The organism is Flavobacterium profundi (assembly GCF_006491645.1).
GTDB lineage: Bacteria > Bacteroidota > Bacteroidia > Flavobacteriales > Flavobacteriaceae > Flavobacterium > Flavobacterium profundi.
Genome location: NZ_VDCZ01000006.1, coordinates 57,672 through 115,342, shown reverse-complemented (window position 1 = coordinate 115,342; position 57,671 = coordinate 57,672). Strand labels below are relative to the sequence as shown.

Below are 57,671 nucleotides of genomic sequence, written 5' to 3'. Positions count from 1 at the left end.
ATATCCCTAATTGCCCTAACGATTGGGGATATTTTATTTGAAAAGATAATTTATATTAACATCTCATTAACAACTGGCACAAAATTTGATTCCCTATAAAAAACATTTTTATGAAAAACTATATCATCCTACTTCTTACTATACTACTATTCACCTCTTGTCAAGAAGACATAACTTCCAACTTAAAACAAATTGAAACCAATCTTAAAACAGACAATTCCTCTGTAAGTGAATTTATTCTTACAAACGACACTATAATTAAAGGAAAATTAGGAACAGAAATTTTCATTCCAAAAGATTTATTTGCTAATTATACCAACGGAAAAATCACTTTTGAATTAAAAGAATATTTCAGCAAAGAAGATATGATTCTAAACGGTTTGTCTACTATTACAGATAACAATGAAGTATTAGAATCTTCTGGTATGTTGTACATTAATTTTACCGAGAACGGAAAACAACTCACTATCAAAGAAGGAAAAAAATATGAAGTAAGGCCTGCTGAAGCAATTTTAGATCGAAGCAATGTTTATCTAAATGACAATGATTCTATTTTTAAATGGAAGCTCACGGATGAAATAATGTATACTGCTATAATTGATTATAAAAAAAATAGAGCTTACGGTTTAACTACAAATTATAAAGGAGAAGGTGGATTTTTTAAAAATGTGCCCATTGATAGTTTTGCTTTTATAAAAAAAAGAGATTCGTTGGAATATATAGAATTGTTAAAAAAGGATTCAATTGAACAAAAAAGAGAAGAAGAAGAAATTAAAAAGAGAGAAAGTGAACTTAATTTTGTTTTAGTAAATGAAAATGATAAATCAAAAGAGAAAAGTATCTACTATGATATTTTAGAAGATAAATCGCTTACTGAAGAACAAAAGTCAAAAAAAATCATGCAAAGAGATGCTTTTCTTTCCAATTATGGTAAACTGTATTCCTTTACTACTAATAAATTGGGTTGGATTAATATAGATCGAATTGTACAAGTTGAAACAACTAAATCCATTCAGATTAGCAATAACCATAAATTAAATTCAAATGAGTATAGTCTTTTTTATAGCTATTTAGACAATAAATCAATAATCAATCATTTTTTAGCAAATTTCAAAGAAGATTACACTTACAATCTAAAAATTGCTGGTAAAATAAAAGTCATTGTTTATACTAATGATAATGACAAAGTTTACTACGATTCTTTTTATATTGATAAAAATTCGAAAACTAATTTTGAAATCAACCTCAAAGAAACTTCGTTAGAAAACTTGAAAAAAACATTAATAACACCATAAAATAGTTAACCATGAAAAATACAATCACCCTACTTGTGCTATTTTTCAACCTTACTGTACTTTCTGCACAAGAACTACAACTCAATTATTCGGATTTAGAAGATGGGGTGTTGCAACTCATTAACGAGCATCGAACAACTTTAAAACTAACTCCTCTTGAAAAAGATGTTGTGCTTCAAAAAGCTGCTCAAGATCAAAGCAATTATATGCTAAAAATAAAACGATTGTCGCACGAACAAACATCAGTTGAAAAAAAGCATCCTAAAAACCGCATTAAATTTCATGGCGGCACTGATTTTCATACTTACGGGGAAAACGTTTTATACTTAACGGTTGAGCCTAAAAAATACGCTCAAAGTGACCTTGTTCTTTTAGCTCAAAAAATTTATACAGAATGGGAAATATCGCCACCTCATTATGCGAACATGGTTAGTAATGAATATGCATATGCGAGTTTGGCTTTTGCATTCGACCCAAAATCAAGACGTTTATATGCTACAACCGTTTTTGGTAACAAATAAATTTCACAATTAAATTTTCTAAACAAATAATTAGGGCGTTCCCACAAGGGTCGGGCTTTTTGTTACAATCTTTTTAAAAGTGAAACACTTTAAAAAAGGATTTTCACTGCAATCCCTAACGCAAACACATAATCCATTCGTTCAACCATTCAATTCATACAAGTGAAAAACCTAACACAATCCTTTGAAACCATTACCAACTATTTCTCACCAAAAGTCATAGCTGAAGTAAACGACCAATATGTAAAAATTGCCAAAATAAAAGGAGAAGATATTCCTTGGCACAACCATGAAAACGAAGACGAACTCTTTTACATCATTGAAGGTAGTCTACTCATGGAAATTGAAAATGAAGCGCCTTTTACTATGCATCAAAATGATGTATTTGTAGTTAAAAAAGGAGTCAATCATAGAGTTTCTGCAGTAGAAGAATGCAAAATTATGCTTATCGAAACCAAAACCACTTTACATACTGGAAAGGTACAAGCAGCTGTTACTAAAAGTATAGAAGAACAGTTATAAAATATAGTGGCTTAGTTTATAAACCCAAATAAGGGAATAAATTTTATGAAAAACACCAAAAAAATATGTTCCCAATACCAATAATTGGTATTTTTGATAAAAAGAGTAAGGCACGAAATACATCTATTGTTCTAGGAGATTATTTTGATAATTTTATTAATGAACAAATCGCTTCGGGTAAATATAGTTCTGTTAGTGAAGTAGTAAGAACTGCTTTAAGAAGGTTTGAAGAAGAGGAATCAAAAACAAAATCCCTCATTAACGAATTAAAAATTGGTGAAAAAAGTGGAAAAGTTAAAGATTTCCATACACGACAATGTAATCAGCATATTTCAATTTTTCATTTAGCCAACCGATAAGGTCATTTTTAAATTTGTTAACTTTCAATTCATCTGTTTTTGCTTGCTTTATCTTTTCAATTATTATTTCACATATATTTTTGTTAAAATAATTATGTCCGCAAACATCAAATTCTACTTCAATGCTTTTATCCCAAGGGTTTTCTATAGGAAAAACCGATTGAAACTCTTTTATTACATAATCAAAATCAGCTGAAGGAATGAAAGCGTCATTTCTTTTTGTTGTTTTATAATTTTCTCCATCACTATTCTCAGGCCATAAAATAAATCCAATTTCATTTCTTGTTGGTAGATTTTCTCTAGTAGTGATAGTAACTTGTTTTGAATTAATTTTATCAATAGCCTTTGTCTTATCATTTTTACATAAATAATAATTCTCTCTAGCAACTTCTATATCACATTCTGTTACAATGCTTATCTCTTTTATATTGTTATTATGAAATTCTTGTTCGCAAGCTTCAATATTACCATTATTCTTTTTTAAAAGTTTTATGGCAATGTCTAAGGAAATTACAATTCTATTTTGTAAAATTTTTATTTTTTCAGTGTCCATATAATTCAGTAATAATTCCTCACATCTTGTAGATCTACAACCTATAACGTTAAGTTTATTATAATAGTTTAAAATTTACGACAAACCCTAATACTCACTAAACTGTAAGTTACTCAAATTCTTATAGATACCATTTTCTATTTCAAGTAACTCTTTATGGGTTCCTTTTTCTACAATTTTTCCTTCATTTAATACTAAAATGGCATCTGCACTTCGTATCGTAGATAAGCGATGCGCAATGATAATGCTCGTTCGACCTTGCATTAAATATTCTAATGCTTCTTGTACCAGTTTTTCACTTTCACTATCCAAAGAAGATGTGGCTTCGTCTAAAATTAAAATACTTGGATTTTTCAATAAAGCCCTTGCAATAGCAATACGTTGTCTTTGACCACCAGACAATTTAATACCACGTTCACCCACTAAAGTATTAAACTTTTCAGGAAAACCGTTTACAAAATCGAAAGCATTGGCTTGTTTTGCGGCCGTGATAATTTCTTCATCAGTAGCATTGGGTTTACCATAGGCAATATTTTCTCGAATACTTCCTCCAAAAAGAATCACATCTTGGGGAACTATACTCATATTGCCTCGAAGGTTTTCTAAATCATAATCGTTGATATTCTTATCATCGATTAAAATTTCTCCTTTATCGATAGCATAAAAACGAAGTAATAAAGATGAAATTGTTGACTTACCAGCACCACTTGGTCCTACAAGTGCAATTTTTTGACCTTGCAGTGCGGTAAACGTTACCTCTTTTAAAACTTCTATTTCTGGACGTGATGGATATGAAAAACCTACGTTTTTAAAGCTTACATTTCCTTTTATCTTTTGAGTCGAATAATTTTGAGTCGCATTTATCTTTTCTGGTACTTCGTCTAACAATTCGAAAACGCGTTCGGTGGCTCCAACTGCTTTTTGAATTTGCGCATACAATTCGGCAATACCTCCAAAGGAAGCTCCTATAAATGCCGAATACAAGACGAACGAAATTAAGTCTCCCACTTCTTTTATTTCACCATTAATACACAAAGTTACTCCATACCAAACTACAGCTACAATAGCTCCAAATAAGCAGAAAATGATAAAAGAAGCAAAATACCCACGGTAGATTCCACCTTTAATAGCCAGTTTCACTACCTCCTGAATTTTTCCTTTATAACGCGCAATTTCGTACCATTCGTTTGCAAACGCTTTCACATTCGAAATTCCTTGCATGGTTTCTTCAACGATAACCTGACTTTCCGCTACTTGATCTTGTACACTTTTAGAAAACTTTCGGATTAAGCGACCAAAAATAACAGCGGCAACGGCTACAATTGGAACAATGCAAAGCATCATTAAGGTCAGATTTAAACTGATAGTCAATAGGAAAATAATACCACCAATGATTAAAATAAACTGTCTTAAAAACTCAGCAATGGTTGTGGTTAAAGTATCTTGAATTTGGGTAATATCCGAACTGATGCGACTATTTAACTCTCCTACTCTTTTTTGAGAGAAAAACGTCATGGGTAACTTGACCAAATTGGTATACAATGCTACACGAATATTTGCCAAAGTATTCTCCGTAAAATTGATGAATAAGGACAATCTGAAAAAGGAAAAGAAGGATTGCAAAAACAAAATCACCATCAACCCTAGAGCGATATTTTGAGCTTGTACTAAATCTTTATTGGCCACACAATTAACCAACATACCTAATAACATTGGGAAAGCCAAAGCCGTTCCACCTGTTAACAATAAAAAAAGCAAACCAAGATAAAACTTCCATTTATGATGAGTTGCATATTTAAAAATTTGAAGTGCTTTGCTTAAAGTGCTAGCATTTAATTTTGATTTGGGTAAATCATTCTCTTGAAATCGTGCCATTTCTTTTTTTAATTTTAATTCCTTTGGAAAGTAGAAACAATTGTTTTGTAATAATAAAAGTTGGTAAGGTTTATTAAATTCCTTTCATTTTTAAATCTGTAGTAACTTCTTGAACCCCATGATACTTTTTACCAAATTGCACCTCAATAGTATAGTCAATCTGGTACAAAGGCAAAACTTCATCAATCTTTTTTTTCTTCATTTCTGCAATTTTAAATTGGTTACGATGGTTGTTCAAAGCACCAAATGCCAATCCTAGCGGAGTTAATCCGATAGCCATAATAATAAAAGGAGTCGTTGAAACTACGCCTTTATCATAGGCATAAGTTCCTAATAAATAACCACCAACAAGTACACCTAAAGCAATGCCTAAAAAAACGACAAAATAAATATACGTTACCGCTTTTTCATTTTTAATCTTTTGGTATTTTATATTAACTTCTTTTAGTTTTGACTCTAATTTATCATGAAAATCAATCTTGCTACAAGTCTTAGTAAATTCAGGTTTCTTATCCGTTAAACCACAAGTAGAACCATTAATTAAATCTATTTTTTGGTGATTACATAAATCGCAATGTCTAGTTATGTTCATTACTTTAACTTTAAAATCTTTAATTGAATACCGTTCGTTTTCTACCACTTCAAATATAAAGCTAAAAATAACATTAGCACCCTTTCAAAAAAAGAAAACTTCCCGAAAAACGAGAAGTTTTTTAATATATTTATACTAAATAAGCAAAAGCTAATTCTTCAACTTACAGACTCGAGTCTTTTAACTTTAGACTTTTGACTTAATTATCTTGAATAATTTGGTGCTTCTTTCGTAATCGTTACATTATGCGGATGACTTTCCCCAATTCCACTGGTTGTAATTCTCACAAAACGTCCTGATTCTTGTAAAGTAGCCACATCTTTTGCACCACAATAGCCCATTCCAGCACGTAAACCACCAATAAATTGTTGCATGCTTTCGTTTAACTCTCCTTTATAAGGTACGCGACCTACAATTCCTTCTGGGACTAATTTTTTAACATCGTCTTCTACATCTTGAAAATAACGGTCTTTCGATCCTTCTTGCATCGCTTCCACCGAACCCATTCCTCTATAGGATTTGAATTTTCTTCCTTCGAAAATAATGGTTTCACCTGGAGATTCTTTAGTTCCTGCTAATAACGAACCAAGCATTACGCAATCTGCTCCTGCTGCAATGGCTTTAGGAATATCTCCTGTATAACGAATACCTCCATCTGCAATTACAGGAACACCACTGCCTTTAATGGCTGCGGCCACTTCTAAAACTGCTGAAAATTGGGGAAACCCAACACCCGCTACTACACGAGTAGTACAAATAGAACCGGGACCAATACCTACTTTAACACCATCTGCTCCATTATCAACTAAATACTGAGCGGCTTCTGGTGTAGCTATATTTCCAACCACTACATCCAATTCTGGAAAAGCGGCTTTGACTTGTTTTAAAACATCAACCACCCCTTTAGTATGACCGTGAGCCGTATCAATAATAACAGCATCAACTCCAGCTTGTACCAAAGCACTCGCTCTTTGCACCGCATCGGCAGTAACTCCTAAAGCAGCAGCCACACGCAAACGACCATAAGTATCTTTGTTGGCAATCGGTTTTTGAGTCAATTTAGTAATATCTCTAAAGGTAATTAGACCTGCTAATTTGTTCCCTTCTGATACCACCAATAGTTTTTCAATTTTATGATCTTGTAAAATTTCTTCTGCTTGTTGTAACGTGGTACCTACTTGAGCGGTTACTAGATTTTCTGAAGTCATTACTTCAGTAATGGGACGTTCGTTTTTCTTTTCGAAACGCAAATCTCTATTGGTTACAATTCCTTTTAATGTTAAGGTATCATCTACCACGGGAATTCCGCCAATACCATGCTCTTTCATGGCTCTTTTAGCATCGCCAACAGTAGCGGTTAAAGGCAACGTAACTGGGTCGATAATCATGCCTGATTCGGCACGTTTTACTTTTCTTACCTCAGCCGCTTGCTGCTCGATAGTCATGTTTTTATGTAAAACCCCTATTCCGCCTTCTTGCGCCATAGCAATTGCCATTGCACTTTCGGTTACGGTATCCATCGCTGCAGATACAATAGGAACGTTTAATGTAATGTTTCTAGAAAATTTTGTTTGAATACTTACTTCACGCGGAAGAACTTGGGAATAGTTTGGAATGAGTAAAACATCATCGTATGTAAGACCTTCTCCGATGATTTTAGTTGTGTGTGCTTTCATCTTGCAATTTAGATTAAATTGCAAGCAAATATAGGAAAAATTTAGAAGTTAGTAAGGAGAAAAGTGAAGTTTTTCTAATAATTTATTTTAACTAGAAATACCATTCTGATAAAATTATAATTCAAAATATTTTTTTTTAATAAAAAAACATTCGAAATAAATTAGGAGTTAAATAACGTTACATTTTATAGATAACACAATAAATTAATTAGTCTCACAATTTTCATTGTAAAAATTAACAATTTGTTCTAAACCGCTACGCATTCTAAACTCTTTCTCTTCTATTTTTTTAAGTAGTTCTGCACAATCAGAAAAATACATCTTTACTTTTTCCTTTAGATTATTGGCTAAAGGAATATAACGTCCTAACATTGTCAATCTTGTATCGGATTTTCTCTTAATATAATATTTTACAACCGTTTGAGTCATTGACATTTCACCAACACCACCTGTATTCACAGTATAAATTTGAGCATATAGTTGCACTTTTTCTCCATTTATAAGCTCTTCTACTTTAATTATACTTGCGTCACTATCGGTTTCAAAAAACCTAAAAATCTTCTTTTCAGCTTTTGAAAATTCTTGTTGTATATAATCAATCTCAGAAAAATCTATAGTGTAAGCATCGGATGCATCGTTTGATTTAAATTTAAATCCCTTCTTTTTTGTTTTTCCTATTCCCTGTAATATTTCACCGTTTTTGAGCACTACTACTGAAGTTCTCATTGGCTCTCCAAATTGAGCTAAAGCATGAAAATGGAATGCTAATATGAAAAGTAAAACTATTTTATATTTCATTTTGAATATATTATTTGGTGTAGAAAGAAAACTTAGCATTTTATTTAAAAAATGCAAATATAGAATAAATTAGTTATATCATATCGGATAAGATTTTTATTCGTTTTCAATGTTTAATTCTTTAATAAAAAGAATTAGTTCTTTGAAAGCAATATCACCAATTTCTTTTGCTCCAATTATATAAGAACTTCCTGTAAATAAATCTAAAAAAAGATTATTTTCAATAATCCTATAACCTTTAACATCTGACCAATTTATTTTAAATTCAAGATTATAACATTTATATATAAAATAATCCTTGTCTAATTCCCAAATTGAAACACTACTCGCTTGTAATTGTTTCTTCATTTCTGAATGAAGAAGTTTATAATAATTCTTTTTATTTTTTCTATATAATTTATAAAAACTATAACAATTTAATACACCATAACCTCCTATTACTAAAAAAAGAAAAGCCAAGCAATTATTTTGCAAAACCATTATAATTGCAGCAAATAAAGAAAGAATATAAAAATAAAAACTTCTTTTATTTTTTTTCAAATTAGCATTCCAAACTAAATTATAGTGTAGCACCATTTGCTCCTTATATATAACTTTATCAAAAGGAATTTCAAATCTCATTTTGTATGTGAATAATAATAATTTAAAGTAAAAATTTTCTCATTTATCTCATTGCTCGAGCAATAAAAAGAATAAGCGCTAAAATTAATCCAATAATTCGGATCACAATCCATACCGAACTATTGGCAGTGCTACCACTTCTTTCTAATTCTTCAACCATTCTTTTTTCCATTTCTTTGTTTTGTATGAGTTTTTTCACTTCTACTTCATCACCTACAAATTTGGGGCAGTTTTCATTAAAATCGGCAAATTCATTAGTTAAACCGCAAAGCAGTCCTCTGCTCATTTCCATTTTTCTGTTTTCACATACTTTGCAAAAGCTTAACTGGTATTCTCTGTTCATTTTACTTTTATTTAAAATTAGTAATGGGTTAAATTTAGGTTTCTAAAACACGAAATTTAGAATAAAGATTTGTAATAATCTAATCGAATTAAAAATAAATTAAATGTTTTTCTAGTAATGTCTTATTTTTAGGTATAGATTCTAGCAGCAGTAAATCTTTCCAAAAGTCCAAAAAACTTAAAATTTTATAGCACCATCTTAAATTTTTATGTCTTAGGGTTAAAATTTTATGTCCTAGAGGTAAAGTTTTATGTACTTAACTTAAAATTTTACGTTACCCAACGTAAAATTTTAAGTCTCTGAGGTAAAATTTTATGTCCTAGACTTAAAATTTTAGGTTCCTGAGGTAAAATTTTAGGGTCTCGAGGTAAAATTTAAAGTAATAGCATTCAAAACTTTTGAATTTGTTGCGCTAGAACATTGGATAAACATCTTATTATAGAAAACAGATTATAGTTAACCGTTATTTAATTTTAGCAAAGATTTTGCCTTTCCAAAACATACTCTTAGAAGGATTTTCGTCATGATGAAACTGCATTTCAAAATCTGCTTTTACTATTTTTTTTTGAAACAATTTTTTATCTATTTTCATTTTGCCTTTATTAGAAGAATAGTTTTTTTTTGTTCCTGTAATACTGTTTAATTCAATCCTTGGTTGACAAATCTTATCCTTAACGATATAAAAATGCAACGTAGAATGAGTAGTCTCATTAGGAAGCGTATAACATACAATAGAATCTTTACTCAACCTTTTCGCAAAAATTTCTGTACAACCAGCAAATTCATAACACCAAGCTTCACATTTCATAGACTGTTTTTTAGAAAATGAAAAATCACCCGTTACCTCATCTTCCCATTGTATATTTATATCGTCAAAAACAAAAAGTGCAGCAAAAACTGAAATCAATATAAAAATGTGTTTCATTAATATTTAGATTAATTTAATAAGTAATCTTGTTGTAAGATATGAAATATAAATTAAAATGAATCCTTATTTTCTTTGCTCTATAGACTCTAATCCATTGTTGGATTCCAATAGTAATTACTAATACTCCCCAAATAAAAATGCCAAAAAACACCACCGCAAATTGTGGCATTCCACAATGAATAGCTTGTTTCTCTGCATCGATAGCAGTAAGTTGTGTGCCTATAAAAATAAATACTACCTCTAGAATTATAGTAAAAGTAGCTATCCTATCTAAATGCCAACGGTTTTTATTCAAAAGAGATCGTGTACCCAAAATAATTTGGAAAACTAAAGGACTCAAGATTAATAAAAGAGAAAATGCAAATGGGTTCATTAATGGAAGGAAAATTTAATTTAGTTTTCTAATTGTAATTTTACGGTATCAATTAAGATTCGATTTCCATCTAATTTATAGAGTTCTCTTGCGTTGATCCAATTTCCATTCTTATATATTAGAATCGTATCTTTTTCTAAATCATACCATAATTCAAATTCTATTTCTTGCTGGTTAGTTGCATGGACTAAAACCAAATATTGATTGTCTTTTACAGTTTCTTCAATAGCAACTTCGGCATTAATTGCTTTTAAAGCAATATGATTCTTCCAAAAATTAGTACCATTAAATTCAGGAATTACTACAAATAAGAGTTTTCTTTTACCTATTTTTAACTTAGGAAAATCTTTATATTCGGGATACCAACTTTTGAGTGTTACTTTTGGCTTTTTCTTCAATTTAATAGTATCCTGTCCATAACTACTATTTGTCAAACCAAACAGTAATAAACATAAAAAAATAATTCTATTTACTTGCATTTGAATCGATTAAACTTTAAACTAATTACTAAATAATTATTTATACGGAAACTGTAGTGTTAATTACTAAAAGCCTTTCATATTGCTATTTAAACTCCAATTTCTTTTAAAAAAAAACACTATTATCAGATGCTCCTATAGCTCTATATTGTGAGTCTTACAAAAAAAATAAGGATCGCATTTTGAAACTTCACAACCACCCAAATGAATTTTCCCTTTTTTTGCTTTTTTTATCATTATTTTTGAAGGTAGACCATACACTATTGGTATTATATTATCTGTATGACTACCAACACATTTTCTAGGCTTGTTTTTAAAATAGGTACATGGTCCAGGATAGTTTATATCAATAACTAAATCTTTTTCATCAACAATTATATTTTCTATAATCATATCTTTTTCCCCAAGATGATTAATAACAACTTTGTAATTCCCAGAAGGTATTTTTTTTACTAATTTATAATTACCAAGACTATCAATCTGAGAACCTGTAAGAATTGAATCTTTTTTTTTGAGTAAAACAGTAATATAATGATAATCATAATCTGTATCCGTGAGAAAAATTCTTCCTGACAACTGATTTTGACTAAATCCTGCGAATGATATTAAAATACATATTATAATTTTGCTAAGATTCATTTTTATGAAGTAATGTTTATACAGTTTTTTCAAGTTATCGCATAACGTCTCGCAGTTTTTTGGCTTGGTGAATTCCATAAAAAGATCATTTTATTAAAGATAAAATTTCTTGCGAGATTAAAACTGTATTTACTAAAAATTTGCAATAGCGCATAAACTGTGTTATAGGTATCAACTTTTAAAAATATGCTTTTAAACTCCTATTCTAATTGTTTTCCTTTTAATTATTTTACCTTCTTTACTAGAACGATGATATAAAAAAACACCTATTGATAATAAAATTGATACTGTTATAATAGAATCTTCAATGCCAATTCCTCCGCCTGTAAACAAAACTGGACCTTCAAATTTAGCATGAATAATTTTACCCATATCCTCTAATCCTGTAAGGTTTGAACCATAAAAAGGTTGCGCAAAATTCCAACCTAAATGAAAGAAAAAAGGCAACCAAACTCTTTTAGTATATACAAAAAGCATTGACATGGTAAATCCCCAACACAGCGACATAAAAAAGCTAAACCAAGTGGTGTTTGGATTAAAAATATGATACGTTTCAATGATCATTATGATTAGAATGGCAAGGTTCGTTCCCAACCAGTTTTCTAGTTCGCGTAATACTAAACCTCTGGTAAAAAGATCTTCAATTAAAGCAGCAACAACCAGTGTCATGAACAATTTAAAGGAATAATTATCACTACCTATACTAATAATTTGATAGTATCCCAATAGATATAAAATAAAAATTGATACTGAAATAGCAGCAAATCCAATTAAAAAGCCACCAAACATTTCTTTGGGTAAGTGTTTTATTGAAAGTTCTTTAACTTCTCGTTTTTCATACCAGCGAAATAAAAAATAGTAACTTGAAAGTAGTACCAAAACAGAAACCAGATGGATGAATGGGTCGGCCGTGTTTTTGTCTTCGATTACGCTATAAAATAGTGGTTTTGATACAAAATTTTGTAGTACTACAAAAAGAGAAAAGCAAAACGTTATTCCCACAATTATTTTTGTAATTGGGAAATACCAAATTTTTTTGAGGGATTGATTCATAATTTTGATTGATTGATTGATTGATTGGACGGAGACAATGGAAGATTGTTACAAGAAAATAAATTAAAATTTTCTGGCTTTTTTAAGCTAACCGCTATCGTTTTAGAACTTGGAGATGTTGGGAGTTTGAAAACCTATTATTGCTATTGAAGATACAATTTCTTGAGAAATGCAAACAAGAATTCTCTGCAAAATTCGCAATCTTTTTACAAGCTAATAATTATGTGAAGCGTTAGTTATCTATTGCAGCAAAAAATTCTTTACGACCTTTTTTAGATAATTTCCCCCATTTATATGTTCTTCTGAATGGATAAGTGTCTATAAACTCATTTTCTTCATCAATTTCAGTTATTGCAATTATGTTGTCTTGGTCATCTAAAAATAGGAGCTTTCGATTATATGCTACGGTAGTTTCTCCCCAAATATACGAACTCGAATCGGATAGTATTTTAGCAAGGCGTTGTGCTGTATGTTTATCGATTTCCTTTGGTAAAAAGAAAGGGTTATTATAACATTTTGCTTTAGCAACTTTGTTTATGAATTCTGATATTACTTTTTGATTCTTTTGTACATCATTACTATAAGTATCTCGCCAATTATTTTGATTTGCTTCTTCTTGGTTTTTTGATAATACTTCTTCTATTTGTCTAAAGTTTGGATAGGCAAAATAATTATAAGCTAAAAATGATAGTATAATGAATAGAACTATTAAGATTATTTTTTTCATAGATTGTATAAAAGTTTCACATAGAATATAATCTATTCACTCTTCTTATATTTTCCTTCAAACGGACATCGCATTCCATGAAAGTCACAATTATCTTCTTTTAGTATCAATTCATTGTCTAGTAAATTAAATTCGATTTTTTTGCATGCTTCTGTTGAAAAAATTCCATTCTGTAAATCTATTAATTTTACAACTCCTTTTAAGTAACCTAAGCATCCCGACTCTGTTCCATTTGATATTTCAAAAAAAAATAGTTCTCCAAGGATATTTTTTAAGGTAACGGAGCCCAAATATTTTTCAGAATTAAACAAATCTTCATAGGTTCCTTCAATTTGAAGAATATCCTCTGTTACTTTTATTTGCTTGTCTGACGCAATAGTCAATTCACATTTTAATCTTTTATCTTTTGTTTTGTCAACCCATTTTCCAACAAAACTAGTGTCAGTTACTTCTCCAATAAATCCTATTTTAAATTCAGGTTCATAATCACTAGATTCATTTAAAATAAATTTAGTTCCTATCACTTGACCTTCTAATACAATTTTTGTCTTGTATTTTTCGTAATAATAAAATCCTCGTACAGTATCATTTTCAATAGCTAAAGTCATAGCTATAGGATATTTTTCAGAAATGGAGCCCGTCAATTGAATACTTCTTCTATTTGTTTGAGCAACTAAATTAAAGGTCAATAATAGTCCTAATAAAATCAACATACTGTTTCTCATATATAGTGTGTTTTGAGTTGTACACAAAGATTTAGTGTAAAACCTCTAATTCGTTCATTTTATTTCTATTGAAGGATTAAACCACTACTTTTTATATATATTGTTGTGGTGTCATTTATTATTTTAGAAAATCTTTAAATTAGTCAAACTGTAAATTATCCTTCTACTTGTAATTAATTTTTCTTTTGACAATTTTTTCGGTATCCTTACTCCTTATAAACTCTATCTCGATCCAATTACCTGAATTGTCATACTTAAATTTGTTTTTAGTAAACACCTTACCTTTTGAAAATTCAATAACTTCAACTAATCTATTATCCTCGTACTTATATTCTATTACATTCTTAGATTCATTGTCAAATATTACCTTTATTAGATTATTGTTGTTGTCATATATATATTTTTCAAGGTTTGTATATTTTATTGTTCCATCATCTTTATTAATAATAGTAAATGTCGTTTGGGTTTTGTTACCTGATTTATCATATAAATGTTCCATTTTTTTATCATACGTCCCATAATTATTAAAAATTTCATCTTTCCTCGTATTATATTTAAAATCAAAACTTATAAGATATTTATTCATTAAAATAGATTCTCTAATAATATAGTTGTCATTATCCACACGATATGTATACATTTCATTATCAGGATTTATAGTGTCTTTTTCTGAATAATATATCCTTTTTATTATATCATTTGAATAGTTAAACTTTTGAATAGTGACAGTTTTTTCCTTACCTAGATATGTAGTTAATATATTACTTAATCTTCCAGAAGAATCATAAGTCATTACTTTTTCAAGTTGCTCAGGCAGTAATGAACTGTCTTTATTCACAACTTTTATTAAATTAGTCATTATTTTTCCATCTTTATACTTTAAAAAATGAGATTTAAATAATGTTGTGTCTGTGGGCTTAAAACTTCCATAATTATCTATTTGATATTCATCAATTTGCAAGCTATTAACAACATCTGAATCTATTAGAAAGTCAACTTTATATTCGATTTTTCTATAAGGAATACTAACAAACTCTTCTGTTTTCTCCTCAAAAGTCTGTGAAAACATATTAAAACTAAAAGTAACTAAGATTAATAGAGTTAACTTTTTAATTCGCAATTGTATGACATTTTTCATTTACGTTATTCGTTTAATTTTAAAAGCACCACAATATTTTACGACTAGAAGTAGTAGCGTAAACCATTACCAAGTCCTAACAAATATAGATTTATTTTAGAAAACTCGTAGACAAATGGCCTTTTTAATAATACCATTTTGCATTCTTTTCTTCTACCTCCTTCTTTCTGTATTCAGCAATCTTAAGGATAAGATTTTCAGGCAAAGGATTATTGAATGAAAATTGAACTGAATCTTTTTTAGTTATGTATTCCGTAAGTTCTTTTTCAAAGGGTTTCAACGCAGGTCCAGTTGGAATAAAACTCAAGTGAGATTTATGTGCAGAATACGCGAAAAGTATCGTTTCTAATTCGAATACTGGTTTTCCCCATTTCAATCCTTCTTTTGCTTTTGGTGCAACGCTTTTTAAAATCGAACGCAATTCTTTTATTTTCAATTGTGCGTTCTCAGGTAGTTGTTCAATGTACTCTTCAACGGTTTCAGGTTTCTTCTTATCCATTTGTTTTTTTATTTATCACGTTTCTAAAATTACACACAACGGTTTTAGGCTATGCGTTCGGCTGGGTTTCGGAGTACAAAACTCTAAGTTTACATGTCAGCCCGTCTGAAGGAAAAACTTGTTAGTAGTCCGTTATTTTGTCTTCTCTAGTAATTTTTCCATTACTTTTTTCTTAAATGCTTCTTCGTCCAAATTTAAGTCTTCAGGTTTGTACAATTCAAAATGCCCTATGTTTTTGTGTTCGGTTGATAATTCATATGCAAATGAAATTTTTCTCATTGTCGATACTGAAGCACACAATTTTTTATGCTTTATTTTTTTTGAAAGTCGATATTTTTTGTCAACAAGCTTCACTTTTCCTTTATGAAATTCAATGCTTATACTGTCATTCTTTTTATTTAATACATTTAGGCTTTCTAAAGGAATTGTCATCTGCCTCAATTCTGCATAAGACAATCAATACCGATGATGAAACAATTCATATCTCACGTTACTATCGTTAACTGTAATCACAACGTCAAGATGTCCTGGAAAAAATTTAGAGCCTTTTTTGGAAGTAAAAGTGTCTTGCGAATAACTATTTAAGATGTACTAATGTAAGTAATAGTATTGTCAGTTTAATTTTCATCCTATTTCGTATTTTAAAACACCCTATAACGTTCCGAGGCTAGGCACAGTGCGGCTGCATAAAACGATTATTCCTTGCTAAGGTAAGATTTTCCAGCGGAAAATTGAAGGTGTTGTTTAAGTAATAGTAGCTATTATACTAAACTGCTGTTAGCGGTAGTTTTTTATCATTGAAATGGCTAAATCTTCTTTGTTTAAAATGTTTGAATACCAAAATCCTCTTCCCCATGTTCCTTTACCAAAATACTCTTCGGGATATTTAAAACTTAGAAGTGTTGACGTTCTACTTTTTAATCTTGAAATTTTTTGAGTCATTGAATTTAAATCGGAAAATACTAACATTTCAACTTTTGATTCATCAATTTTAAGCATTTTAATTTCCAATCCATTGATGATTCTGTCTTTGTTTTCTTGACAAAGTTCTTCAATATCAATCTTTAATTGGGCCATTGCTTTTTCTTTAATTAAAAGGGGGCTTTTTTGTGTATCCTTATTTACATATGCAATTTGTAACTCATGAGATAAGTTACAACTTATATCATGATTTTTTAATTCTACATAAATGTCTGTAAGTTTTTGCCAATTACCATTTTTATCCCACACTGGATATTCGCCAAATGTTGTCCAAATAATATGAAATAGCTGTTTATTACCCATAGTTTTTGAAATTACCGCAAATGCTTTGTTACCTACTGCGCTTTCTTTTCGATATTTTATGCAAAATATAAATTTTATCATTTGCCCAAACTTTAATTGTGTCTGGTATTTCAGGAAGTCTTTCAGATTTCTTACTTTCTTCTACATTTTTCGCATGTTCTTCTTCCCACTTTATGATTTCGGATAAACTCCTTACATATTCAACATTTATATTTATTAATGAATATTTCGTGTCAATCTCAAATTCAGCAGTTCTTTTTTAATCTTTAAAAAATAATGCCGCACTTTGAATTTTAGAGTGCCTTGGAATTACACACAAGTTAATTTTAAAAATACTGTCTCCATAAATTGATTCGGAATCATATTCTGCTGAAGATGAAGTTGGCTTTAAGAATTTTCCATCGATTTTTAATTCAACGTTTTCTCTTTTTCCGTAATAGTAAATTTGTGTCAGACGGCTCGAATCAGACTCAATATCTTTTTCTATTTCTAAAATCCGATTTCTAATTTTTTCTTTATACTCAGATTTCATTACTTTCCAATTCCAAGCAAGCTCTTTATTATTTACTGTATCAATGTTTTTTTCGAAACGCACTTTAATATCAGATTCAGATATTGGTTTGTATTCAAATTCTTGACTGTAAAGGTCCCTTCCGAATAGCACTATCAATATTAGAGTGATTTTTTGCATTGTTGGTAACGGTTAGCCGCTTGTAGCAGTTGCGTAAAATTATAACAAAAGATTACAAGTACAAAACTCCTCGTGTAATTTTCGAATACTCGAACACTTTGTACAAACTGGCTTAGCAAAATTCCCAACACAAGCCTAGCCTAGTAATTTCTTGTAACTGCTTTTAGCTGTTTTTTTAATTTATGGCAATTTAGATAATAACAGATTTAAACTTTCAATTATCAGATTGGGTTCATCATTCATTATATAATGACTGGAGTTGGTTGTCTGAATATGAGTAAAATCGGTTACTCCATTATTTAAAAGTTCGTGTGCATTGTACCAATCTTGTCGTGTTTTATTGTAGGCTTTGTCAGCATTTATATTTGTATCGTCTTGTTTCATACTTGTTAAAACTATAACAGGTACATTTGGCAAATTTTCAAGTGTAGCCATATATTGTGCATCTTCAATCAATTGCTTTGCCTCCATTTTTGAACCAACACTTTTAAGACCGACTAAAAATGTTATTAAGTTTTCTTGCGTTTGTGAAGGACGATTAAAATTTTCGTGTGAAGGATCTATAAATAATAACCCTGCTATTTTGGCAGGATTCTTAATAGCGTAATCTCTAATGATAAAACCTCCTAATGAATGCCCAACGAGTATTACTTTTCTTCCATTTGAGAATTTATTAATAGTACTATCAAGTTCTTCACTCAATTTTGCAATATTTCTTGGTGCTGTACCTTTTTTCGATTTACCATAACCAGCTCTATCATAAAGTAACACATCAGATTTGCTACTAATTTTTATTGCTACACTTTTTTTGTCCCAAATAGTGTGATTATCTCCAAGCCCAGATTCAAAAACCATTAAATATTTTGTGTTATGAATTATGGAATAGGCAGTAAGATTATGAGTTGATAAGTCAATCTTTGTTTCTTTATAACTGGTTCCCGATTGCATTATTTTATTTGAGCAAGAAGAGATAAATAATAAGGGAGCAATAGTTAAAAATATATTCTTCATGTGGTTGTCTTTATTTAGCTTCAAGAATCAGTTTGGTTATATTATCCCATAACTGATAAAACTTAAATATTTTTGGGTCATTATCATCTAACGACCAAATGTTTGTTGCAAGTGTAATCGTGATTCCCTTTTCAGGAAAATACCATGCTTCTGCTGCTGCACCAGCGCCAGAACCATTATGACCAATAGCAAGTTGCCCTGTTGGAATTCTATAGAATGCCAATCCCATACCATAATAAGATTGCCCTAATGTATTGTCAGGCGCTGACATTTCAGCTAATGAAGTTGCATTTACTAGTGTTTTATCTTGTAATAGTAATTTGTAAAATTTAGCAATATCATTAGTTGAAGCAATAATTCCATCATCACCAATTGATGATTTTACAATTCCAAATTGCAAATCAGAAATATCAGTTGTTTGATTTGGAATTATTGATGAAGAATAACTAGATACAGTATTTGTAGGTTCTGTGGTAGAACTATATTGTGGAACATAGAAAGTTTGAGTTAAATCATATTGATTAATAATATTATTTGTAATATAATCGTGATGATTCTCGTTTGTTACACTATCAATTATTAAAGCTAATAAATGATAGTTTATATTGGAATATTCATATTGAGATCCAGGTGTGAAGTGGGCGGGTCTATTGTAAACATATTGTAAAATTTGACTACTTGGCATTGGCAAAACTCCTGTTTGAGCATCTATAAAAAATTGTGGATCATCTAAATAATCTGCAATTCCAGATTTCATATTTAATAATTGTTTTACAGTTATTATGTTCCCGTTTGTTATATTATTACAAATTGTAGGAGCTAAATAGTTATTGATAGTCGAATTTAAATTGATTAATCCTTGCTCTTTCAATTTTAGAATGGCAACAGCAGTAAATGTTTTAGAAATACTGTGCATATAATTGAGGGTATTTGTCGTATAATTTGCATTTGTAGTTAGATTTGTTTTTCCAGCAAAAAGTGTATAATTATAGCTGTTAGATTTGACAGATATACTTAATCCTGGAAAGTCATTTACTACTGCATTATTTATAAGTTCTTGAACTTTAATTTTTGCTTGGTCTGGTGTTAAAGAATTATTTTCTTCCTCTTTTGAACAAGAAAAAGTTAAAAACAAAATAGAAATTGCAATTGTAAGTTTTGTGAATTGTTTCATTTTTTTTGGATTTATATTTTCAGCAAAAATCTATTAAAAATGAAGTGCAATTGTTCGTATTTATAACTTGGAACCTAATTGTTTATAAACTAGCACTTGTTTTATTGCTGTTTAAATTCTGATGGGGTTTGTCCTGTGACTTTTTTGAATGTAGTATTGAAGACCGTTTTAGAATTGAAACCAACTTCAAAACCAATACCTAACAAACTCAAATGAGCCATTTTTGGGTCTAGTAAAAGCTTTTTTGCCTCCTCAATTCGATATCGATTCACAAATTGGAAAAAATTTTCATCAAAACCTTTATTAATTAGATAAGAAAGAATATGTGGGGAAACATTTAACAATGATGCTAACTTTACAAGACTTAATTCGTTATCTAAAAAAGGTTTTTTGGAGCTAATTAATTCTAACAATTCAATTTTTAGTTCTTCTAATTTTTCATCAGTAAGTAGTTTTTTTCTGTTATCTTCAGGTAATGCTTTCTCAGCAATAATAGTTTCTATTTCTTCTTTTTCAATTAAATTATATGGAAATATTTCTTTTTGTTTCAGCCAATAATAAGCAATATATAAAATACCAATAAGATATAGTAAACTGCTACCTAGATTAAATATTGAATTTGTATCCGACAATTTAAACACTATATCTCCAACCCAAAAAACTGCAATTACAAATACGCTTATAATAATATTTTTCAACCATTTTAAATCTACATTTTCAATTGTCGAATTGAAAGATTGAATGTTTTTTTGATGTTTAATAATTTTTATAAATGCCATAATGCAATATGGTACTACTTGAAGACTAAAAATAATATTAAATACTATAGTTACATTTGCAACAGTTTCAGGATTAACTTCTTCTGGCTCTACATATGCTTCAAAAAGATGAGACATTAGAATAAGAAGAAGCATCAAAAGGGCAAAGAAAAAGTGTAGAAACTCTATTGTTTTCCATTTCTTAATAGGTGCTACAAAATAAGAAACGCTTAAATAAAAAATAGGTGAAATTACAAAACTTGATATGCTTATTATTTCAATAAAAATGTCATCTTCTTTTAGTAATTTAGTAAATAAAAGGACATTTTCTAAGAACAGTAAGAAAATACAAAACACAAAAGTACCAAACCACTTATTTGCTTTAGTATTAACTTTGTTAGTGTTTACAAAGATTATAAAGGCTAATAAAAATGCTGCTCCGCTAAGAATAAAATCTATTAAATTTATCATTTAAATACTAATTTATACTTGTAAAAGTACAACTTTTAAACTTGGATATTCAAGTTGTTGATTTGTCCGCGATTTTTTGAAAATAACAGCTAATTCATTTATAAGTCTAAAATTGTCAAACCCATCCCATACACCTATAATCCGTTAGATAGGTCTAATAACAGTCAGCCTTTGATGTTCAAAAATAACAATTATACATTACAAATCATCAAAAGGGCTTTATATAAAGACAAAACTTCTTCTTACCGAACCATTTCATAAACTACCTAATCTTCAAAACAGGTAATTCTACCCTAGTTTCAAAAAACAATTTAACGGAACTTAGCTTCAATAAAATTACTTACAACAAACAGTTAATTTCAAAACATGATGAACTTTAAACAAAAACTACAAGAAATTACCGAGAAACCAGATGTAATTCTGATTATCACAGACGAACAACGTGCAACTCAACATTTCCCTCCTGGATGGGAAAAGGAAAACCTAAAGACCCTAACGTTCTTAAAGGAAAACGGCTTTAGTTTTGATCGGGCGTTTTGTAATACGTGTATGTGTTCGCCCAGTCGTACGACTTTGTTCACAGGCATTTATCCTGCGAAACATGGGGTAACACAAACGCTGACGGAAGGTGGTTTACTTTCGCCTCAGGAACCTACTTTAGATACTTCTTTGCCTAATTTAATGAATACGTTTTGGGCAGACGGTTATGATGTACAATACCGTGGAAAATGGCATATGAGTAAAGGGGTAGCACCAACTGGTACAAAAACCAATTATGAGAGTTTAACCGCAGCGGATATTTCGTTATACGGTGCTATGGGTTGGATTGCTCCTGATGCAGGTGAAGATGTGAATCCACTGAATTTTGGAGGAGGTTATGCGAATCACGATGCACGCTATACGGCTGAAGCCATTCAATATTTACAAGAAGTAAAGGAAAGACGTAAAAAAGGAGACCACAAACCGTATTTATTAATTCTTTCATTGGTGAATCCGCACGATGTATTGGCGTATCCAAAAACAGCTGGAACTTGTGGGTATCATCCGGATAGTTGGTTAAAAAGAGACATTGGTTTACCCGATACCGAAGGGGAAAACTTATTACTGAACAAAAAACCGATGGCTCAAGAACAGATTAAATTGAATATGGCTGTGAGTTTGGGCGAAATTATCTCTGAAGAAGACAAATTGAATTATGTGAATTTCTACGCGTCTCTTTTAACGGAAGTCGATAAAGAAATTGGTCGTTTTGTAGACGAATTGTACAAAAAAGATGAAAACGGTAAGCGTTTAGCAGATTCGGCTTTGGTGACCTTTACTTCCGATCATGGCGAAATGGGCTTGGCACACGGTGGTTTGCGTCAGAAAACGTTTGTGGCTTATGAAGAAGCCTTGCGCATTCCCTTAGTCATTTCCAATCCGATTTTGTTTGAAGGAGCGGAAAAGAAAAACTCCATGAGTTTGGCAACTTTAGTGGATATTATGCCGACGCTCTTAGAAGCTGCAAATGTTTCCAATGCACCAACAGGTTTGGCAGGAAACAGTTTATTACCGATTATTGAAGAAGACAAAGCGGTTCAAGATAGTATTTTATTTACCTATGATGATATTAAAGCGGGATCTAATAGCAATTGGAACATTGTAAAAGCTGCCAATCGCATTCGATGCATTCGTACCGAAAAATGGAAATATGCCTATTATTTTGATGCTTTTGGTGCGTATTACCAACAATATGAATTGTATGATTTAGAAAACGATCCATCAGAATATACCAATTTAGCTTATGATCCAGATTATGCCGCAATCCGACAAGAATTAGCCGTGCAATTGCATCATTTAGAAATTGAAAAATTAAGAGTGCATACGCCTTCTTATTAATTAGACTAGGGGTTTAAGTGAGTCAAGGCTGTTACAAAATACGAGATTACGCCATAATACTACCACTCGTATTGGGACAGCCTTACTTTTTTAAAATTTATTTACCAATTTATTTAAAAAGCGAGAATGTCTAATAACAGTAATCGTCCAAGTTAACATGCATATAACTCCAAAAAATAAACAGGAAAACAATAAACTTTTAAAAAATAAACTTATCATCAAAACAAAAAAGAAATTAAAATAAAAGACTCTCTTCATTGAGATATGATAAATTAGCTGACCAGAAGTGTTATCTATTTTAAAATATCCTTTATCAACATTTGTCATGAAATGATTTCGAGATTGTTTATTAAAAAGTGCGTTTTTAAAATGAATTTCAGAATTCACTATCAATACGTTATCTACCAATGCTTTTTCTAATGCGAGATGTATACTAGCATTTAAATAATTTATTTCTAGAGTTTTTTTTTTTATTTTTCTTTTAAAAGTATGTGTTATAGGAAACATTTTAATTAGATTTCAACCTTTTTATACAAAAAATTAATGCATTGTTTTTAGTAGTAGCATTGTTTTTAGTAACAAAAATAATGAAGTAGATTTACGTATAATCAGCTACATCAAACGGTACATAAAAAATATTTTCTTTAAAACGCTCTCCTACTTTTTCTTGTCTGGTAAAATACAGTCTTTTTTCTTTTTCCTGTACGAACAGATAGAAATTAATACTAGTAAGCATCAAAAATTTAACACATAAAAAAACAACAAACCCAGCAATACCAAGGCAAGAACCTAAAATTTTAGGTCTTTAGGGTAAAATTTTATGTCTACTAACCTAAAATTTTAGGTCTCTAGGGTAAAATTTTACGTCCACCCACCTAAAATTTTACCTCTCTGGGGTAAAATTTTACGTCTACCTACGTAAAATTTTAGGTTCTTGCGTTAAAATTTTAGGTTATGGAACGTAAAAAAGGAATATCGTACTAATTGGGAAATACTTGCTATCGATGTTGGTCAATTAAAATAGCATTCCCATCAGGATCGGTTAAGGTAATGTATTCTGGTCCTTCAGTCGTTGCATCCGCTTGACGGGTCAATTCAATATCGGATTCTTGCAATTGCTTTTGGATTTCCCTAACATCGTCAAAAGAATCGATTGGTTGTGCGTTGCCATCCCAACCTGGATTAAAGGTCATGATGTTGTGATCAAACATCCCTTGGAAAAGTCCGATAACCGCATTTTCATTTTTTAAGACAATCCAGTTTTGATCGATGTTACCTCCTTTGTAAGTAAACCCTAATTTTTCATAAAAGGCTTTGGATTTATGAATATCTTTCACCGCAAGACTGATGGAAAAAGCACCTAATTTCATATGTATCTATTTTTAGTTAAGACTATAAATTTAATGCTTTTACAAGTAAAAAATCAATAATTTGATACTTCTTTTCCGACAAACAAGTAGCTTTTACATTACAATTTTAAGTATTAAACACAACCTCTAAAAGGATACTGAGGCTTCCATGGGGTAGTTAATACATTTCTACTAAATTTCAAAATTGTTGCTTCCGATTGAATACTGAATTTAATTTGAAACCTAACTTTATCATAAAAAATAGTATCCACATGAAGAGAAAAATCACCATTTAAGGCTTTTTCATCAGAAATTAAATAAATCATATGATTGCCTTTATTTCCTCTTTTCGTCTTATATGTAGCGGTAATTTCTTTGTTTAAAACGGATTCGATATGCAATGAATCTTTCCATTCATTTACATACACCTTATTATATTCTTTAGGGAAAAGTTGATTCTCTTTTTTTGCGGAATATATTTTTTCTCCTTGTAAAACGAGTTCGTCCAAATCCCAATTTCCTTCTATATTAACGGTATCAGGAGTATAAAATGCTAAATACAAAACACCGCTAAAGAAAAATAAAACGAGGACATATTTTAAAATTTTCATCATTGATTTTCAATTTGCTCTCTCATTTTTTCAATATCAACTTTTTCTTTCATTCTTTTGTGCTATGAATACTGGATTGAAATAGTTTTATATTTACAAACCTAAACTATTTTTTAAAACTAATTAAGGAACAAGTAAAATTATTCTAAATAAAAAAAGCCGTAGCTGAACTAACAAAACAGCTACGACTCTTTTATGTAAAACGACTTATAAAAGCAGTTTTAAATTGGTCTTTTATAATGAATTGATAAAGTCAATTACTTTTTGGCGTTCGGCTTGACTTAAATTTTTAAAATTGGTTTTCGCTGTAGCTGCTTCTCCTCCATGCCATAAAATCGCTTCTTCCACATTTCTAGCTCTACCATCGTGTAATAAATAGGTATGGTTGTTTACGGTTGGTATCAAACCAATGCCCCATAAAGGTGGTGTTCTCCATTCGTTCCCATCTGCTAAATAATCAGGAGCGTTATCGGCTAATTCTGGTCCCATATCATGTAATAACAAATCGGTATACGGACGAATAATTTGATTGCGAAAGGCTTCAATATAATACGTACTACTCGTTGTCATTTTGGGTATATGACATTTGGCACACTCGATACTATTAAAAATTTCTTTTCCTTCCAAAACGGTTTGGGACTCATAATTTCGTCTGGCTGGTACCGATAAAGAACTCGAATACAAGACCACTTTATCCAAGGTTTCATCTGTGATTTCAGGTGTACCCCCATTTGGAATAGAAGCACCATTGTAACCCGTAGGAATGTTTTCATTGGGAAATAAAGAAGAAGTTATCCCGATATCACCAGAGAAAGCACCCGCAACTTGTTGTTTCACATTCGGTTGATTGGCTTTCCAACCAAATCTACCCATTTTTGTGGTTTGCGAAGCCACATCAAAAACATAATTTGCTTTCCCTGAAATACCATCACCATTTGCATCTGAAACATCTTGATAGCCTAACAAAGTCGCTTCAGGAATCGCTTCGAGTAATCCCATTCCGACCATTTGATTGGCAATTCTAGGAGAAACACTTACCGAACCCGATAAGGCACCATAATTCAGATTTACAATAGTATAGACTGGTTTTCTCAATTCTACTTGCGTTCCATCGGCATAGGTTTCATAGAAATATTGGTACGAAATTGTATACTCCCCTTCTTTATCCTGACCTAGAATTGCGACATCTTGCAATTGATTACCATAGGTTGTTTCAGGTAAATATCCACCATGTGTATCAGTTTGTGGTAAATTCAAACGCAACAATAAACCTGTACCTAATTCCCCATTATACATAGGTGGTCTTCCTCTACCATCTTTAAAATGGCAACTCGAACAAGAAATAGCATTGTAAAAAGGTCCTAAACCATCTCGAGCGGTTGCACTAGCAGGCGCAGCCACCCAACTTTGCCTAAAAAAGGAATTTCCAATACCAAAATCAGATTGTTGTTCGGCTGTTAAATGTGAGGAGAAAAATCCGAAAGCTTCTTCAGACACATTAAAAGAAGTTGCATTTTTACCTCCAGAATATTGCTCGTCTGCTTCAGGTATCAATTGATAGGTTTCACTATCTTGATCTGAAGAACAAGAAATAAAAAGTGAACTTATATATATTAGTCCAATAAAAACACTTTTATAGCTGTGACAATTCATTCGTTTTACATTCAAATTTTGGAATGAATTACTCTATGGTAATTCCTAAACTTTGTGCGGCTGCTTTTAAATTAGAGCCCATTAATTGCATGGCATCTACTGCCGCTTTCACTTTTGCACCTTCTGTAGCCGTAGGCCCGTCTTGGATTGCCATATCGAAAGGGATTAGAGTAGCATTCGTTTTTAATTTAGCATCTGCAATCGCTTCATTTACCTCGTTTGCTAAATTGAAATTACTTTCCCTTACTAAATTTTCTAACGAAACACCCGAAATGGTTCCATAATCGCCTTGATACACATTGATAGCACCTTGTAAATTTTGACGAATATCTCTGTGCGTATTGTCACTAAAACAAGAATGTTCGTCTTCTTGATCTTGATTGTATAAAGCAACATTAACTCTTTCTATAGCCAATTCAGAATAAACTAAAACAATAGCCCCTGTAAACATTTTTTTAATAGCTTCATTCTCATCTAAATTCAAGAAATAGTTTCTATAGGTTCCGTTTGGTTTCCATTGATCCACCAAATACGATAAATGATCGGTAAGTAAGTCTGCGCAAATGTTTAAATATGCTCTTCTTCTATCTTGATTAGCAGCAGTACCAGCGTCAACAAAATCAGTATAAGGTCTTTGACCTGCTAAATTAGCAGATGGAGCGGTTAAATCTTGTCCCCATAAAAGGAATTCGATAGCATGATAGCCTACGCTAATATTTTTTTCCCCACCTTCTTCATTTAAACTTTCCAATAAAGCTTTAGAAAGTGTAGGATAAGTAGCTGTATTATTTATAATACCTGCTGAAGGAGCACCGTCTACATAATCGATAAAATTTTCGTCTAAAGGCCATGCATTCAGCATCGATTCTGGACCATTTGCGTCATCTATAGGTCCATCAATAAAACGAAAAGCTTCGGTAGTTCCATAACTTTCTCTTGCGGTTTGCCAAGCCATTTTCGCTTGATTGAATAACGTTTGTGAAGGTGCTGTAGTGAAATTCGTTATTGCAGTTTCAAGAGCTACTGCATCATTATAGGCTTGCACATAATTAGCATGTACTATTTCAGCATAATTTTGAATCACTTCTGTTTTAGATATTCTTTGAATGGCTTCCTCGTCATCTTGACAAGAGTTAAAAGCAAGTGCAATAGTAGTAAGTAGTAATAATGGCTTAAAAAATCGAACTTTTTTCATGGGTTTAAATATTTTATAGTAAGAAAAATGCAGTTTACATTTAGTACAGGGCAGCCTAATTCTAAAGGATGCTACATTTACTTCCTATGTAATTAATAATCCCTGCAAAATTATTATTATTTAGATTTAATACAAATAAAAATAAAGTTATTTTTAAGCATTTAATGATAATTTAATGTGCAACAAGAATTATAGCCCCTTTTAAATAGTATTAATCGACTATTTTTCGAAGTAATCGTTGCAATAATCATTATAATAGAACACGATATCAGGAATGGTATCGACATCTAATTCTTTGTTTTTAATTTTCTCGATTAAAGTGGGACAATCTGAAAAATATTCAGGAGCCATTTTTTTAAATCGATCTGCTAAATTGATGGCCACATCTTCGTTTACTCTTTTGACATAATAGGATTCCGAATAATCGTATTTACCAACTGGTCCAGCACTAACGCCATTGCTTCCAACTGTAAACCCAATACCCACTTTCATACCATAAAAATTATCCTTATACAAATTAAGGTTTCCTCTTTCGATTACTTCCATTAAAACAGGCTTCTTTTTATTTTTAATTGAAACATATTCATATTCTTCTGAAAAGCCATAACCTTCAAAAACAATTCCTGACACCATTTCAGAATCCCATTCAGTACTTTCGCTTTTTTGATCGACTCTAAAATAAATTTTATCTTTTTTTATTTCTCCATATCCTTTTATGGAAGTACTGTCTAAAAATAAGATTTTAGCTTCTCTTTCTTGAGCAAATACACCTTGCATTAATAAAAAAGCACTTATAACAATAGCAATAGGTTTCATATTCGTTCAAATTTTAAAATTTCAAAATAGTAAGTAAGGACTTATTTTGCAAAGCTTCTTTTAAACTGTTAACAAAACTTTGAGAATAACAATATTCTCCCCTTTCACAAAAATAATTACCTAAATTATCTATTACAACATATCCACTACAAGGATAGTGAATTGGAAAAAAATTCTTCTCAATTAAACTATTAGTATCCAACTGCCAATTAATTTTTTTTCCGAAATCCTCTATTTTGTCATTTGATGAATATGTAAATACTTGTTTAATCGAAGTAGTAGCCTCGATATCCTTGTGGAATTTATTATACTTTTTTGCAAAATTTTCTTTATAAGATTTTGTACTACAAGCATCATTACCAGAATAAAAATTTATAAGTAGTATTTCGTAATCATTACTTATAGGATTTCCAGATAGCACATTTTTTTGAATAGTATTGTAGAGATTTGGATCAATTTTTCCTGTTTTCAATCTAGCAACTTTAACATTCATGAAACAGGTATCTAAATCAAACCTAAGAGTATAGGTTAATTCCTCTTCTTCAACTTTTTCAAATTCATTTTTAGATATATAATTTAAGTCATCATTCAGATAAAACTCTCTTTTTTGACCCAGTACACAAAATGAATTCAATGTAAAAATGAAAAGCAGTAAGTATTTAGACATAATATATTAAAAAATAATTCTTGAAATATACATTATAAAATTCAATTTGTAAACCTCTAAAACTTAAACTCTATGGTAGCATAAAATACTCTAGGTTCAGAAGGTATGATACCTGGTCCTGGATAACCAGTAGCTCTTTTCGTGAAATACCATGAATTTAAGACATTATTAATTCCAGCTTCAAATTTTAGTTGTTTCCATTTGTAGGAAGTAGACACATCCAAAACATAATAAGTAGGAATTTCACCAAAAATACCATAGGTATCATCATCTGAATTGGTTTTAATATTTAAAGCATCTGTAAATTGAGAAGAAACATAAGTAAATTGCACGCTAGATAAGAAGTTTTTGTAACCAATACCTGTTCCTAACTTTACATTATAATTGGGAACAAATTCTACTTTATTTCCTTTAATTGTTTCAACTTTTGATTCCACATATTGAGAATCTGTTAGAGCAACATTGGAAAAGGCGGTCCATATAAAGTTTTCGTTGTCTCTAAAAAAAGTTTTACTAATATTCCAATCTAGTAGCGATTCAAAACCGTATGTTAAAGCGGTTCCTAGATTATCTCTATAACGTACATCTACAGCAGCTCTTGTAGGACTTTCTATTCTTTGTTCGCCAATTTTATCCTGATAATACAAAGCATATACACTAGCATCAAAAGAAACAACATCTCTAATTTTTCCTCTTAAACCTATATCCGAAGTATAGCCTTTTTCGTCTGTAATATTAGGATTAATTTCAAAACTAGGTGATGTAGTACGAATGTCGTTAAACGTTACCGAACGATAATTTTGAGAAACATTACCATACCATTCTAATCCGTTTTTCATTTTGTAACTCGCTCCAATTCCGAAAAGGAAAAATTGTCTTTCCTTTACATTTTCTTCATCAACAGAAGTATCCAATAAAATATTACCTGCTAAATCGGTGATGATTTTTCTGTAATAGCCATTGGCTTGGGTTTTAATATTTTCATATCGAAATCCTGGTGTAATTGAAAAGGCATCCGTAATTTTAAAGATGTTTTCTCCAAAAATTGAGACATTCAAATTAGGAAAAGTATAATCCGATTGATTGGCATAATTTGGGAATTCAGCAGTTGCAAGATTAAAATTAGCATCACTTCCTGAGCTTCCAGGGCCTTGAAGACCTGAATTTTTAGCCTGATAATATTTGGCACCCAATAAAAAAGCATTTCGTTTTCCAAAGAAATCATATTTTTTTAGATAACGCGCTTCTGCACCCCAATTGACAAAGTCACCAATAATTAAATCACGTTCTGTACCTTCGACATCGCTGCTTGAAACTCGATTCGTACGATATCCTAAAGCTTTTCGGGAAGCGTTTAAGCCGAATAATTGTAAGGAAAAATCGGCATCATGTTGAAAATGATGTTTAAATCGTAAGGCATACAAATTCCAATTCACATCAAACCAATTTCTACTTCTGTTACTTTGTTTTGGATCTTCTTCAAACATAACATCGGTTAAACCACCTGGTTGTTGTGCTAAATAATCAAAATAGGTATAATCTAAATGCAAAGATGTATTTGCTGAAAATTGGTAATTTAAATTCGCAAAATAGGATTTAGAATCAAACTGTGAGTTGGGTCTAAAACCGTCACCAGTCTTATAGTTGTAATACGTATAATAGCTGAATTTACCATGTGTTCCGCTTACGCTTGTAAAATTGGTAAACAAATTATAAGAACCTATCGTATTTCTCGTGATAACTTCGATGGGTTTTGAGGTTGTTTTTTTTATTTTAAAATTAACCATTCCTCCAAATTGCGTTCCATATTGTAAAGAAGCCGCTCCTCTTACAATTTGAATCGATTCTAAGGCTTCTGTAGGTGTTGCATAATAACTTTCTGGGTAACCCAAAACATCTGCACTTATATCGTAATCGTTTTGTCTCGTATTAAAATTAGACGTTCGGTTGGGGTTTAACCCTCTCCCTCCAATAGACAATTGCAATCCACCGTCGTTACTTTCATTAATAGTCAATCCTACGACTTGCGCATATACTTGTCGTGGATTATTTGTAGCTTTATTAGCCGTAATTTTATCTAGGGATATAACTTCTGTTTTTTTACCCGCGTAAATAGCGGTTTCTTCAATATCTTTTAATTTATTGAGTGCAAATTGCTTTTCTTTCTCTTTAATTATGACCACTTCTGATAGTGTTGTGGCTAATTCTTTTAACGTAATTTTAAGAGTATTAGTATTGGGTTGAACGGTTACTTCTTCAATTTGATAGCCTTGTAAAAAGAAAACGATGGTATTATTTCCTTCAACTAACGACGTAATTTCGAAAGTACCATTAGATGCACTACGCGTATATTGATAAGTTGTTTTATTATATATTTCCACATTTTCAAGTGGCTTATTCAAACTATTGGTTACAATTCCTTTTACACTTTTTTGAGCAAAAGATAACGTAATACAAAAAAATAATACTGTACTAAAAACCTTTGATAACATCGTTAAATGGTAAAATCCACGTTTTGTGTTGGAATGATTCATATTCTTTAGCTAAATCTATATTTGGATCGAGGTATCTTTGACTTAGTCTTCCGTTTAAAGCTACATAGCTATCTACAGTTACTATAGGGTCATTTACACCTGTTTTTTCGTAATAATCGTGTAAAAAATGAGCATATTCTAAAATAAAATCAGGTTGAAAAGCCATTTGTTTTTCCTGAAAAGGAGTTAAAAAACGTGTTGTATCAATTGCTTTTCTTTGTTTTGTTTTAGCATCTGTAACATAAAATTGGGCATAGCCTGCTTTTTCCATTAACATGACTCTCCAAGAAAATCGAAATCCTTCTTCTGTCCAAAACAACTCATCGGGATATAACCAATAACGAAATGGAAAAACCAACTGAAAAGCCATAAATAATGCTAAAAAACACATTTTTAAATTATATTTAGGTGGCTTCATTGTTTCAATTAAGGTATTTGGTGTTTCAAAAACCGTTAGCTTACTTTTAAACGGGGCAAAGATAAAATTCATTATTCTTTTATGAAACCCAGCGCTGAAGAAAATAAGTGTACTAATAATCATTACATAGGGAAAAACTCCTATAGGAAATAATATTTTGGTTAATACATGAAAGATTACTACAAAAACAAAGGCAATATTTCTTGTTTTTTTATTCCATAATAAAAAAGGAATGATTAAATCATAAAGAGCACCAAACCAGCTAAAAGCATATTGTACCCATTCCTTATGAAACCAATTTCCAATGATTGGAGTGTTCGACTGATTGGGTAACCAAATTTTTAAAGGCATGGCTTCTAGTAGCCAATCTGAATTGAGTTTGGCTAAACCAGCGTAAAAATATACTATGGTTAACATTACTTTTAAAACATCAATATTCCAAGTTGGTATTTGAAGTCTTTTTATTTTTTCTTTTTGTAAAGCATCTACTGAATAATTGGCATTGGCAGGCAAAAAAATAAGAATAAAACTAACTACTGAAATAAAATAATAATGATTCAAGTAAGTCGTTTTATCCATTAATTCTATATAGGTAAAACTCAAAAAGAAAACCGTAATCGCTAATTTATAGCGATAACCAATAGCGATAAATAGTGCGGCCAATCCACATATAAAAAATAAAATATACGTAAAATTGCCCAAAGGTTTTACCCATTCAAAACCATAATAAGTGAAGTGAAATTTGGGCTGGATATACATTTTATCTATCCAACCATAGGCAGAAAATCGAATGATACTAAAAAGCATCATTAAACCAAACGCCAGCCTAAAAAAAGCTAGCGTTACAGTATCTGATTTTTTATTTAAATACGTTTGTATCAAATTAAAGCACAATTAATCTCCGTCATTATCTACATAATCCACAGTAATATTCAATGCTTGCATCATGTCTAATTTCAAGTACACAATATTTAATTGCAGTGCATCATATAATTCTACCATTTTTACATTATTCGAATTAATTTGATTTGAATAACTGTTATCTATAGGATTATTTACCGTTAAAATAGTCTGAAACTGATTATTAATAATGGCACTAAGATTTTGTCCATCTCTTTTTGCATTTAAGTAATCTAAATACGACTTTAAACTAGATCCTTCCGTAGTTGCATTAAAATATTTACCATTAAAGAAATCTTGAGAAGCTTTAATAGATTCTTCCAATAACAATTTTGAAACATCATTCTTAAAATAAGCTTCTACAATTTCTGGATATTTATTTCCATCATTTACAAATGCACCACAAGGGTAGCCCACTTTACCTAAACGGATATCTTTTTCATAGTATTTTATAAAACTGTTTACCATTTTATTGGTACTACTACTTACTGAATTTCCATTACTACTGATAAAAGTATTTCGGTAGGTACCATTCCAGTCTGTTACTACAGCATCGATATTCACTTTCAATTGGTTTGTCAAATCAGAAAGATACTGCTTGTATTTTGTTGCGTCTGTGTTTGTTTCATAGAAAGCTATAATTTCAGCATCTGTATTTGCCAAACCATTAATCATATAATCGATAGCTGGTAAACCTTGTTTATCATATTGAGATAATAACGCAAAATTATAACCTCCATTAGTAATATTAGTTTGAATTCCTGCTTGGTTTGTAGGATAAATATTAACAGTACTATTTAAGTTAATTAATTCGGCTTTACCAATGGAAAACATACCCACATATTGATACGCTTTATAAGCCTCTAACCAAGCGATTCTTACTTCGTCTAAATTAGTTTGGTCTGGAGTACTAACAAAAGTACTTACTTTCGAATGCAATAGTACTACTTTAGCTTGATAATTTTCATACCTTGGGATAATAATATTATCGGCCCAATTGGTTAATAATTCTGTTCTATTAAAATTATCATTATTGATTTCATTACTAGAGGAATCACTCGAACAAGCGATTAAAAAAAGTAAAGAGAAACATCCTAAAATTATATTTTTCATTAAACTATATTTTAAATATTTTGATTTTAAATCCTTTTAATTGGTGTGCAAAAATAAACCAAATTAGAAGTTTTATTCATTAAGCAAATACTAATTTTTAGTTAACGATTTCAGCTTGAGCGACTGTAAAATTAAAACGAGTTGCAATAGTGGTAGCTAATTCATCTAATTTTGTATTTAAGTAATCCACATCCCATAAACCATTGGTTCCAGCAGTTAAATCACTTAAAATTGCATTTACTTCTGTTTTAGAAAAATAAGGTGCATTAGTGGAAGGGTTATTGGTATATCGTAAAGCCATAATAAATCCATATGCTTCTGATAATGCATGAAATGCTTTAGCTCCATTATCTGTAATTAATTTAGCTTTTCCTTCTTTCAAATAGAATACAGCTCTAACTGCAGGCACTAAAGCTAATTTTGTTTTAATAATTGCAATTTGTTCATCTCTAACCGTATAATTGTTTGCAACAATAGCAGCTCTACCTTTTCTAAAAGCCAATTCAATTTCAGCTTTAACCGTATTAAAATCTACATCAGCATTTACCTGATTGATATAACTATCCCAAAACTTTCCTCCATCTGCACCATATATGTAACCATAAGCTTCATCCCATAAATGTTCCATTTTAGTATAATTTTTACCCGATTCCAATAACTTATTACTGTTGTTTATTTTGTTATTGGCTTCGTCTAAAACAGCAGTACTTAAATAATTATTTACGATTTGATCCATAAAACAAGCTCCCATTAACCCTTTTAAAAGTACTTGTTGTGGTTCCAATCCGTTTGCTGCAAACAATCTAATCGAAGTTCCATCTTGATATTTTCCAGCTACATTTGCAGCAGCATTATTGCCTTGACTCGCAGCGTTTGCATCAGAAAATTGAGACTCAAAAAAAGCGCGTACTTCAGCTTGCTCTAAATTGGAACCTCCACCACCAAGATTAACAAAATAATCTCTAGATGCAGCCGTTTTATCTTTTAATTCTTTTCCAGAAGTATTCATTTCAGTAGTTGAAAACGGATTGTTTTCGTTTGCATACATATTGTTAAGCACTGTTACGTCTACCACATTACCTGCTACTCCTTGATTTTTAATATAATTACCAATTTCAGTTAACATTAATAAACGATTCGATTGTCCGCTGAAATCAACTGTAGATTGATTGTTTCTATTAAATTCATACGTTTCAGGAACATTTAAAGAATCAGTAGTACTTCCGTTATCATCGCTTGAACATGATACTAGACCAATACCTAAAAACAATACAACAAATTTAGAAAAAGAGATAGTTCTCATTATTTATTTAGATTTATTTAAAATAATTTAACGCTGCAAAAATAAAAACTAAAATGGAAAGTCCAAAGTTTTATTTAGAATAAATTAAAATAAATTAAAGTACTTAAAACAAATCGATAATAAGTTTGACTAGAAAGCAGAAAACAAAGATGTAAATACTAACTAAACCTGAAAACATCGTTACACCTAATGCTGTTTTGTCTTCTAATGCTTCAGCCAATACTTTAAAAGAAGATAAATTTACTACGATTAAAATAATAAAATACAAGGTAAAAGTCATCCAAAAAAAAGAGGTATAGAATAACAAAATACCTAAAATAATCGCACTTAGCATTGGTAAATAAAAAGAAAAACCAGCTATGAAAGTATTAGGCCCTTTTAGTTTACAGTACATAAAACTAAAAACAAGTAACACTACAATTCCTAGAATAAAAGGAATAGCAACTGGATACCAACCCAAATAATGTAAAAAAGTATTCATTACAAACTATTAATGATAATAATCAAATATTTTTAATGATTCATTATAAGCACTTTCAAAACTGATGGCATGGCAATTCGTATCAATTTTTTTTGCTGTAAAATAGGACAACATTTTTTCGGTAGGCATATTACCCGTAAGATCATCTTTAGCCATCGGGCATCCTCCAAAACCTTTAATTGCACCATCAAAACGCGTACAACCAGCTTGATAGGCTGCATCAATTTTTTCAAACCATGAATCTGGAGTAGTATGCAAATGAGCTCCAAATTCGATACCAGGATATTTTGAGATTAGATTAGAGAATAAATAGTCTATAACTTCTGGTGTTGAACTACCAACCGTATCCGAAAGCGAAAGAATTTTAACGCCCATTTTAGCCAGTCTTTCGGTCCATTCTCCTACTATATCTACATTCCAAGGATCTCCATATGGATTTCCAAATCCCATAGAAATATAGGTTACTACTTCTTTTTTGGATTGATCTGCTATTTCTAAAATCTCTTGAAGGGTTACAATAGATTCCGCAATGGTTTTATGCGTATTTCTCATTTGAAAATTCTCAGAAATAGAAAATGGAAACCCTAAATAATTAATTTCGGGATGTACAGCGGCTAATTCAGCACCTTTTGTATTCGCAATTATGGCTAACAATTTACTAGTAGTAGCAGACAAATCTAATTGCGCTAAAACACCAGCGGTGTCTTGCATTTGTGGAATTGCTTTGGGAGAAACAAAACTTCCAAAATCAATGGTATCAAAACCTACTCTCAAAAGAGCCTGTATGTATTGCACTTTTTTTTCTGTAGGAATAAAAGCTTTGATACCTTGCATGGCATCTCTAGGACATTCTATTATTTTGACGTGTTTCATGGGTAGCCAAAGATAGCAAAGAATTCGTATTTTACGAAATCGTTTTAGCTTTTAAAATTGCTTTGTTAATATCACGCACTAATTTAGGTCCCTCATAAATAAAACCTGTATATAGCTGTATCAAACTAGCTCCAGCGTCTAATTTTTCCAAGGCATCTTGAACAGAATGGATGCCTCCTACTCCTATAATTGGAAAGGATTGATTGCCTTTTTCTGAAAGAAAACGAATGACTTCCGTACTTCTTTGAGTTAATGGTTTTCCAGATAAACCACCCATTTCATTTTTATTTTCTGATTGTAATCCTTCTCTTGAAATGGTAGTATTGGTTGCAATAACTCCTGCAATTTTTGTCTCTTTTACAATAGTAATAATGTCTAACAATTGCTCGTCAGTTAAATCAGGAGCAATTTTCAGTAATATAGGTTTTTGCTTGGGTTTGCTTGCATTTTTATTTTGTAATTTTAGCAACAAAGCCGTTAAAGGCTCTTTATCTTGCAAAGCTCTTAAATTAGGAGTATTTGGCGAACTTACATTTACAACAAAATAATCTACATAGGGAAAAAGCGCATCAAAACTAATTTCATAATCCAGAACAGCTTCTTCATTAGGCGTTATTTTATTTTTGCCAATATTCCCTCCAATTAAAACTCCTTTGTTTTTTTTAAGTCTTTCAACTGCTTCTAGAACTCCTCCGTTATTGAATCCCATTCGATTAATAATGGCTTGATCTTCTTGTAAGCGAAACAACCTTTTCTTCGGATTTCCTTCTTGCCCTTTTGGTGTTAATGTTCCTATCTCGATAAATCCAAATCCGAAATTCGATAACTCATTATACAATTTTGCATCTTTATCAAAACCAGCCGCTAAACCAACCGGATTTTTAAATTTTAATCCAAAGACTTCGGTTTCTAATTCTTTATTTGAAACAGTGTATAAAGATTTAAAAAAGGGGCCAAAACCTATTTTATGAAAGAAACGAATACATGAAAAGGTAAAGTAATGCACTTTTTCTGGATTAAACAGAAATAGTATCGGTCGAATAAGTAATTTATACATAAAATTGAAGTAGTTGTGTGTTGCAAAAATAGAGATTCGTTTGCAATAAAAAAAGCTCCCTAAGGAGCTTTTCGTTTATTCCATTTTTTGTTTTTCATAAAGAATGGTTTCTACCGTTTCAAAATCGGTAGGTTTATCTTCATTATGAAAATATTTTATTACAACTTGTCCCCAAAGTTGGGTATTTGAAAATTCTGCAATAATCCATCTATGATTTAACACTTTTGCTTTGTTAATAATAAAGTTTTTACCATCTATTGGTTCGTAAGGAATTAAAGGGTTACCATTTGGTTTTGTATTTAATTCTTGAATATCTTCATTTACTTTTTGCATCACTTTTAAATAATCTAAATTTTTAGAATAATAATAGTCTTGTGCATCCTGATCTTTTTCAATATCAAAATAGTCGTTGTAACCCACTATTGAAATGGAATCTCTTGCTATTTTTAATCGTTCTTTTGTAAGTTGGACTTCTTTTTCTTTGGCATCTAATATTTTATTTGAATTAACATATTGAAAAATATTAAGTAAAAGAGCAAGAATAAAAAGGTATAAGAATGTGTTTTTCATTGGATTAAATTAAAATTTCTAAATTATCGTAAGCTACAAATACATTTTCGGGCAATTTTTTCTGAATTTCTTCATGAAAACCAAAAAGGTGACTAATATGTGTCAAATACGTTCTATTTGGTTGAACCAAAGATATAAAATCTAAGGCTTCTTCTAAATTAAAATGAGAATGATGTGGTTCTTCTCGTAAACAATTTATAACCAAAACCTTACAGTTTTTAATTTTATTTATTTCTTCTACAGCAACCGTTTTAACATCTGTTAAATATACAAATCCTTCTATTTGATAACCAAAAACCTGTAAATTTCCATGAGAAGCATTAATAGGTTCTATCCATTGGTTTTTAATTTCAAAACCTTCATTTTCTTTTACTTCTATTTGTGTTACAGAAGGAGCACCTGGATATTTATTTTCGTTAACAAAAATATAATCAAATCTTTTTTCTAAATTTTCTAGCACTCTTTTATGTGCATATATTGGAATAGGTCCTTGTTTAAAATAAAAAGGTCGAATATCGTCTAAACCAGCGGTATGATCAGCATGCTCATGAGTAAATAATAAGGCATCTATATAATTGCATTTAGAAGTTAACATTTGTTGTCTAAAATCGGGACCACAATCTATTACAATTGAAAAATTCTCGGAATGGATCCAAACAGAAACACGTAATCTTTTGTCTTTACTATCATTACTTAGACAAACCGAATGGTTACTTCCTATTACAGGAATTCCTTGTGAAGTACCTGTTCCTAAAAAATAAACTTTAATCGTACTCATATGCTACAAAAATAATAATAAATGCAGTAGTTTTTATCATTTTAATTAACTTTGCAGTATTAGAAATTTCAACTGCTATTATCCTAAAGATAAATTGAATGAAAAGTATTGTTACAGATATTAAAGTGAGAGGTGATAAAGTTATAGAACAAATACCTTCTATTAAAGACAAAGCTTTACGTATTAACCTGAATGAAAGTATTTATGGAACCTTTGCCGAAATTGGTGCCGGACAAGAAACCGTGCGTCATTTTTTTAGAGCGGGTGCTTCTTCAGGTACTATTGCAAAAGCAATGTCAGCCTATGATAAAGATTTTAGTGATGCGATTTATGGTGTTGAACCAGATGGTAGATATGTAACTGAAAGCCGTCTAAAAAGAATGTTGGCTCATGAAACACAACTAATAGAAGAGCGTTTAAAAAGAGATAAACATCCTAATAAAATCTTTTTTAGTTACGCGAATACTGTAGCTACTATTGATTTTGCGAAACAATATAAAGGACATGGTTGGGTTGGTATTAAATACCAAGTGGAACCAGATGAAGCGTATAATGAAATTACATTACACATCCGTTTTAAAGAAACGGATGCAAAACTACAACAAGAAACCCTTGGTATTTTAGGAGTTAATTTAATTTATGGTGCTTTTTATAAATACGAAAGTCCTAAAAAATTACTTCGTTATTTATATGATCATTTGGATAAAGACCAATTAGAAATTGACACCATAAACTTTTCTGGACCTCGTTTTGCGGAAGTTGACAATCGTTTGATGAGTTTACAGTTGGTTAAAAATGGAATGACGGATGCCGTTATGTTTGGTCCAGACGGGAACAATATTTTACCAGCTGCTGTACTTTATAAGAAAAATATTTTAGCTTTAAGAGGTAGTTTTAGGCCCGTTACCAAAGTAAATATGAACATGTATATGAAATCATATAATATGTTTATAGAAGAGAAAAAAGTGGATATTGAAAATACTTTTGTCGTTTTTGAAATTACGTTATCCAATTTAAAAGCAGAAGGAGAAATTGATGAAAGAGATTTCTTAGACCGAGCAGAATTATTGTGTTCATTAGGTCAAACCGTAATGATTTCTAATTTCCAAGAATATTATAAAGTAGTAGAATATTTCTCAAATTATACGAAAGCGAGAATGGGATTAGCAATGGGTGTTAATAATTTAGTCGATATTTTTGATGAGAAATATTACCGCCATTTATCAGGAGGAATCTTGGAAGCTTTCGGTAAACTTTTCTACCGTGATTTAAAAGTATATTTGTATCCAATGAAAGATGATGAAGGTAATTTGATCAATTCCGAAAACTTAAAAGTACATCCAAGAATGAAGGAATTGTACAAATTCTTTAAGTTTAATGGTAAAGTGGTTGATATTACAGATTTTGAAGAAAAAAACCTAGATATCTTCTCGAGACAGGTATTAAAAATGATTGGAAATGGTGAAGAAGGTTGGGAAGACATGTTACCCGAAGGAAATGCTGAATTAATTAAAAAGCATCGTTTATTTGGTTACCAACCTAATGAATCGCTGAGTCAAACGAGTAAATAATTGTAGATTATACAAAAAAAGCTGCCAAAATTGTTTTGACAGCTTTTTTTTAAGTAGTGTTTATTCCCCTAAAATTTGATTGGCGTGTTCTTTTGTTTTTACTTTATCAATTACTTCTTCAATAATTCCTTTTTCATTGATTACAAAAGTCGTTCTGTGAATACCATCATATTCTCTACCCATAAATTTTTTTGGTCCCCAAACACCGAACGCTTGAATTACCTTTTTATCTTCATCTGCAAGCAAAGGAAAAGGCAATTCATTTTTTTCAATAAATTTAGCCTGTGCTTTAGCGCTATCAGCACTTACGCCTAACAAGGCATAATTGTTAGATTTAAAGCGTTCAAAATTGTCTCTTAAATCGCAAGCTTCTGCTGTACAACCAGGAGTACTTGCTTTAGGATAAAAGAAAACAACTAGCTTTTTACCTTCATAATCTTTTAACGTATGCTTTTTACCATCTTGGTCTATTCCTGAAAAATTAGGAGCCTTATCTCCTTTTTTTAATGTTGTCATTTTTTGTTTAATTTACTGTGTTAAAAGTTTAACTTTGTCATAAAGTTATATGAGATTATAAAATTACAAAAATGACTAAAAACGAAAAAGTAACATTTGTTATAAATAAGTTAAACGAATTATATCCTGAAATACCCATTCCATTAGATCATAAAGATCCTTATACTTTATTAGTTGCTGTTTTACTTTCTGCACAGTGTACTGATGTAAGAGTAAACCAAATTACACCTTTATTATTTGCCAAAGCGGATAACCCTTATGACATGGTAAAAATGAGTATTGAAGAAATTGCAGCCATTATAAGACCATGTGGATTATCTCCAATGAAATCTAAGGGCATTCATGGTTTATCTGAAATTTTAATTGAAAAGTATAATGGTGAAGTGCCACAAAGTTTTGAAGCACTCGAAAGTTTACCAGCAGTAGGTCATAAAACGGCTAGTGTTGTTATGAGTCAGGCTTTTGGTGTACCTGCTTTTCCTGTAGATACACATATCCATCGATTGATGTACCGTTGGAATTTAAGCAATGGCAAAAATGTACAGCAAACTGAAAAAGATGCCAAACGAATCTTTCCTGAAGAAATTTGGAATGATTTACACTTACAAATCATTTGGTATGGACGAGAATACTCTCCAGCTCGAGGTTGGGATTTAGAAAAAGATATTATTACCAAAACTATTGGTAGAAAGTCAGTTATAGACTCTTATTTAAAAAAGAATGCTTCATAAATTGATTATGAAGCATTCCTTTTTTAATTAGCAATAATTTCAAATGACATCTTACCTATTTTTTTAATACTTAATGCTTTGGAGTAATTAAGTATAAACGCAATTGTCTCTTTTTTGGGTAACATACTTTGTCCTGCTAATTTTTGTTTTGAGTAAAGTTTTGCCATCAATAAAAAATTTATTATTTAATAATTTAATAACGACAAAAAAAAAAATTTAGTATTAATTCGTTAAAATAATTTGATTTTTTTCAATTACTTTTCTCAAGTTCATTAATGCATAACGCATTCTTCCTAAAGCAGTATTAATACTTACGCCTGTTGCGTCTGCAATTTCTTTAAAACTTAAGTCTTGATAAATACGCATTTGAAGTACTTCTTTTTGATCATCTGGCAATTCATCAATCAGCCTAGACAAATCGTATTCCACTTGATCTAATATGATTTGATCTTCTACATTCAAATTCGTATCTGTTAAATAAGAGAAAACGGAATACTCTTCGTTATCTCGTTGCATGGGCATTTTTTTAGACTTTCTAAAATAATCGATAATTAGATTATGAGCAATACGCATTACCCAAGGAAGAAATTTTCCTTCTTCGTTATACGATTTCGACTTTAATGTTTTGATTACTTTAATAAAAGTATCTTGAAACACATCATCACAAATGTCTCGATCTTGAATCTTTGTATAAATAAATCCGTAAATTTTTGATTGGTGCCTTTCGATTAATATACTCAAGGCAGACTCGTCTCCTTCAATATAATTTTTAACCAGAACAGCATCTGAGATTAAATTATTAGCCATAACAATACCTTTTAAATTAATTTGGGTTCGAAATTTTAAAAAGTAATTTTATTGTATAAGCCTTTAATTTTTATTGTTAATGGGTCAAATTTAACATTTTTTTTTATTAATAAACAAATACTAACTAAAAAATTAACACCTGAGTTGAAAAAATAATTAAAAAAAGCACAGAAACAGGTATTTTATTTAAAAACCCCTACCTAATTTTAATAGGAAGGGGTTATTAACAACCATATCAATTTTAAAAAACTAATATATTTTTAATTCAGTTATAATTTCTTCTTTATCCACAACTTTTATGATGAATATTTGTTTATTACTGAAATAATCATCAAACACTTCTACTGTATTTGTATTGGTATCAAAATTTTGTTGCTTAATTAATTGTCCTAATAAATTATAAACATTCACTTGCTTAATTAAAGCTGTTTTTGCTTGAATGGTTAATTTATTTTCAACAATAAATCCTTTCACATCATTATTTAAACGATTTGAAACTATTGGAGAGCCATTGAAATAATTCCCTAATGTTTCAGAGAAACCATAGCTTGATGCGCAACTAGCCGCTGCATCCCAATTTACAGACCAGGTCATTACTCCTCTTAAGCTTGGATAAGGACCGCCCGGTTGCATTGTATAAGTACGTCCTGAAAAGTTAGTCCCATAACGCAAATAATCTAATGCTTTAACAACCTCTGATGGAGCTAAATATCCTGTTCCAGCAGCACGTTGACAAGCAGGTAATGCAACAACTACTTTTGACGGTGGTAATGCATCAAAATGGAAACCAGTTGTTCCTACATTAAATCCTTTTAGAAGCATATCGGTCATAGAAGTAACAAAGTTAGGTGTAGCCGAAAAATAATTTTGATTATCTAATCCTCCTACTGGTCCAGAGTTATACAATTGTACCATTAATAAGTCCATTTCGTTTCTTAGATTATGTAGAACAGGTAAAAAGGATCCAGCTGTTCCAGCATAACTTTGATATCCTACTTGGACATAAAAAGTTTCTGGTGCAGCAGTAAGAATAAATCCAGGTCCGTAATGTTGTTTTAGTTCTTTAAATGCATCCACCACATTTTTCAATCTTGGGTAAGCTGAAATTCCTGCATAAGAAAAATCTGTTAATCCTGCAGCACCAAAATCCATAGAGCCACCTTCAAAATCGATATCTACACCATCAAATTGAAATTCATCTATTATGGCTTTTAATCCATTTACAAACGTATTTTTTTGTGCAACTGTTTGCAAAACCACATGTCCATTTTGTCCTCCAATAGAAACAATTACAGGCACACCACTATTTCGTAAGGCCTGAATATCATTTTTAAGCAATTGTCTGTCGAAAACTCCATTCGTTACATAACGATTATCATTTGTAGTTAAAACTGGTGTGTAACCATCTCTGTTTACTGTTTCAATAAAAGCATAGGCCACTACATTGAATTTTTTTCCAACCATTTGATTGAAGTACAAGAAAGTAGCTTCCGCATTTTCCCAGGAATGTGCATAACCTAAAACTACTTTATTCGGTAAAGGTATAAATCGATTATTCGAAATCGTAGCTATTGTAATCGTCTTATTTAAAGTGGTTTGACCCGAAACATTATCCGTTGCTTTAATGACGATTGGATACGCTTGATAAGCCGTTGGTAAAAAGTTATAACTATATGTATTATTTGCACCAGCTATCATTGCATGTGTGCTTCCATTTATAGTAATGGAAACATTTGCTATTGTTCCATCTGCATCTGTTGCAGAAACTGAAATTGGGACTGTTTGAAAAGAACTTTGATATATAGTAGTGCTTGATGGAGCATTCCATGAAATTACAGGTAATTGATTAGGACAATTCGTACCAGAACAAGTTAAGGTAAAAGTATGCGTTTTCTCATCGGTTGTTCCGTTTGAAGCAGTAGCTTTAACTTTTAGCACATGATTTCCAGAAAATTGACTAGCCGTTGGAGTCCAACTAGCAGTATAATTACTTGCAGCATTACTTACTGTTACATTTTGACCATCTATAGTAAATACAACTGATGTAATTGTAGTACCATCATTTGCACTTAAATCTACATTTGCTGCCAAGTTAACTGCACTTCCTAAATTTAAAGCAACTGATGCATTTGTTGGTGCAGTTATCGTTACCAAAGGGGTTGTGTTTACAACTTCTTGAGTATTAAAATTAAATGTTTGTGGTGCTGTTGGTATAGTTCCTTGCGCGTAGGAAGGAAAATAGGTTACATTATTATTCTCCCAAGCATTCAATTTAAGACTTAAATAAGTCGTATAACCACTTAAAGCTGCATTTTCAAAATGATAATTTCCTTGAGCATCTGTAAGAGTAGCTAAATCAACCCAATTGTGTGTATTATCTGTCCAAGGTAAAATTAAATCTACTTTAGCTCCTACAACTGGAACCGTTCCATTTTTAACCGTTCCACTTATTAAATAATTAGAGTTGGTAACTTGTAAGGCAAAATCTTGCGTTTGATTGGCGCTTAAATTAGAAAAACTAGCTGATGCTGGTAAAAAAGTCTGACCTGCATTGGAAGCTGCAACCGTATAATTTTGACCTGCAGTAACATTGGCAAACGAATAACTTCCAGTACTTGAGGTTGTAGCAGTTCTTGAAGCTCCGTTTCCAGATAAAGTCACCGTAATTCCAGATAATCCTGTTGTGCCATTTCGTACACTTCCTGAAATGGTATACGATTGATTTGGACAGTTTGAACCAGAACATGTTAAAGTAAAATTAAGTGTTTTCTCATCTGTGGTTCCATTAGAAGCTGTAGCTACTACTTTTAATACATGATTTCCTGAAAACTGATTGGCAGTTGGAGTCCAACTAGCAGTATAATTACTTGCAGCATTACTTACTGTTACATTTTGACCATCTACAGTAAACACAACTGCTGTAATTGTAGTACCATCATTTGCACTTAAACCAACATTTGCAGCAAAATTAACTGCATTTCCTAAATTAACTGCAACATTGGAACTTGTAGGAGCTGTTATAGACACCACAGGAGTTGTATTCACAACTGTTTGTGTATTAAAGTCAAATGTTTGAGGTGCTGTTGGAATCGTTCCTTGTGAATAAGAAGGCAAATAAGTTACATCATTATTTTCCCATGCATTTAATTTCAAGCTAGAATAAGTTGTATATCCACTTAAAGCCGAATTTTCAAAATGATACTTTCCTTGTGCATCTGTTCGAGTAGAGAGATTTACCCAATTGTGCGTATTATCTGTCCAAGGTAAAATTAAATCTACTTTAGCTCCAGCAACTGGAACCGTTCCGTTTTTAACAGTTCCACTTATTAAATAAGTAGAATTGGTAACTTGTAAGGTAAAATCTTGCGTTTGATTGGCGTTTAAATTAGAAAAACTGGCTGATGCTGGTAAAAAAGTCTGACCTGCATTGGAAGCTGCAACTGTATAATTTTGACCTGCAGTAACATTGGTAAACGAATAACTTCCAGTACTTGAGGTTGTAGCAGTTCTCGAAGTTCCGTTCCCTGATAAAGTCACCGTAATTCCAGCCAATCCTGTTGTGCCATTTTGAACACTTCCAGAGATGGTATAACCAGGATTCGTTTGAGTAGAACCGGTAATAGCATACGAAACATTGGAAGACAAACTACCCGAAGCAATTGAAGTACTTTGAGGTGTAAAATTATAGCCATTTTTAGTATACGTGATTACATAACCTGCATTCGTAGCTGTATTAGGAAACTGAACATTTCCACTTGCATCAGAAACTTGAGTAACGGTTGTATTTGTTCCGGTTTTAGTTAAAACTGAAGTAACACCAGATATAGGCATATTCGCATTATCCTTAAAAACAACTGTTACCGTAACGGTTGTAGGAGGATTAACATTCGAAGAAAAAGTAGTATTTATTTGTCCAAGTAGAGCCGCTGGTTCAGGGCTTCCTGGTCTTGTATCTTGAGAAAGTTCCCAAATCATCGCACCACCTAAATTCTTTTGTTTGATATATTTTGCTTTCTCATCTATGGAAACCTTATCATCATAAGTTACAAATTGATGTGTCGTTGCATTATATAAATAAGGAACTTTTGCTGTATTATCCCAATATCTTACCCAACCCGCACTTGAGGATGCTGGTAAAACAGAAGAAGAATTCGAAGGATTAAGAAAATGATGCCCCGTTGTTCCACTAGCACCTGCCAAATCACAAAATTCTACACTTCCAGTAAATTCACAAAAAGCATTATCCCAAGTACCTTGAGGAGCTTGTGGATTCACACAACTCCCTATTGTTCTTGGAGCTGCCACAAATAGACCTGGTAATGAAGGTATCGTTCCATTATTGGCAACCGAATTAAAAATCTTACCATAAAATGGGATTCCCATGACCAATTTATCATTCGGAATCGCTAAAGTATTCAAATAAATATTCGTCAAATGATCTAACGATTCATTATTTGCATTCAAAGGATCATTGGCATTTCCACTTCCATATAAAGGCGCATTATAACACGTTTTATCGTACCAATTTCCTCCAAGGTCATATCCAAAAAAAGTAATAAAATCACAATAAGTAGTAATGTCATCTTGCATTCCGAATTGCGCTTTGTTACCAGGACCAATGAATTGGTTAGGCACATGAACGACGTTATTTCCGGCAGCAATTGAAATGATTTTATTAGGCATTGCCAAACGCATTTCTTTCAAAAGATACACTAGATTTTTGTGGTCATTTGGAGTATGTGGCTGAGCAGGCGGTGTAATTCCACCTATAACTTCTGTACCATCAATACCACCAATAATCGGGAATTCCCAATCAATATCAAATCCATCGATGAAAGGATAAGTCGTTAAAAAATTAGCCATGTTTTGAGCAAAAGCCGTTCTAGCGACTGGAGAAGCAGCAATTCCTGGCAAATCTTGTGATTTAGTCCATCCTCCTATTGAAATTAAGATTTTCAGATGAGGATATCGTTGCTTTAATTGCATTAAATCATAAAAATTACCCTTTGGAGTTGCATTCCAAGGTGCTCCGCCTTCAGTATGCTCAAAATCGGCATAGGTATCTAACGATTTTATTTTTGCGTTTTGAGGATTTGATGGATCAAATTCAGTTCCAAAGAAAGCGTACATAAGATGAGTTAATTTACTCCCATCGATTTTGTCTACATTAAAATCTCTTGCATAAATTGCCCATTGCGCATAGTAACCTACCACTTTTTTGTTGTGATTGGGTTGTGCTTGCAACAAGAATGGGAAAATTAAAAAGAAACCTAATAGATAATTGAGTTTTCTTACCATTTTGTTTGTTTTTTGTTAGTATATTGTTTGTTTTTTCCGATTGTAGTGTTTTACAATCTAGGTGAATATACGATGGAATAAAATTTTGAAAAAAATTAATCAACCAAACGCAAGAAAAATTAAACGAACAACAAAAAACAATCAATATTGTGTAATTCTGTAATTATTTGAGATTTTCAATCATTTTTTTTAACCCAATAACAACTGCTAATTCTACATCTGCATATTCTTTTGAATTACATTTTTCCCATAATTGATTGAGATAAACCGTATCATATTCCTTATTATGATGTATAATTTGTAACAACTCTTCAGACAAAAGACTTAAACTTTCTGAAAGTGGCAATATAGGCTGAATAAGCGGTGCATTTTCACTCAAAACCACCAATTCTTTATGGTTTGTTTTCCATTGTTCAAAAAAAGAAGTAACACTTGCTAAATTCGTGGGATTAATTTCTTTTAAATATTGGTTTACAGCCCAATTAAATTGTAAAGCTTCACTAGCATCTACTGTACAAGCATCTGCAAATAACGTAAAAGGAGAATACATATGATATTCTGTTCCACCTTTATTTCTAGTATAAATTTTCAAAGGTTCACATAGTTTTGAAAAATACTCTAAAGCGAATGTGTTTTGATAGTTGGCAATATTACGAAGAATAACTTCTTTATTTCTGATATGTGTAATTCCTAATTCTTCCAATCTATTGGATACAGAAGGGAGCCTTTGAAGCAAATTAGAAACATCCGGATTTTGAGGATTTGACCAAAATAATTCTGCAATGGCAATAGTTCGAGGCCAAATTCTTGAATCGATATTTTGAGCTGTAACCAGTTCACTCCACATCGTAGCTTCTCCACCCAAAATATGTTCTCTTTCTTTAGTAGTTAATTTAGCATTTTTGGGAATAATAGGCGACATATAATGCTCGTTAATACTTTGCATTAAATCAATATAAAAACCATTGGAAAGTATGGTTCTATAACCGTTTTTTACCGCATTTATTAAAGATGCTCCAGCTGTAGAACCTTCATTGGCACCTTTCCAAGAATGAATTATGGTTGATTTTGGCATTTTTTCATTCATAATTTCTTCCCAACCTACAATATCTTTATCATGCTTTTTAAACATTGGAACTAATTGTAAGGTAAAATAACTTTGCAATTCGTGGTTGGTTTGAAAACCTTTTTTCTTTTTGAATTCTTGAATTACAGGATTATCATCCCAAGCTTTTCCTTCATTTTCATCTCCTCCAATATGAAAGTATTTTCCTGGAAACAACGGACAAACCTCATCAAAAATTTCACTTAATATCTTATACGTATTTGGATTCGATGGATCAAGAGTAGGTCGAAAAACACCTGCATTTCTTTCAATACTATAACTTGAAGCCGTTTGTTCCGATGGATTTTTTTTATAATTACTACCAATTTCAGGATAAGCGGTTAAAATAGCTGTAGCATGACCTGGAACATCGATTTCTGGCACCACTACAATTCCTCTTTCACTGGCATATTGAATGATATTTTTAATTTCTTCTTGCGTATAATAATAGCCGTCTGATGCTAATTCAGTTAGTTTCTTTCTATTTTTTAATTCGATTCTCCAACCTTGATCATCCACTAAGTGCCAATGCAATACATTTAATTTTACTGCAGCCATGGCATCAATATTCCTTTTAATAACTTCTACAGGTTGAAAATGTCTCGCTACATCAATCATTAAACCACGCCATTTAAATTCTGGTTTGTCTGAAATACTCACATTGGGAAAGAAAAAAGTATCCGAATTATTTTGCAATAATTGTAATAAGGTTTCTAATGCGTGAAGAGCTCCAATATCAGTTACAGCATCAATTATAATTGATTTTTCATTAATTTCTAACGAATAACTTTCATCTTCATAAATACCTACTTCCCCTTTTCTTTGACAATGAATTTGCAATTGTGCATTCGAATCTTCATCTGATTTTGTGATAAAACCCTGCTTTAAAAATAGCCCAGTTCTTCCATCCAGCCTTCTTAAAAAATGAGTTGCTGCTTTATAAATTCTTGGATGAGCGTTTCCAGTTATATTTAAGCTAAATTCTGGATTGATTTTAAAAAAACCTTGCTTTGTTTGGATTTCTTTTGGCCATGGTATTAGGCTTAGAGATTGTTTTACAGTTTGTGAATAAATGTTTAAACTAAAAAAAACAAAAATTATGGCGTGTTTTAAATTCATTAAGATACTTTTATTTATATACTTCTTTACTTTTTAAATGTAACTATTTTAATATCATATTTTATTTATAATCTGTTAAAAATGAGAAAGAAGAGAATAAAAAAATCATCCTCTTCATTTCCCCCAAACTCAAAATAAATATATTAATACTCAAATTTTTTAAAGGCTTCAATCGCTTCGTATTCTGCTAATCCTAATTCGTCATATAATTTTGCAGTGTTTTTATTTCTATCTTCTGCTCTAACCCAAAATTCTCGAGAATCATTTCCTTGAAACATCACCCTATCTTTTTGAGATTGATGAAAGAGTATGGCATTTCTTTTTAAAAGTACTTCATCCGGACTTAACGGAACTGCCATATCAATTTCATGTATGTCCCATTCATGCCAAGCACCTCGGTATAACCATAACCAACAATCATTCATAAATGGTTCAGGTTTTAAGCCTTTCATTGCAGCAAAAATGGCATTCAAGCACACTTCATGAGTTCCATGTGGATCCGCTAAATCTCCTGCTGCAAAAACTTGGTGTGGTTTAATCTTTTTAATAATGTTGCTAACAATACTAATATCTTCTTGTCCTAACGGGTTCTTTTTTACTTGTCCTGTTTCATAAAAAGGTAAGTCTAAGAAATGAACATTTTGATCTTTCAAGCCAATATATCTAGTAGCGGCATAGGATTCTCTTCTTCTAATAAGTCCTTTTAACTTTCTCACTTCTAGTATATCTACTTGATTTTCATTTTTATGATTTAAAAAATCAATTATTTTAGAAATGGTATCAGAACATGGAGCATCATTTACAAAATCTTTACAAACCTCAGCAAATTTTAAAGCTTCCTGATCAGTAACTGCAATATTTCCAGAAGTTTGATACACCACATGCGCATCATGCCCTTGGCGAATTAATTTTGAAAAAGTACCTCCCATTGATATCACATCATCATCTGGATGTGGACTAAAAAGAATAACTCTTTTTTTCTCTGGAAAGGCTCTTTCAGGTCGATGCGTATCATCTGTATTGGGTTTTCCTCCTGGCCAACCCGTTATGGTATGTTGCAATACATTGAACATATTAATATTCAGATGATAAGCGGAACCTTCTTGTGCTAACAAATCAGACATTCCATTATTATTGTAATCTCTATCTGTTAATTTCAAAATGGATTGTTTGGTTTTTTGGCATAACCAAACAATCGCTTTACTTTTTAATTCTTGTGTCCAAAGGCATTCCCCTACTAACCATGGCGTTTTAAAACGAGTCAAATCAGCCGCTGCGGATTGATCCAATACAAAAGTAGCATTGGTATGATTTTGCAAAAATGTAGCGGGAACTTCTGAATTAGTATCGCCTTGTACTGTTCTTTTAATAATAGAGGCTTTATTTTGGCCCCAAGCCAAAAGTACTATCCTTTTAGAACGCAAAATAGTAGAAACTCCCATTGTAATAGCCCTTTTAGGCACATTATCAATGCCATTAAAATCGGAAGAAGCATCTGAACGCGTAATATGATCCAAAGTAATAATTCTTGTTCCAGAATTGACATGAGATCCTGGTTCATTAAAGCCAACGTGTCCTGTTCTACCTATTCCTAATAGTTGAAAATCCAATCCTCCTGATTCTTTAATTTTCATTTCATAATCAATACAATATTGATTTAATTCCTCTAAAGGAATTGTTCCATCTGGAATATTAACATTTTCTGGTAAAATATCAATGTGATTGAATAAATGCTGATGCATGAAATAATGATAGCTCTGCTTATTTTCTTTATTCATTGGATAATACTCATCCAAATTAAAAGTTACAACATTTGCAAAACTTAACCCTTCTTCTCTATGCATTCTTACCAATTCTTCGTATACTTTAATGGGTGAAGAACCCGTTGCTAGTCCCAAAACACAGGTCTTATTTCTTTCTTTTTTTGATCTAATTAATTGCGCTATTTCCTGAGCTACAATTTTAGAGGCTTCCATAGAATTTTTAAAAATTTCGCAATGAATTTTTTCAAATCTTGTTTCTTCAAATTTTCCAGCGCTTTTATAGCTTATATCGCGATTAATTTCTATAGCACTTTTCATTATTATATTCGTATTAAAAAATTTATTGCTTTTGTATTTTGGCTGTTTATATCAGTACAGGAATTAAGGTTTATAATTAAAAATTAGGTCCTGTAGTATCCCACCAAAGTCTAGTTCCGCCATTATCTGGACCACCTAAATGTGCCACACCTGTAGCTACTCCACCGGCATTATTACTAATTTCAGATTGCGCAAAATTGATTCGTCTTGGACCTAATTGAGAGTCTATGGTTCCTCCACTATAATTTACTAAAGCAGGAAATAATTTTGGATAGCCTGTTCTTCTATAATCAGTCCACGCTTCTTGTCCTTCTGGAAAACCTGCAATCCATTTTTGAGTAATAATTTTTTGCAACTTGATTTCATTTGTAGCTAAATCATCCCAAGCGACAGTTACATTATTAACTGCTAAAGCATTATTTACAGGAAAATTAGGGTCTACATAATCTTGAGCCGTTTTCACATTATCAGAAATATAAGCTGCTGCTCCTGAAGCTCCATGTTGTTCAAATGATAAGGCAATTCCTTGTTCGTAAAAAGATTGTGCGGTTCCACCCATTGTCCAACCTCTCAAGGCTCCTTCAGCTCTTAAGAAATATGCTTCTGCTGCAGTCATTAAAACAATTTCATTGGAACGAACAATAGAACCTATTCCTGAAAAATCTTGATGATCCGCTTTAGCAACTAAATCAATTGCAGTTCTAACACCTTTATATTCACCTGGAAATTCAGCAGATGTATCAAAATAAGTGGCAACTCTAGGATCTTCATACCCACCTAGTATCGATTCCATATCTGCAGACATTCTAATATCCAACCAAGAACCACTAATTGTGGCAATAGGATTTGTGTACACTGGAGAAACTACTTTAAAAATATCATCATTAGTTGTTAAAACTCCAAATTCATGTGCAATGGCTTTTTCAGCTTCAGTTTTAGCTAAAACAGGATTAATTTTCACAATATGCATTGCTAAACGCAGTCGTAAAGTATTGGCAAATTTTACCCATTGTTTGTAATCACCTTCATAACCTGATAAATCAGTAGCGGTAAAAGTAGAAGGTTCTCCTGCATTGTATCGTGTTGTTAATTCACCAACAGCAAAATCCAATTCTTCAAACATTTGATTGTAAACTTCTTCTTGAGAATCATAGGCAATAGTCGTTTCCAAAGAACCAAAATCTGAATAAATTATGGGCCCAAAAATATCGGTCACACGATGCATTCCTTCCACTTTTAAAATTAGAGAAAGTGCATAAAACTGATCGTATTTATCTTTAGAATTATTTGCTATATAATAAGCGTTATACATGACATTTCTATACGCATAATCCCAAATAAAACCATTCCATCCATTCACTAAAGAATATGTTGTATTATTAATATTCCCAGCAAAAGGCGTTGGTGTTGCCATGTAACCCGACCAAATATCAGCATTTAAACCTTGTTGCAATTGATATACCCACACAGGATCTAGTACTTGAAGATTATTAAAAATAGGCTTGAAAGAACTTCTAATGTGATTGAAATCTTGTTCTAATTGTTCCTGTGTAAATCCATTAGGGTTAGTGTTAATATCTTCAAAATTATTTGTACATCCTGCAATGGTTAGCAGGGATACTAATAATGCTTTTTTAGTTATATTATAAAGTTTCATTGTGTTTGTTTTAGAAAGTTACATTTAAATTAATCCCTATACTTCTTGTAGAAGGTAAACCATAAATATCCACACCTTGTAAACCTTCGCCAGTACTTAAAGCAATATTAGGATCGAATGGTGCATCTTTGTAAATAAAAAACAGGTTTCTAGCTATTAATGAAACAGAAGCTTTATCAAAAAATGGGATTAATTTTGTCCCAATAGTATATCCAATAGAAATTTCTCGAACACTTATATTGGTTGCATCATATACATATTCACCTGAAATTCCTGCTCTTCCTCCTACCTGTGTATAGTAAGATTGCGCATCCATAGTTGTTACAGGCACACCGTCACTTGCACGTACACCATTGATAGCTACTCCTCCTGCATTTCTTGCATCTCCGGTAGCCTTAGAAACTCCAAATGCATCATTTTGTGCTTGGGTTAAACTCATTACATCGCCTCCGAAGCGACCGTCTAAAAGAATATTAGCGGTAAAGTTTCCAAATTTGAAAGAATTTGAAAATCCTAACATAAAATCAGGGTTTGAATTACCCACCTCTTCAAATTCTGTTTTTTGAAAAGTTCCATCATCATTCAATAAGATTCTTCCTTGGTCATCTCTTTTAAAATTAATACCTTCTATAACTCCAAAAGGTCTCCCTTCAATTAAGGAATATCTATAACTATTTACACCTGCTTCTGTTAAATTTAAATGGTTTCCTAATTCTGAAGGAATTCCATTCACTTGATTCGTGTTTTTAGAGAAGTTAATTGTTGTGTCCCATGAAAATTTATCTTTTCTTACTATTCCCCCCGTTACAATAGCTTCAATACCTTTATTTTTAATATTACCTGCATTAAAACCATAATACGTAAATCCTTCACTATTCCCAACTGGAGCGACAACTTGTAAATATTGGTTTTTAGTTTCCGAATTATAATACGATACTTCAAAACCTAAGCGATTATTAAATAACCTCCATTCTGTACCAATTTCAAATTCCGACTTTAACTCTGGTTTTAAAGAGGTTCCTTTTTTTGGACCTGCATTCGGATTACTTGAATTGGGTGTAGCAGGATTTTGGTAATGAGTTGGTGCTGTTACAAATGAATACACGTCGCTTCCCACTTGAGCGAAAGTAGCTCTTACTTTACCAAAGTTAATGAAATCTGGCATTTCAGTCATTTCGCTAATTATTCCAGTTACCCCAACTGAAGGATAGAAAAATCCAATTTTATCAGAATTTACTAACGCTGAAGACCAATCATTTCTACCAGCCACATCTAAAAACAACATTTCTTTGTATCCCAATGTTGCAACTGCAAAAATCGATTGAACTTCTTTTCTTGAATCTATAGTTTGATAATTTCCATTATTATTTACAAAATTGTGCAAGGTAAACCAGTTAGCATATTGCAATCCTGCACTAATTCCAGAATCTAAACCTGTTTTTTGATTGATCATGGTATTGGTTACACTAGTACCGATATTTGCATTTAAACTAAATTCTTCATTAAATTTAGTAGTGATAGTTGCAATTAAATCGGCATATCTTTGTGTACTAACAGAATTTTCATTGATATATCTACCATTAATATGAGATAATGTTCCTTGCGTTGAAGCGAATATTCTTTTATCAAATTCACTTGTAATTCTATTGTAACTATATCTTGAAGCAACGCTTAACCAATCGTTAATTTTATAAGATAAAGATAAGGCACCGTTAAAAAAATGATTTTCATCTTCTGATTTATTTCGGTTAATAGCCCAATAAGGATTTTGCATAATATCTCTATTAGTCATCCAATTTTGAGCCATTAAGTTTCTGGTTGGATCATATACTTCATAATTATTTTTATAATAATTAAAATCATTTCCTCTTGGCATTAAATATACTCCTGTAAGTGGATTAAAGTAAAAACCATTCACTGGTTTATTTGTAATTGTTTGCGAAGTATAATTGGCATTTGCAGAAAAAGTAAGTTTGTCTTTAAAAAATTTTGCCGTTTGACGAATCCCAAAATTATTTTTCTTTAAATGATTGCCTGGAATAATTCCTGATGCATCCACATTAGCAAAAGAAAATGATGTAGCAGCATTTTCAGAAGCCAAAGCATATCCTACTGATGTAGTTTGAGTTACTGCTGTATCAAAAAAATCTTTCACATGATCTCTTGTTTTTTGAGCCGCTCCCCAACTTTCATCTGCTCCTGGAGTTGCTATATAATCGGTTTGGAATTCTGGTAAATAAGCAGCCGTTTCAAAAGTAGTGACAGAACCAGCTGTAATACTAGCTTTTCCAATTTGTGGTCTTTTAGAAGATAATAAGATGACACCATTTGCCCCTTGACTTCCATATAATACTGATGCAGCAGCTCCTTTAAGAACAGTCATTCCTTCATAATCATCTGGGTTTATTAAAGAAACTACATCTCCACCATCTTTATTACCACCTGCTAAGCTTCCGAAAGTATCATTCGGTTGACCAGCCCCCACGTTTAACATTGGAATACCATCTATTACATAAAGAGGTTGGTTATTATTTACTGAAGAATTTCCACGTATAACTACTTTAGTAGAGCCACCTGTTCCACCAGCACTTTTTGTAACTGTTACCCCAGCAACTTTACCAGCAATCGTATTCACAATATTTACATCTCGCACTCTGGTTAATTCTTCTGCTTTTATTTCTTGAGCAGCATAGGTTAAAGATTTTCTGGTTTTTTTAATACCAAGAGAGGTTACAACAACTTCTTTTAATTTATTAGCATCCGATTCTTTTAATTGAATGTTTAAATTATTTTGTGCTCCAATAAGAATTTTTTGAGTTTCATAACCAATGTAAGAAACTAATAACGTTTCCCCTACATTGACTTGAATTGTAAATTTTCCATCGAAATCCGAATCGGTTCCTCGAGAAGTACCTTGGATAAGAATATTGGCAGAGGGTAATGGTATGCCTTCCAGGTCGGTTACTGTACCATTGATCGTTTTAACTTGCGCAAAAGAATTTTGCACAGCAAAAACAATCATAAGGAGTAATACAAATTTTTTCATTAATCGATTTGTTTATTTGTTAGTTAATACTGTAAATTTATTCTTATAGTATTTCTTAAAAAAATATATTAAACAAACGACATTTTACGTTCAACAAACGACAAAAATTACTCAACAACACGTAAACAACTGAACAATAAAGCTTTTTTAAAAGCTTTAAACAAAAGGAAATCTAATTTTAAAAAAAGTGACTTTTATACTAAAAATTGAAATAAATATTAAAAAAAATAGTTCTTTTTATAAAATTTTAACTAAAATTGCGAATTATTCAAACAACAACTATTTAAAGCGTGAACAAGATTAATATTGAAATAAAGCCAATTTATCATTTTTGGTTTTGGGGTGTCTATTTTATTTTAAACACGCTACGGTGGGGCGCTTATTTTAATGATTATGAATATTCTTTTCAATCGAATTTAATCGAATTTGCATTACATAT

54 protein-coding genes (1 of these 54 only partly in view) are annotated in these 57,671 nt (G+C 31.3%); 8 read left to right on the top strand and 46 right to left on the bottom strand.

Annotated features, from left to right (window positions below; genetic code table 11):
- The first annotated feature begins 110 nt into the window (after positions 1-110).
- The 4 genes from FHG05_RS09540 to FHG05_RS09525 all read left to right on the top strand — a co-directional run bounded on the left by FHG05_RS09540 (position 111) and on the right by FHG05_RS09525 (position 2,697).
- On the top strand, positions 111-1,295 hold the full coding sequence (locus tag FHG05_RS09540; RefSeq protein WP_140997789.1) for a hypothetical protein: 1,185 nt from the start codon (positions 111-113) through the stop codon (positions 1,293-1,295).
- Positions 1,296-1,306: 11 nt separating this feature from the next.
- Positions 1,307-1,816 carry a CAP domain-containing protein gene (locus FHG05_RS09535; protein ID WP_140997788.1) on the top strand — a complete coding sequence of 170 codons (510 nt, stop codon included), beginning with the start codon at positions 1,307-1,309 and terminating at the stop codon, positions 1,814-1,816.
- 162 nt (positions 1,817-1,978) lie between these two features.
- Positions 1,979-2,338 (top strand): cupin domain-containing protein, encoded by a 360-nt coding sequence (locus FHG05_RS09530; RefSeq protein ID WP_235889682.1) that lies wholly within the window; start codon positions 1,979-1,981, stop codon positions 2,336-2,338.
- Positions 2,339-2,403: 65 nt separating this feature from the next.
- A complete protein-coding gene (locus FHG05_RS09525; protein ID WP_140997786.1) occupies positions 2,404-2,697 on the top strand; it encodes a type II toxin-antitoxin system ParD family antitoxin in 294 nt (97 codons plus the stop codon).
- Here the strand turns inward: FHG05_RS09525 and FHG05_RS09520 are convergent.
- From FHG05_RS09520 to FHG05_RS09415, 22 genes are all read right to left on the bottom strand, one after another.
- The gene (locus tag FHG05_RS09520) at positions 2,633-3,250 is read right to left on the bottom strand and encodes a hypothetical protein (protein ID WP_140997785.1); all 618 of its coding nucleotides are present in this window, start codon (positions 3,248-3,250) and stop codon (positions 2,633-2,635) included. The two genes, FHG05_RS09525 and FHG05_RS09520, sit on opposite strands and share 65 nt — an antisense overlap.
- Positions 3,251-3,337: 87 nt before the next feature.
- The gene (locus FHG05_RS09515) at positions 3,338-5,125 is read right to left on the bottom strand and encodes an ABC transporter ATP-binding protein (protein ID WP_140997784.1); all 1,788 of its coding nucleotides are present in this window, start codon (positions 5,123-5,125) and stop codon (positions 3,338-3,340) included.
- Positions 5,126-5,198: 73 nt separating this feature from the next.
- Complete coding sequence (locus tag FHG05_RS09510; RefSeq protein ID WP_140997783.1) at positions 5,199-5,717, bottom strand: amine MFS transporter; 519 nt, start codon at positions 5,715-5,717, stop codon at positions 5,199-5,201.
- Between the two features lie 203 nt (positions 5,718-5,920).
- Positions 5,921-7,393 (bottom strand): IMP dehydrogenase, encoded by a 1,473-nt coding sequence (gene guaB, locus FHG05_RS09505; protein ID WP_140997782.1) that lies wholly within the window; start codon positions 7,391-7,393, stop codon positions 5,921-5,923.
- A gap of 204 nt (positions 7,394-7,597) precedes the next feature.
- Complete coding sequence (locus FHG05_RS09500; protein WP_140997781.1) at positions 7,598-8,191, bottom strand: hypothetical protein; 594 nt, start codon at positions 8,189-8,191, stop codon at positions 7,598-7,600.
- A 96-nt stretch (positions 8,192-8,287) separates the two neighbouring features.
- On the bottom strand, positions 8,288-8,812 hold the full coding sequence (locus FHG05_RS09495; RefSeq protein WP_140997780.1) for a hypothetical protein: 525 nt from the start codon (positions 8,810-8,812) through the stop codon (positions 8,288-8,290).
- Positions 8,813-8,855: 43 nt separating this feature from the next.
- Positions 8,856-9,155, bottom strand: a complete 300-nt coding sequence (locus tag FHG05_RS09490) for a hypothetical protein (protein WP_140997779.1) — start codon at positions 9,153-9,155, stop codon at positions 8,856-8,858.
- A gap of 463 nt (positions 9,156-9,618) precedes the next feature.
- Positions 9,619-10,080: a hypothetical protein gene (locus FHG05_RS09485; protein ID WP_140997778.1), complete on the bottom strand. Its 462-nt coding sequence runs from the start codon at positions 10,078-10,080 to the stop codon at positions 9,619-9,621.
- Positions 10,081-10,096: 16 nt separating this feature from the next.
- Complete coding sequence (locus FHG05_RS09480) at positions 10,097-10,456, bottom strand: hypothetical protein (protein WP_140997777.1); 360 nt, start codon at positions 10,454-10,456, stop codon at positions 10,097-10,099.
- Between the two features lie 20 nt (positions 10,457-10,476).
- Complete coding sequence (locus tag FHG05_RS09475) at positions 10,477-10,935, bottom strand: hypothetical protein (RefSeq protein WP_140997776.1); 459 nt, start codon at positions 10,933-10,935, stop codon at positions 10,477-10,479.
- Between the two features lie 135 nt (positions 10,936-11,070).
- Positions 11,071-11,574 (bottom strand): carboxypeptidase-like regulatory domain-containing protein, encoded by a 504-nt coding sequence (locus FHG05_RS09470; protein ID WP_140997775.1) that lies wholly within the window; start codon positions 11,572-11,574, stop codon positions 11,071-11,073.
- A gap of 192 nt (positions 11,575-11,766) precedes the next feature.
- Positions 11,767-12,627 (bottom strand): CPBP family intramembrane glutamic endopeptidase, encoded by an 861-nt coding sequence (locus FHG05_RS09465; RefSeq protein ID WP_140997774.1) that lies wholly within the window; start codon positions 12,625-12,627, stop codon positions 11,767-11,769.
- Between the two features lie 232 nt (positions 12,628-12,859).
- Positions 12,860-13,354, bottom strand: coding sequence for a hypothetical protein (locus tag FHG05_RS09460; protein ID WP_140997773.1), 495 nt, complete (start codon positions 13,352-13,354; stop codon positions 12,860-12,862).
- Positions 13,355-13,386: 32 nt separating this feature from the next.
- Positions 13,387-14,079, bottom strand: a complete 693-nt coding sequence (locus FHG05_RS09455; RefSeq protein WP_140997772.1) for a hypothetical protein — start codon at positions 14,077-14,079, stop codon at positions 13,387-13,389.
- 163 nt (positions 14,080-14,242) lie between these two features.
- On the bottom strand, positions 14,243-15,217 hold the full coding sequence (locus tag FHG05_RS09450; RefSeq protein WP_140997771.1) for a hypothetical protein: 975 nt from the start codon (positions 15,215-15,217) through the stop codon (positions 14,243-14,245).
- Between the two features lie 124 nt (positions 15,218-15,341).
- Complete coding sequence (locus FHG05_RS09445) at positions 15,342-15,716, bottom strand: iron chaperone (RefSeq protein WP_140997770.1); 375 nt, start codon at positions 15,714-15,716, stop codon at positions 15,342-15,344.
- A 132-nt stretch (positions 15,717-15,848) separates the two neighbouring features.
- Positions 15,849-16,148, bottom strand: a complete 300-nt coding sequence (locus FHG05_RS09440) for a hypothetical protein (protein ID WP_140997769.1) — start codon at positions 16,146-16,148, stop codon at positions 15,849-15,851.
- Between the two features lie 345 nt (positions 16,149-16,493).
- Complete coding sequence (locus FHG05_RS09435) at positions 16,494-17,081, bottom strand: hypothetical protein (RefSeq protein ID WP_140997768.1); 588 nt, start codon at positions 17,079-17,081, stop codon at positions 16,494-16,496.
- A 178-nt stretch (positions 17,082-17,259) separates the two neighbouring features.
- Positions 17,260-17,691, bottom strand: coding sequence for a hypothetical protein (locus FHG05_RS09430; RefSeq protein WP_140997767.1), 432 nt, complete (start codon positions 17,689-17,691; stop codon positions 17,260-17,262).
- 180 nt (positions 17,692-17,871) lie between these two features.
- Entirely contained in the window at positions 17,872-18,702 is an 831-nt protein-coding gene (locus FHG05_RS09425) for an alpha/beta fold hydrolase (RefSeq protein WP_140997766.1), read from the bottom strand.
- A 10-nt stretch (positions 18,703-18,712) separates the two neighbouring features.
- Positions 18,713-19,876: a serine hydrolase domain-containing protein gene (locus FHG05_RS09420; protein WP_140997765.1), complete on the bottom strand. Its 1,164-nt coding sequence runs from the start codon at positions 19,874-19,876 to the stop codon at positions 18,713-18,715.
- A gap of 101 nt (positions 19,877-19,977) precedes the next feature.
- A complete protein-coding gene (locus tag FHG05_RS09415) occupies positions 19,978-21,105 on the bottom strand; it encodes a helix-turn-helix domain-containing protein (RefSeq protein ID WP_140997764.1) in 1,128 nt (375 codons plus the stop codon).
- A gap of 366 nt (positions 21,106-21,471) precedes the next feature.
- On the opposite strand from FHG05_RS09415, the gene FHG05_RS09410 reads away from it, so the two are divergent.
- On the top strand, positions 21,472-22,983 hold the full coding sequence (locus FHG05_RS09410) for a sulfatase-like hydrolase/transferase (RefSeq protein ID WP_232338075.1): 1,512 nt from the start codon (positions 21,472-21,474) through the stop codon (positions 22,981-22,983).
- Between the two features lie 598 nt (positions 22,984-23,581).
- On the opposite strand, the gene FHG05_RS18395 is transcribed toward FHG05_RS09410, so the two are convergent.
- From FHG05_RS18395 to FHG05_RS09335, 16 genes are all read right to left on the bottom strand, one after another.
- Positions 23,582-23,719: a hypothetical protein gene (locus FHG05_RS18395; RefSeq protein ID WP_157504227.1), complete on the bottom strand. Its 138-nt coding sequence runs from the start codon at positions 23,717-23,719 to the stop codon at positions 23,582-23,584.
- A gap of 262 nt (positions 23,720-23,981) precedes the next feature.
- A complete protein-coding gene (locus FHG05_RS09405; protein ID WP_140997763.1) occupies positions 23,982-24,353 on the bottom strand; it encodes a VOC family protein in 372 nt (123 codons plus the stop codon).
- A gap of 113 nt (positions 24,354-24,466) precedes the next feature.
- Entirely contained in the window at positions 24,467-24,946 is a 480-nt protein-coding gene (locus FHG05_RS09400; protein WP_140997762.1) for a hypothetical protein, read from the bottom strand.
- Positions 24,947-25,177: 231 nt separating this feature from the next.
- Positions 25,178-26,596, bottom strand: coding sequence for a di-heme oxidoreductase family protein (locus FHG05_RS09395; RefSeq protein ID WP_140997761.1), 1,419 nt, complete (start codon positions 26,594-26,596; stop codon positions 25,178-25,180).
- A gap of 28 nt (positions 26,597-26,624) precedes the next feature.
- A complete protein-coding gene (locus tag FHG05_RS09390) occupies positions 26,625-27,791 on the bottom strand; it encodes an imelysin family protein (RefSeq protein ID WP_140997760.1) in 1,167 nt (388 codons plus the stop codon).
- A gap of 219 nt (positions 27,792-28,010) precedes the next feature.
- Positions 28,011-28,607 (bottom strand): hypothetical protein, encoded by a 597-nt coding sequence (locus tag FHG05_RS09385; protein WP_140997759.1) that lies wholly within the window; start codon positions 28,605-28,607, stop codon positions 28,011-28,013.
- 13 nt (positions 28,608-28,620) lie between these two features.
- The gene (locus FHG05_RS09380; protein WP_140997758.1) at positions 28,621-29,274 is read right to left on the bottom strand and encodes a hypothetical protein; all 654 of its coding nucleotides are present in this window, start codon (positions 29,272-29,274) and stop codon (positions 28,621-28,623) included.
- Between the two features lie 56 nt (positions 29,275-29,330).
- On the bottom strand, positions 29,331-31,808 hold the full coding sequence (locus tag FHG05_RS09375; protein WP_232338074.1) for a TonB-dependent receptor domain-containing protein: 2,478 nt from the start codon (positions 31,806-31,808) through the stop codon (positions 29,331-29,333).
- On the bottom strand, positions 31,747-33,108 hold the full coding sequence (locus FHG05_RS09370) for an HTTM domain-containing protein (RefSeq protein ID WP_232338073.1): 1,362 nt from the start codon (positions 33,106-33,108) through the stop codon (positions 31,747-31,749). The genes FHG05_RS09375 and FHG05_RS09370 overlap by 62 nt, the downstream gene beginning before the upstream one ends.
- A gap of 12 nt (positions 33,109-33,120) precedes the next feature.
- On the bottom strand, positions 33,121-34,239 hold the full coding sequence (locus tag FHG05_RS09365; protein WP_140997756.1) for an imelysin family protein: 1,119 nt from the start codon (positions 34,237-34,239) through the stop codon (positions 33,121-33,123).
- A 97-nt stretch (positions 34,240-34,336) separates the two neighbouring features.
- Positions 34,337-35,542 carry a DUF4856 domain-containing protein gene (locus tag FHG05_RS09360; RefSeq protein WP_140997755.1) on the bottom strand — a complete coding sequence of 402 codons (1,206 nt, stop codon included), beginning with the start codon at positions 35,540-35,542 and terminating at the stop codon, positions 34,337-34,339.
- Between the two features lie 103 nt (positions 35,543-35,645).
- Positions 35,646-36,023, bottom strand: coding sequence for a hypothetical protein (locus FHG05_RS09355; RefSeq protein ID WP_140997754.1), 378 nt, complete (start codon positions 36,021-36,023; stop codon positions 35,646-35,648).
- A gap of 9 nt (positions 36,024-36,032) precedes the next feature.
- Positions 36,033-36,896 carry a hydroxymethylglutaryl-CoA lyase gene (locus tag FHG05_RS09350; RefSeq protein WP_140997753.1) on the bottom strand — a complete coding sequence of 288 codons (864 nt, stop codon included), beginning with the start codon at positions 36,894-36,896 and terminating at the stop codon, positions 36,033-36,035.
- 31 nt (positions 36,897-36,927) lie between these two features.
- Positions 36,928-37,953, bottom strand: coding sequence for a quinone-dependent dihydroorotate dehydrogenase (locus FHG05_RS09345; RefSeq protein ID WP_140997752.1), 1,026 nt, complete (start codon positions 37,951-37,953; stop codon positions 36,928-36,930).
- 75 nt (positions 37,954-38,028) lie between these two features.
- Positions 38,029-38,523, bottom strand: coding sequence for a hydrolase (locus tag FHG05_RS09340; RefSeq protein WP_140997751.1), 495 nt, complete (start codon positions 38,521-38,523; stop codon positions 38,029-38,031).
- A gap of 4 nt (positions 38,524-38,527) precedes the next feature.
- Positions 38,528-39,292 (bottom strand): MBL fold metallo-hydrolase, encoded by a 765-nt coding sequence (locus FHG05_RS09335; RefSeq protein ID WP_140997886.1) that lies wholly within the window; start codon positions 39,290-39,292, stop codon positions 38,528-38,530.
- A 116-nt stretch (positions 39,293-39,408) separates the two neighbouring features.
- Between FHG05_RS09335 and FHG05_RS09330 the strand changes: the two genes are divergently transcribed.
- The gene (locus FHG05_RS09330) at positions 39,409-40,872 is read left to right on the top strand and encodes a TonB-dependent receptor (protein ID WP_181369165.1); all 1,464 of its coding nucleotides are present in this window, start codon (positions 39,409-39,411) and stop codon (positions 40,870-40,872) included.
- Positions 40,873-40,932: 60 nt separating this feature from the next.
- Here FHG05_RS09330 and bcp read toward each other — a convergent pair whose 3' ends face one another.
- Positions 40,933-41,388, bottom strand: coding sequence for a thioredoxin-dependent thiol peroxidase (gene bcp, locus FHG05_RS09325; RefSeq protein WP_140997749.1), 456 nt, complete (start codon positions 41,386-41,388; stop codon positions 40,933-40,935).
- Between the two features lie 71 nt (positions 41,389-41,459).
- Here bcp and FHG05_RS09320 point away from each other — a divergent pair, with 71 nt between their 5' ends.
- Entirely contained in the window at positions 41,460-42,119 is a 660-nt protein-coding gene (locus FHG05_RS09320) for an endonuclease III domain-containing protein (protein WP_140997748.1), read from the top strand.
- 23 nt (positions 42,120-42,142) lie between these two features.
- Here FHG05_RS09320 and FHG05_RS18390 read toward each other — a convergent pair whose 3' ends face one another.
- From FHG05_RS18390 to FHG05_RS09290, 7 genes are all read right to left on the bottom strand, one after another.
- Positions 42,143-42,286: a hypothetical protein gene (locus tag FHG05_RS18390; RefSeq protein WP_181369160.1), complete on the bottom strand. Its 144-nt coding sequence runs from the start codon at positions 42,284-42,286 to the stop codon at positions 42,143-42,145.
- Positions 42,287-42,341: 55 nt separating this feature from the next.
- Entirely contained in the window at positions 42,342-42,926 is a 585-nt protein-coding gene (locus tag FHG05_RS09315) for an RNA polymerase sigma factor (RefSeq protein WP_140997747.1), read from the bottom strand.
- A gap of 249 nt (positions 42,927-43,175) precedes the next feature.
- On the bottom strand, positions 43,176-48,224 hold the full coding sequence (locus FHG05_RS09310) for a glycosyl hydrolase family 18 protein (protein ID WP_140997746.1): 5,049 nt from the start codon (positions 48,222-48,224) through the stop codon (positions 43,176-43,178).
- A 163-nt stretch (positions 48,225-48,387) separates the two neighbouring features.
- Positions 48,388-50,448, bottom strand: a complete 2,061-nt coding sequence (locus FHG05_RS09305; protein WP_140997745.1) for a beta-N-acetylhexosaminidase — start codon at positions 50,446-50,448, stop codon at positions 48,388-48,390.
- Positions 50,449-50,591: 143 nt separating this feature from the next.
- A complete protein-coding gene (gene nagB, locus FHG05_RS09300; RefSeq protein ID WP_140997744.1) occupies positions 50,592-52,529 on the bottom strand; it encodes a glucosamine-6-phosphate deaminase in 1,938 nt (645 codons plus the stop codon).
- Between the two features lie 76 nt (positions 52,530-52,605).
- Positions 52,606-54,186 carry a RagB/SusD family nutrient uptake outer membrane protein gene (locus FHG05_RS09295; RefSeq protein ID WP_140997743.1) on the bottom strand — a complete coding sequence of 527 codons (1,581 nt, stop codon included), beginning with the start codon at positions 54,184-54,186 and terminating at the stop codon, positions 52,606-52,608.
- Positions 54,187-54,196: 10 nt separating this feature from the next.
- Complete coding sequence (locus tag FHG05_RS09290) at positions 54,197-57,232, bottom strand: SusC/RagA family TonB-linked outer membrane protein (RefSeq protein WP_140997742.1); 3,036 nt, start codon at positions 57,230-57,232, stop codon at positions 54,197-54,199.
- 290 nt (positions 57,233-57,522) lie between these two features.
- On the opposite strand from FHG05_RS09290, the gene FHG05_RS09285 reads away from it, so the two are divergent.
- On the top strand, positions 57,523-57,671 hold the 5' end (the start) of the coding sequence (locus FHG05_RS09285) for a sensor histidine kinase (RefSeq protein ID WP_140997741.1). It continues 892 nt past the right edge of the window; only the first 149 of its 1,041 coding nucleotides appear in the window; its start codon is at positions 57,523-57,525; its stop codon lies beyond the right edge, outside the window.

Coding starts and splice junctions, on each gene's coding strand:
- FHG05_RS09375 (WP_232338074.1), bottom strand. CDS start 31,808: ATGAATCATTCCAACACAAAACGTGGATTTTACCATTTAACGATGTTA.
- FHG05_RS09500 (WP_140997781.1), bottom strand. CDS start 8,191: ATGAAATATAAAATAGTTTTACTTTTCATATTAGCATTCCATTTTCAT.
- FHG05_RS09470 (WP_140997775.1), bottom strand. CDS start 11,574: ATGAATCTTAGCAAAATTATAATATGTATTTTAATATCATTCGCAGGA.
- FHG05_RS09540 (WP_140997789.1), top strand. CDS start 111: ATGAAAAACTATATCATCCTACTTCTTACTATACTACTATTCACCTCT.
- FHG05_RS09480 (WP_140997777.1), bottom strand. CDS start 10,456: ATGAACCCATTTGCATTTTCTCTTTTATTAATCTTGAGTCCTTTAGTT.
- FHG05_RS09390 (WP_140997760.1), bottom strand. CDS start 27,791: ATGAAAAAAGTTCGATTTTTTAAGCCATTATTACTACTTACTACTATT.
- FHG05_RS09355 (WP_140997754.1), bottom strand. CDS start 36,023: ATGAATACTTTTTTACATTATTTGGGTTGGTATCCAGTTGCTATTCCT.
- FHG05_RS09495 (WP_140997780.1), bottom strand. CDS start 8,812: ATGAGATTTGAAATTCCTTTTGATAAAGTTATATATAAGGAGCAAATG.
- FHG05_RS09450 (WP_140997771.1), bottom strand. CDS start 15,217: ATGAAAAATGTCATACAATTGCGAATTAAAAAGTTAACTCTATTAATC.
- FHG05_RS09345 (WP_140997752.1), bottom strand. CDS start 37,953: ATGTATAAATTACTTATTCGACCGATACTATTTCTGTTTAATCCAGAA.
- FHG05_RS09380 (WP_140997758.1), bottom strand. CDS start 29,274: ATGTCTAAATACTTACTGCTTTTCATTTTTACATTGAATTCATTTTGT.
- FHG05_RS09405 (WP_140997763.1), bottom strand. CDS start 24,353: ATGAAATTAGGTGCTTTTTCCATCAGTCTTGCGGTGAAAGATATTCAT.
- FHG05_RS09525 (WP_140997786.1), top strand. CDS start 2,404: ATGTTCCCAATACCAATAATTGGTATTTTTGATAAAAAGAGTAAGGCA.
- FHG05_RS09485 (WP_140997778.1), bottom strand. CDS start 10,080: ATGAAACACATTTTTATATTGATTTCAGTTTTTGCTGCACTTTTTGTT.
- FHG05_RS09460 (WP_140997773.1), bottom strand. CDS start 13,354: ATGAAAAAAATAATCTTAATAGTTCTATTCATTATACTATCATTTTTA.
- FHG05_RS09440 (WP_140997769.1), bottom strand. CDS start 16,148: ATGACAATTCCTTTAGAAAGCCTAAATGTATTAAATAAAAAGAATGAC.
- FHG05_RS09400 (WP_140997762.1), bottom strand. CDS start 24,946: ATGATGAAAATTTTAAAATATGTCCTCGTTTTATTTTTCTTTAGCGGT.
- FHG05_RS09425 (WP_140997766.1), bottom strand. CDS start 18,702: ATGAAGAATATATTTTTAACTATTGCTCCCTTATTATTTATCTCTTCT.
- FHG05_RS09420 (WP_140997765.1), bottom strand. CDS start 19,876: ATGAAACAATTCACAAAACTTACAATTGCAATTTCTATTTTGTTTTTA.
- FHG05_RS18390 (WP_181369160.1), bottom strand. CDS start 42,286: ATGGCAAAACTTTACTCAAAACAAAAATTAGCAGGACAAAGTATGTTA.
- FHG05_RS09430 (WP_140997767.1), bottom strand. CDS start 17,691: ATGCAAAAAATCACTCTAATATTGATAGTGCTATTCGGAAGGGACCTT.
- bcp (WP_140997749.1), bottom strand. CDS start 41,388: ATGACAACATTAAAAAAAGGAGATAAGGCTCCTAATTTTTCAGGAATA.
- FHG05_RS09435 (WP_140997768.1), bottom strand. CDS start 17,081: ATGATAAAATTTATATTTTGCATAAAATATCGAAAAGAAAGCGCAGTA.
- FHG05_RS09445 (WP_140997770.1), bottom strand. CDS start 15,716: ATGGATAAGAAGAAACCTGAAACCGTTGAAGAGTACATTGAACAACTA.
- FHG05_RS09315 (WP_140997747.1), bottom strand. CDS start 42,926: ATGGCTAATAATTTAATCTCAGATGCTGTTCTGGTTAAAAATTATATT.
- FHG05_RS18395 (WP_157504227.1), bottom strand. CDS start 23,719: ATGCTTACTAGTATTAATTTCTATCTGTTCGTACAGGAAAAAGAAAAA.
- FHG05_RS09365 (WP_140997756.1), bottom strand. CDS start 34,239: ATGAAAAATATAATTTTAGGATGTTTCTCTTTACTTTTTTTAATCGCT.
- FHG05_RS09465 (WP_140997774.1), bottom strand. CDS start 12,627: ATGAATCAATCCCTCAAAAAAATTTGGTATTTCCCAATTACAAAAATA.
- FHG05_RS09410 (WP_232338075.1), top strand. CDS start 21,472: ATGATGAACTTTAAACAAAAACTACAAGAAATTACCGAGAAACCAGAT.
- FHG05_RS09310 (WP_140997746.1), bottom strand. CDS start 48,224: ATGGTAAGAAAACTCAATTATCTATTAGGTTTCTTTTTAATTTTCCCA.
- nagB (WP_140997744.1), bottom strand. CDS start 52,529: ATGAAAAGTGCTATAGAAATTAATCGCGATATAAGCTATAAAAGCGCT.
- FHG05_RS09350 (WP_140997753.1), bottom strand. CDS start 36,896: ATGAAACACGTCAAAATAATAGAATGTCCTAGAGATGCCATGCAAGGT.
- guaB (WP_140997782.1), bottom strand. CDS start 7,393: ATGAAAGCACACACAACTAAAATCATCGGAGAAGGTCTTACATACGAT.
- FHG05_RS09290 (WP_140997742.1), bottom strand. CDS start 57,232: ATGAAAAAATTTGTATTACTCCTTATGATTGTTTTTGCTGTGCAAAAT.
- FHG05_RS09385 (WP_140997759.1), bottom strand. CDS start 28,607: ATGAAACCTATTGCTATTGTTATAAGTGCTTTTTTATTAATGCAAGGT.
- FHG05_RS09340 (WP_140997751.1), bottom strand. CDS start 38,523: ATGAAAAACACATTCTTATACCTTTTTATTCTTGCTCTTTTACTTAAT.
- FHG05_RS09395 (WP_140997761.1), bottom strand. CDS start 26,596: ATGAATTGTCACAGCTATAAAAGTGTTTTTATTGGACTAATATATATA.
- FHG05_RS09360 (WP_140997755.1), bottom strand. CDS start 35,542: ATGAGAACTATCTCTTTTTCTAAATTTGTTGTATTGTTTTTAGGTATT.
- FHG05_RS09455 (WP_140997772.1), bottom strand. CDS start 14,079: ATGAGAAACAGTATGTTGATTTTATTAGGACTATTATTGACCTTTAAT.
- FHG05_RS09305 (WP_140997745.1), bottom strand. CDS start 50,448: ATGAATTTAAAACACGCCATAATTTTTGTTTTTTTTAGTTTAAACATT.
- FHG05_RS09510 (WP_140997783.1), bottom strand. CDS start 5,717: ATGAACATAACTAGACATTGCGATTTATGTAATCACCAAAAAATAGAT.
- FHG05_RS09295 (WP_140997743.1), bottom strand. CDS start 54,186: ATGAAACTTTATAATATAACTAAAAAAGCATTATTAGTATCCCTGCTA.
- FHG05_RS09475 (WP_140997776.1), bottom strand. CDS start 10,935: ATGCAAGTAAATAGAATTATTTTTTTATGTTTATTACTGTTTGGTTTG.
- FHG05_RS09520 (WP_140997785.1), bottom strand. CDS start 3,250: ATGGACACTGAAAAAATAAAAATTTTACAAAATAGAATTGTAATTTCC.
- FHG05_RS09515 (WP_140997784.1), bottom strand. CDS start 5,125: ATGGCACGATTTCAAGAGAATGATTTACCCAAATCAAAATTAAATGCT.
- FHG05_RS09490 (WP_140997779.1), bottom strand. CDS start 9,155: ATGAACAGAGAATACCAGTTAAGCTTTTGCAAAGTATGTGAAAACAGA.
- FHG05_RS09415 (WP_140997764.1), bottom strand. CDS start 21,105: ATGATAAATTTAATAGATTTTATTCTTAGCGGAGCAGCATTTTTATTA.
- FHG05_RS09535 (WP_140997788.1), top strand. CDS start 1,307: ATGAAAAATACAATCACCCTACTTGTGCTATTTTTCAACCTTACTGTA.
- FHG05_RS09320 (WP_140997748.1), top strand. CDS start 41,460: ATGACTAAAAACGAAAAAGTAACATTTGTTATAAATAAGTTAAACGAA.